The sequence below is a fragment of the Amycolatopsis sp. CA-211722 genome (assembly GCF_056828465.1).
The window spans coordinates 8392269-8448583 of sequence record NZ_CP184752.1 but is presented as its reverse complement, the minus strand read 5'-3'; the positions used below and the strand labels follow the sequence as shown (position 1 = coordinate 8448583).

Sequence of the window (56315 nt, the reverse complement as noted above, 5' to 3'; positions counted from 1 at the left end):
CGGACGAGGCGAACGTCGCGAAACCCACCGTGTACAACCACTTCAGCGACAAGGAGACGTTGTTCCGCGGCGCGATGGCGGCCGCCGCCGACGGAGTCGCCGCCGAATCGCTCGACGCCGTCGAACCACTGCGCGACGTGGGGACCGATGTCCGCGCGGCACTCGGAAACGCCGCGTCCCGGCTGCTGCGGATCTGCTCCGACGAGCGTTCGCACGCGCTGCGGTCACTGGCCTACGCCGAGCTGGCCATGTTCCCGGAGCTGGCGGTCACCATGCAGGAGCGCACGTCGGTACACCTGACCGACGCCTTGGCCGACCGGTTCGCCCGCCTCGCCCTTTCCGGCGCTCTTCGCTCCTGCGACCCGGCCAGTGCCGCCGAGCAGTTCCTCGCTCTGCTGATCGGACCGCTGGAATCCCGCTCCCGACTGGGCGCTCGCGCACTCCCGGAGGACGAACTCGACGGTATCGCGGCGGCCGCCGTCGACACCTTCGTGCGCGCCTACGTCCCATGAAGTGTCCAAAAAGGACTTGCAGTGCCGGATAGCTCACAGTCCAGCTGGTGAGACCGCGGCGCCGAAGCTGGGTAGGACGCCGTTCTGGACCGTCGACATTCACAACGCGTCGGCGGTGCTTCGGCAGCCGGCGGATCGGGAACGAGTTTCCGGGGAAATGAGTCGGGTCGCCCCGCGAGTCCTGGAGGGTGTTCGCCTCGACGACGTTCCGTGGTGACGAACACCCTTTCGCGCGGCTACGCGGCCACGGACTTCCGGATCGCGTATTCGCCCGGTTCGCACTTCGCGATGGAGAACTTCACGATCGCCGTGGTCCCGGATACCCGGCGGGAGCCGAGGTTGCCCTCTTCGGAGTACTCATATCCCTTCCAGGCGCATGTGATCACCGTCCTGAACGTTCCGGTTCCGGAGTGGCAAGCACCCCGTGCTCCCACGTTGTAGCCGCCTTCGGTGATCCACGTGCTACTGCAGCTGCCGACGGCGGCCTGTGCCGTCGCGGGAACGGCGACCGCCGCGGTGGTCAACGCGCCGAATACCGCGCACACGGTGCTGAACCGACGAAATCGCATGACTTCCTCCCCGAATGGTGCTGGTTGGAGAAGCAGCCTCCCTGGCATGGGCCAGGAGCGCGATACTTTTGCGGGAGGCCGCAAAAGCGCTGGTAGCGGTATGGGCGCCCGCGAGACCGGTCCCTCGCCCGGCCGGTACCGCCGGTTTCCCGTGCCGCCCGCGCCGGTGACTTCGACGTCGCCGTGGTGGTCCGACGGCTCCGCCGGATGGGCCGTACGGATGTATCGAGCGGCAGTTTCCGCGCTTTCGGTCGCGTCGGCGACGGGGGGTCACCTAGTTTTCCGACTGGCGTACTTGTCCGTGCACAAGTAACCGGGGAGGCCGGTCACCTGTGCTCGGCGGGGCTTGCCGTCTCTACCGTGACTTTCCTTGCCTAGTAAGGGATTCAGTATGCGCAGATGGATGACCAGATTACTCGTGGCCGGTGTGCTCGCGACGACCGCCGCGGCTACCGTCACGGCGGTCGGCACCGCCGCCGCGGCCGACGGTGTCTCGGCCGCGGCCGCCGAGTCGACGTTCCCGCTCGCCGACCCGGACACCGTCCAGGCGAAGGACGGCTCTTACGTCACCTACGGCACCTCGATCGGCGCCGGTGTCGGTGCCCGGTGCGGCGTGACCGGCCACCTGTTCGTGCCGGTGCTCGTGCACGGCTCCGGCAACACCGTCGGTGTGGGCACCTGCGCGTCCGCCGACGCGCTGCCCAACGGGCCGGGTAGCTGGGCGGAGGGCAACGTCTGGGCGCCCGGCGTCGTCCGCTTCGGCGACACCTACTTCATGTACTACACCGCGTCCAAGCGGGGAAGCGGCCAGAAATGCCTCGGCCGCGCCGTCTCGGGCAGCGCGCGGGGACCGTTCACCAACCCCGTCGAGTGGGCGTGCCCGGGCAGCGGCCGCTGGGCCATCGACGCGAACCCGTTCGTCTCGGGCAGCTCCATGTACGTCGCCTACCGGGACGACGCGATCACCTCGTACCCGGAGACCGGCATCTCGATCGTGCGCACCCACTCCAACGGCATGGCGGACTGGGACACCCGCCGGGACGCGTTGAAGAGCACCGACATCGGCTGGGAGACCATCCGGATGAGCGGCGGCACGCACGTGGTCGAGAACCCGTCGATGTTCAAGTCCGCCGACGGTTACTGGTACCTGGCCTACTCCGGCAACAACTGGGACAGCGCGCGGTACGCGACCGGCATCGCCAGGTGCGGCACCGGCCCGCTCCCGTCGACACGCTGCACGCCGCGGCAGAACGGGGGCGAGCGGCCGTACTTCGGGTACACCGGCACCGGGGGCCTCAACCCCTACCGCGGCCTTCCCGGCAACCACCCCGGCCCGGGCGGGATGGACTTCTTCCAGGCGGCGAACGGCCAGTACCACGCGGTCTACCACTGGTGGAACGGCAGCCGCCGGTTCCCGATCGTGGCGACGGTCCTCCGCAACGACGGCGGCTTCTACCTCAGCTGACCGCACCTGACGCGGACCGAACGGCGCGTTCGCCTGCTCAGCACCGTGAACGCGCCGTTCACCGATCAGTTTTCCGCGCCGCTCCCGTCTGTACGAGGGAGACCGGCTCACGGAGAGGCTGACACCATGCGGAAACTGACCTTCGCGATGAATGTGACCCTGGACGGCTACATCGCCGCGCCCGGCGACGACCTCGGCTGGAGCGGAGGTGAGGGCCCGGACTCGTCGCCGAGCGACGAGTTGTTCCAGTGGTGGTCCGACCGGGTGGCGGCGACGGGGCTCGCGCTGTACGGGCGCAAGCTGTGGGAGGCGATGAGCTCCCCTTGGCCGACCGCCGACCAGCGGCCCGGCGCGACCCCGGCGGAGATCGAGTACGCCGGGCGCTGGCGGGACATGCCGAAGGTCGTGTTCTCCTCGACGACCGGCACGGTCGGCTGGAACACCCGCCTGGTCACCGGCGACGCGGTCACCGAGATCACCCGGCTCAAGGCCGAGGACGGCGGTCCGATGGACATCGGCGGCGCCACGCTCGCCGGAGCCGCCATGCGGGCCGGGCTGATCGACGAGTACGTGCTGGTCACCGTGCCGGTTCTGGTGGGCGGCGGCACGCCGTTCTTCACCGCGTTGGACGGCTGGGTGAACCTGGACCTCGTGGAGACGCGCACGTTTCCCGGCGGTGTGCTGATGACCCGCTACGCGACGCGGCCTCGCCGATGACGCGGCAGGTGTGATCACAGCGCGGGCGGCAGGCCCAGCCATTCTTTACCGCTGGCGTCGAATCCGGTGAGTTCGGCGATCTTCCCGTCGGCGACGCGCAGGACCGCGATGGCGAACAGCCGGTACTCCGGGCCGCCCGGGGTGCGGAGGTACAGCGCGGCGGCGGGCATGCGGTTGACCGTCGTGGTGACACCGCGCCAGTCGTCGTGGCCGCGCTGGAAGAGCCCTCCGGAGATCCAGCCGTCGACGGCGTCTTCGGCCGTACTGCTCACGGTGCCCGGATCGGGCAGCATCGCGAAGCGCAGATCGTCGCGCAGCAAGGAGATCAGGCCGTCGAGGTCGTTGCGCTCGTGGGCGTCGATGTAGGACTTCACCACGCCGCGCTCGTCGTTCGACAGCTCGTGGGTGGCGGGGCTCCGCCAGTCGAGGCGGCGGCCGGGCAGCTGCGCGCGCATCGTCCGGCGTGCCCGTTGTAGAGCGCTGGTCACCGACGCGACGGTCAGTTCGAGGGCATCGGCGGCCTTGGCCGCGGGCCAGCCGAGGACGTCGCGCAGGATGAACACCGCCCGTTGCCGCGGCGGCAGCCGCTGGACGGCGACGATGAAGGCCAGCTCGATCGTCTCCCGCGCCACCACCGACTCCTGCGGGTCCTCGGGGAGCATCCGGTCGGGGTACGGCTGCAGGTATTCCAGCTCGGACGGTACGGGGGTGCGGTCGCCGCGCTTGTCCAGGAAATCGAGGCAGACGTGCGTCGCGATCCGGTACAGCCAGGTCCGCAGGGTGGCGTGGCCCTTGAACGACTCCCGTTTGTGCCACGCTCGCAGGAACGTCTCCTGCGTCATGTCCTGGGCGTCCTCGTAGTTCGCGAGCATCCGGTAGCAGTGCACCTGCAGCTCACGCCGGTGGCGCTCCGTGATGCGCGCGAACCGTGCCGGATCGCCTGAGCGGGCCACCGCGATGAACGTGGCCTCGTCGGTGCCCAGCAGGCTGGCGTCTGTCATGGTCGTCGATCCTCTCATCGGTGCGATGGGCTACCGGAACCGACGACGCGGCGGAGGATTTCTGATCGGTGGAGCCGCCCGGCCGAGCTCGTAGACGCGCATCCGCCCGTCCGGCGCCGCGGACAGCAGGGCGAGCACGGTGTGGTCGGTGTTGGGCAGGCTGCCGGCAAGTGCGCAAGTGGAAGGACGGCTGCTCGACGTGGACCTGGTCAGGAGTGGCGTCCGCAGCGGTCCACGCGTTCCCACGGCCATTCCGAGGCGAGCCAGCGCGCGACGGCGTCGGCGAGTGGCGCGTCGAGTTCCGCTTTGTCGGCCCGTACCCAGGACTGCACCGTGACGTCCCACTCGCCGGAGTCCGGGGGATACAGGTACACGCAACCGATGACGTCGTCCGCCGAGTCCAGGACGGTGAAGGTGAACCCGGTGCGTCGCGCGAAATCCGAGGCGTGGCGGCGGAGATCGTCGAGGTTCTTCTCGGGGGTCATGCCGTCGCGAGGCGGCCAGTCGCCGTCGGGGTAGCCGGGAGTGGAGCGAATGTGCTCGATGCTCGACATCCACGCGGCGTGGTCGGCTGAATTGTGCCGTGGCCCCAACGGTTCCAGGCGGAACCGCTCGGCCACGAGCGAGGTCGGCGGGACGAAACCGGCCGGTACGAACTCATCCGAGGACATGGTCAGGACCGTAGCGGCCGCCCGGTCTCCCCGCACCCGAATTGGTTCGGTCCCTAGTGGACAGACGTCACCTGTCACCGGAATTCAGGTCGGCGCCCCGGGTTTCCGCGCTGAGGAGCAACGCGACGAGGGTGACCGCGATCGTGCCGACGAGGTACAGCACGACCGCCGTCGGGCCCTGTTTTTCGGCCAGCCACACGGCGATGAGGGGAGCGGGCGCGCCGGCGATGATCGAGGAACCCTGGAAAACCAGGGATGCTCCGGCGAAACGCCGGCGCGTCGGGAAGAGCTCGGCTATCCACGCGGCTTCCGGCCCGGCCAGGAGCCCGTGCAGTGCCGCGCCGACGCCCACGCCGAGGTAGAGCAGGGGCAGGTTGTCGGCTTGGACGACGGCGAAGAAGACCGGTGCCCACACGGCGAGGCCCGCCGCCGGGACCAGCATGGCGGTACGCCGTCCGACGACGTCCGACCAGTAGCCGCCGGCCAGCATCCCGGCGAACTGCAGCAGGGACCCGACGGCCACGGCGAGGAGGACGTCGGGCTTGTCGTAGCCGAAGGTCTTCGTGGCATAGGCGACCACGAAGACGGTGTAGACGTAGAAGGCCACGTTCTCGCCCAGCCGCACGCCGAGTCCGCGGAGGAGGGGCCCGGGGTGGGCGAGTGTCTCCAGGATGCTCGACCGCTCCCGCACGGCGTCCGCCGACGCCGCGGCCCGCGCCTGCGCTTCCTGGAACACCGGCGACTCGTCGATCCGCCGCCGGATCCAGAAACCGATGACCAGAAGCGGGATCGCGAACAGGAAACCGACGCGCCATCCCCACTGATCGAAGGCGTTTCCGGGCAGTACCAAGGCGATCCCGCCGACCACGGCCGTGGCCAGCACCGTGCCCAGCGGCGCTCCCGCCTGCGGCCATGCCGACCAGAAGCCGCGTCGCTTCGGGCTTCCGTACTCACTGACCATCAGCACGGCCGCGCCGAACTCGCCGCCGAGGGCGAACCCCTGGATCAGCCTCAGCACGACGAGCGAGATCGTCGCCCCGATACCGGCCTGGGCGTAGGTGGGGAGCAGCCCGATCGCGGAGGTCGACAGCCCGAGCAACAGGAAAGTGGTCACCAGCATGGGTTTGCGCCCGAGGCGATCACCGAGATGCCCGAAGACGATGCCGCCGATCGGGCGTGCGACGAAGCCGAGCCCCTGGGTCGCCAGCGCGAGCAGCAACTGGGCGAACCCGTCGCCGCCGGGGAAGAACAGCGGCCCGAGCACGGTGGCCGCCAGGATCCCGTAGAGCGCGAAGTCGTACCACTCGAGTACCGCCCCGGCGGTACTGCCCGCCAGGACCCGCCTGAACGCCGATCGGCTGACGCCGCCGGATCCCGGCTGAGACGTCGAACCGGCCGCTTCGGGCGAGGCGGGCACATTCGTCACTTTCGCTCCTCGTCGAGTCGGCCGGACCGGCACGGTGTCCGATATCCGGACACTGTGGAACGTTATTCGGACACGTAGGGAAGATAGACCGCGGCGGCGCGATCGCGCAATCACTTGCTCCGGGTCCGCGCCGTAGGGACGCGGTACTTGCGTGTGCAAGGACCGCATTTAGAGGACTAAACGCATAGTTGGAGGCCTCCGCGCGAGACAAGGTTCGCGAGTACGGCGTTCCCGGAACCTACGACGAGGCGACGGAGGAATGCGTATCCGGACCCGACCCGGGCTACGGCGGCAAGCACCTGTCGGCCGATGTGGAAGGGCTCACGCTGCTCAAGGAGAAGGACGGCGACGGCTACCTGCTCGCGTCCAGCCAGGGGGACGACACCTTCGCCGCCTACGACCGCGAACTCGGCGACGACAACGAGTACGAAGGCGGCTTCCGGGTGACCGCCGCGTCCGCGACCCTCGACAGCGCCGAGGAAAGCGACGGCGCCGCCGTCCTCAACGAGCCACTCGGAAGCAAGTACCCGAAGGGCCTGCTCGTCGTCCAGGACGGTGACGACAAGCCGGGGGAGCCGGGCCGGGACGCCACGAACTTCAAGTTCGTCGACCTCGGACGCGTGCTCGACGCCCTCGACGACTGACCGGAATCCGTTGGGGCGGGAGGGACCCTCCGCCCCAACGGGCTGCCCTACGACGCCTCCGTCACGCCTGCCACGAGACGTTCGTGGACGTCGACGGCCTCCGGTACCCCCATTTCGGTGAACGCGGCATGCGCGGTCCGCCAGTGTTTCCGCGCGGCGACCGGATCACCGGAGGCGGACAGCGCGTCGCCGAGCCCGCTTTGGGCTCTGGCCAGCTCGTAGAGGCTGTCCGCCGGGGTCGCCGACTCGATCGACCGCCGCAGGCGGCGCACGGCGTCGGCGGCCCGCCCGGCGGCGAGCAGGGTCGCCGCCATGTCGTTGTTCGCGGCCAGTATTCCTTCCCTGCTACCGATTTCCTCGGCCAGTTCGAGGGCATGCCGGTGCTGTGCCAACGCCTCGTCGAACCGCCCCGCCGCGACCAGCAGGACCCCGAGATGGTTGAGCACCTTTCCCTCGTCGGCCCGGTTGTGGGTCTGCTTCGCCACGGCGAGCGCCTGTTCGTAGCAGGCCCACGCCTCGGTGTCCTTCCCCATTCGCCAGAACGTGGTGCCGAGACCGTCGAGCGCCCGGCATTCGCAGAGGTGATCCTCGCTCGCTCTCGTCACGTCGAGCGCCTGCGACAAGGTGTCGACGGCGGCCGGATAGTTTCCCAGCCGCATCTCGGCGAGGCCGATATTGCACAATTGCCGGGCCCGGAACGACTCGTTGTTCCTCGCGACGGCGAATTCCATGGCCTGCCGGAAACAGGGCAGGGCGGCGCGATAGTCGCCGAGACCGGTCAGCAACAGGCCGACGTTCCCCGACAGGTTGAGGACGTAATCGGATTCACCGGCGGCGGAGAACTCCTTGATCGCCTCCTCCAGGACGACGAGCGCCCCGGCGGTGTCGCCCCGTTGCCAATGCGTCATGGCCAGCCCGTTCAGCACATGCCCACGGGTGACACCGGACGCGACCCGGGCGGCGTTGCCGAAGAGGGCCTGCGCGTCGCTCACGTGAACGCGGGCTTCGAAATAGCTCGTCATCACGCAGGCGAGCCGCGTCACGTGGTCGTCACGTCCCTCGCTCAGCGCCCAGCCGGACGCGACGACGAGGTTGACCCGCTCGGTGTCCAGCCAGGCCATCGCCTCGTCGGCCCCGTCGAACACCAGAGCCCGCGCCTCGGAGATGGGCAGACCTTCCCACCGCTCCGCCTCGTGGGGGTAACAGGTGACGAGCGCGGCGCGGGCGGTGGCCAGCTGGAAGTCGAGCAGCCGGGCGGCCGCGGCCCGGCGCATCCGGGCCTGGACGTTCTCCCGGACACGTTTTTCGGCGAACACCCGGACCAGGTCGTGCAGTTCGAACCGGGCCGCGCGGGCGGTGATCATGTTGGCCGCCACCAGGTCGTCGAGCTGACGGCGGACGACACCGACCTCGACACCCGCCAGCGCCGCCGCCGCGTGGTCGTCGACATCGCGTCCCGGATAGGCGGCGAGCAAGCCGAGCAGGACACGATCCGGTTCGGCCAGCTCGTCGTACGACGTGCGCAACGCGACTTCGACCCCGTCGTCCAGCCGCAGCATGGTCCGCAGGTCGGCGAGGCGGTCGCGGTGGTCGGCCATCGTCCACTCGTCCGAAGCGGCCAGCCGGCGGGCCACCAGCGCGAGGGCCAGGGGTAACCGGCCGACCAGTTCGACGATCTCGGCCGCTTCGCGCTGTTCCGCGTCGACGCGTTCGTCGCCGATCCCGTCGCGGAGCAGCTCGACCGACTCCTCGGGCGTGAACACGTCCAGCGTCACGTGCCGGGCCGTGTCCAGCCCGGTGAGGCGGCGCCTGCTGGTGACCAGCACCAGGCAGGTCGGAAGGGCGGGCAGCAACGGCAGTACCTGGTCGACCGACGCCGCGTTGTCCAGCAGGATCAGCGCGCGCCGTCCGTCCAGCAGCCGCCGGAACAACGCGTTCCGGCCGGCGAGCCCGAGGCAGCCGATCTCACTGCCGGACGCTCCGAGCCGGCGCAGAAAGCCTTCGAGTACCGCGGCCGGGTCGGCGGCGGGGCGGTCCGCGTCGAAACCGCGGAGGTTCACCACCAGCCGCACCTCGGCGAACCGGCCCCGCTCGGCCAGCAGGCGCGCGACCTCGCTGGCGAACCGGGTCTTGCCGACCCCGGCCATCCCGGAGATCGCCCACACACCGGCGTCGTCCGGCTCGGCCTCCAGGATCCGGCGCAGGTGCGCCTGCCTGCCGACGAATCCGCCCGCGGCGGCGGGCAGGTGATCGGCCACGCTGATCACGGCCGCCTCGGTGGCGTGTCCGGTGATCACCCGGTGCGCCTGCCGCCATTCCGCCGCGACGTCCATGCCGAGCAGCACGGCCGCGATGTCGACGACCAGTTCGACGTCCAGCCGCTTGCGGCCCGGCAGGAGGCAGCGGTACACGGTGTTGTAGGCGGGAAGGCCGGCCGTGCCCCTGGCCACGCGCAGGCGCCGAACCCGCCGGTGCAGTTCCCGGTGGGTCAATCCCGCCCAGGCCAGCGCCTGCCTCAGCCGCTGGGAGAGCTCGTCGTACGACCGGGCTCCGATCGGACTCGGCGGCCGTTCCTCCGGCACGGGAACCCCCTGGACGAAAGTGAACCTCTCCGGCCGGCGGCGACTTCCGGACCGAACGCGGCTCGACCATAGTCGAGATCCGGCGTCCGGTGGGCCGGATGGGCGAACTCGGCGACCGACCGATTCTCCTGTTCGGACGTCGCCGATCGGCCGAACGCCGGAGCCGGTGGGCTCCGGTTCGTTCGCCGACGGGTCGGCAAAGAGGCTCAGGTCCAGTTCCGCGAAATGCGAAATGCGGCCGCCGCACCACGGACCGGGGGCGCCATCGAGGGGGAGTGGCGGTGTCCCGGATCCGTGGTGCGGCGGTCAGGCTCACTTCCAGACGTACGCGGCGCCGCCGAAGCCCGGCTGGACCTTCGCGCGCACCCTGGGGGTCGCGGCGAGGCCGAGGTAACCGCCGCCCTTCTTCGGCGGGCCCGACCAGCGCACGACGACGGTGCCGCCGGTTCCGCATCCCGCCGTCTTCCAGGTCGAGACGCTCTTCTTCTTCTTGGTGCTCCAGTAGTGGCCCTCCGCCTGGACGCAGACCCGGCCGTTGCTGCCGGCCGGGATCTTCCACGTGTAGCGGCGGTGCTGCGGGTTCTTCTTCGAATCCGGGCTGATGTAGCCACAGGTGTACTTGCTCACCGCCCATTTGCCGAAGCCGGCCACGGCGCGTTGCCAGTCGCCGCAGCCGGCGGCGGTGACGTCGCCGCTCGCCGGGGCCTCCTCGGTCAGTTCGACCTCGGTCGTGCCGTCGTCGATCCCCGATTCGGCGACCGTCGTGGTGTCCGCCTGTTCGTCAGCCACCGCCGGGGCGGTCTGCGCGGTGAGCACCATGCCCGCGGCCACCAGGCCGGTCGTGACCCGTGTCGTCCATTTCTTCACTGGTGTTCTCTTTCTCGTTGTTCGATCGAACGCCGCGGCGAATTCCGCCAGACCCCTGATCGGCGTTCGGGCCGCGTGAGTGATTTTCCATCAGCCGGTTACCAGGCCACGTCAGACGTTATCGACAACTCGGGGACCGGCCTAGTGATCTTGTGCGGTGATCTTGATCGAGGTTGTTCGAAAACGCCGGTCACGACGAGACCATCGCGGTGCCCATCGCGTCGTACAACGCCCGCGCGCGTTCACGGAACGGCCTGGCCTTGTCCGGATCACCGGAGTCGTCGTGGATCGCGGCGATCCCGGTCAGCGCGCGGGCCTCCTCGTGCGGTTCGCCGGTGAGCCGGGCGAGCTCGGCGGCGCGCGTGTAGTGCGCCATCGCGGACGTCCGGTCTCCGCGCGCCAGCGCGCTGTCCGCGAGCCCGTTGTGCACGAGGGTCTCCAGCGGCCTGATCCCGGTCGCCACCGCGATGTCGAGCGCCGCTTCCTGGTGCAGGCGGGCCGCGGCCGCGTCGCCCTGCCCGATGTCCACCAGCCCGAGATAGGCCAGTGCGTAGCCTTCGGCCTCCCGGTGGCCGCCAGCCCTGCTGGCCGCCAGCGATCGGTCGAGGTGGTCGCGGGCTTCCGTCCACCGGCCCAGCGCGCGGTACACGTCGCCGAGGTTGTGCAGCGAGATCGCCTCGCTCAGCCGGTCGTCGATGTGCCGGGCGATGGTCAGGCACTGCCGGTAGCAGCCGAGCGCGGCGTCCAGATCCCCCCGGCGTTCGTGGATGAAGCCGAGATTGGACAGCGAGCGTCCCTCGTTGAGCCGGTCTCCGGTCTCCTGGGAGACCATGACCGCCCTGCTCAGATGGTCCGCCGCGGCGGCGTAGCGGCCCAGTTGCGCGTACACGGTGCCGAGCGTGTTCAACGCGCGGCCGTCGACGACCGGGCTGCCGTCGACGTCGAGGCAGCGGGTCAGATGCGTCACCGCCTCGTCGAAATGGCCGAGCCTGGCGCAGATCGCGGCCAGGTCGACGAGCGCCTGCTGGGTGCCGATGGCGTCGCCCGCCCGTTGTGCCTCGGTGAGCGCGAGCCGGTGCAGGGTGCGCAGGGCACCGTAGTGACCGTTCACCCGCAACGCCTGCCACAGCACGGTCGAGAGGTCGCGGGCGTAGGTGTCGCCGGTGGCCGACGACTGTTCCGCGATGGCGATCAAGGTGGGCAGCTCCGCCGCCAGCCAGGTCGCCGCCTCCTCGGCGCCGGTGAACACGACGGTTCCGGCGACCGGGGTGAGCAGGGGTCTTCGGTTGGGGTCGCCCGCCGTCATCGCCCTGGCCGCGTCGGCCGCTCCGGCCACACAGTGCTCGCCGAGGCGGCGCAGGGCCGCCGACCGCCGCTCCGGCGGTTCCTCGTCGGCGCGGCCGCGCGCGTAGTCGCGGACCAGGTCGTGGAATTCGAACCGGCCGTCCACGCGGTGCCCGAGCAGCAGGTGGCTGTCGACGAGCGCGTCGAGGATCCGGCGGGTCTCCGCCGGATCCGTGCCCAGCAGCGCCGTCGCGGCGGCGGTGTCCCAATGCGGGCCGGGATGGAGCCCGAGCAGCCGCAGACCCGAGGCCACGTCGCCGGGCAGCGCGTCGTAGGACCAGGACAGCACGGAAGGCAGCGAGGTGGTCTTCTCTTCGGTGGTCAGCGCGGCGAGCCGGTTCCCGGCCGGGCGCATCGAGGACGCCACGTTCGCCAGGTTCCGGTTGTGCGCGAGCCGCTCACCGACGATCCGCAGGGCGAGCGGCAGACCGCCGCATCCCGACACCATGTCGGCGAGCGCGGTCCGGTCGGCGAACCTCCGTCCGGGGCCGGCCAGCCGGTCGAGCAGGGAGAACGACTCCTGTTCGGTCAGCAGCGGCACCGGCACCCGGTGCGCGTCGGCGCTGATCGTCAGCCCGTGCAGGGACGCGCGGCTCGTCACCACCACCGCGCAGCCCGCGTGGCCCGGCAGCAGCGGCCGGACCTGGTCCGCAGAGCGGGCGTTGTCCAGCACGATGAGCACCGAACGGCCGGCCAGCACACTGCGCAGCGACGCGGCCCGGTCGTCGAGGTCGGCGGGCACGTCCGCCACGGGCACGCCGAGTGCCCGCAGGAACGACCGAAGCACCTCACCCGGGTCGGCCGGCGCGCCCGGTCCGTATCCACGCAGGTTCGCGAACAGTTGCCCGTCGGGGAAGTCGTGTTTGACCCGCTGCGACCACTGCACGGCCAAGGAGGTCTTGCCGACCCCGGCCATGCCCTCCAGCACCGCCACGACTACACCCCCGTCGGCCCCCTCGCCGCGTAGGGCGTCGAGCGCGTCGATCTCGCGCTGCCGCCCGATGAACGACGTGATGCCGGAGGGCAGTTGCGCGGGCACCGAAGCGGTCGGCGTTCTCGGCGGCGACACTGCGTCCGGGCAGTAGTGCCGCACGAACCGGCTCGCCTGCTCGCCCTGGAGCCCCAGCCCCAGCGCCAGTGCCTCCACCGAATGGCGCCGCGGCCGGGCGACCCGGCCGTGCTCGATGTTGCTGATGCTCCGCACCGTCAGCCCGGTGCGTTCCGCCAGCTCCTCCTGCGTGAGCCCGGCGTCCCGCCTCGACTCACCCAGCAACGACCTCGGCCGAGGGTCCATTTTGCGGATGGTAGAGCGGCCGCGACGCCGGAAAGGAGAGGTTCACCCAGGTTTTTGATCGAAATTGGTCGAAAACGACCGGACGGGCCGGATCCTCCGCGAGCGAGGGACCCGGCCCGTCCGGTCAGCGGAGATCAGGGGTTGAAGAGGCGGTGCAGCCAGCCGAAGGTGCCTTCGAACGCGTCCCACGTCACTGAGCCGATTTTTTCGTAATGGCGCTCGAGCAAGAACTGCGGGACAGCGGACCAACCCTCCGGCAGGGACCTCTTGTTGATCTTGATCGACCCGATTCCCGTGAAGACGGTGTTCACCATCGCCTTCCCGAGGGCTGTGTGGAACTCACTGCTTTCCCAGCCATAACGCATGCCGGACGCTCCCGCCGCGAGGAAGCCGGAGGCGATGGACACGATCTTGCCGGCGGTGCTGATGGCGGCGAGGACGGCGGCGACCGGCGGTGCTCCCGCGAAGAGCAACGCGCCGATACTGCAACCGGCGGAGAGCAGGCCCGCCCAGTCCGAGAGGCGGTCGAAGAACTTCGCCGATTCTTCCAGCAACCGGTCAGGGTTGTCCTGCCACATCCCGATGATCGACGAGTCGCCCTGCGCGTTGGGATCGAGGCTGGCGTCCCTCGCCGCTCTCTGCGCCGCCAGCGCGGCTTCGGCTTCCGCGGCCAGGACGACGATGTGCCGGGCGTGGCTCGCCGCCTCCGCCGCCGCCGTGGCGTCCTTGCCCGCCTGGACGGCGGACGCGCGGGCGCTGTTCGCGGAGGCCTGGGCCTGGTAGGCGAAGCTGACCGCCCGGCTGGCACAGTCGAACGCGCGCAGCATCGACGAGTTCGCCGAGCGCCGTGCCTTGTGCGCGACGGCGGCCGCGGCCGCCGCCCGGTCGGCGGAGCGCCGGGCGTCCACGGCGGACTGCTCGGCCGCGGCGGCGTTGTTCGCGGCTTCGGTGGCTGAGCGCTGAGCGTCCGCCGCGTATCCTGCCGCCCGGTTGGCCCAGGCGACCGCTTCGGCGGCGGCCTTCCTGGCGTCCGCGGCGGCCTTGGACGCGAGGGCGGCGTTCGCCAGCGCGTCCGACGCGACTCTGGCCGCGTGGGCGATGGCCGCCCGGATGGCGGCGACGTGCGTAGCCCAGTCGTGGTCGAGCTGGTTGGTGTCGAACTGGGTACCGGCGACGAAACCGCGGCGCATGTTCGTGGTGCCCGCGAGCGCGATCTTCGCGGCCGCCTTGGTGTACGGGCCGCCCTCGTTGAGCAGCCGGTACGCCTCGACCTGGTCGTCCTCGGCGGCCGCGTCGACGATGGTCACCTTGAGGAAGCGGTGCAACGCCGCGGCCGATCCGTCGTTCAGCGCCGCCTCCGCGGCGGTACGCACCGCGGATCCGGGATTGTCGGCGAGGATGGAGTAGATCGTCAGCCTGTTGTCCTCCGCCGCGGCGTTGATCGCGCCGGTCGTGAGGAATTCGGTGACCGACGCGGGATCGGCGCTCTCCAACGCCTGGGCGGCGGCGGTGGCCACCTTCATCGTCGACACCCCGGCCACGGCGGCGACGGATTCGGCGTCGTCCTGCCGCTGTGACAGCAGCCGGTCGGTGCCCAGCCAGGCCAGTACGTCCTCGTCACCGCCCGCGACGGCGAACTCCGCCGCCGACTTGGTCCAGCTTCTGGTGAGCCCGTTCGTGATCAGCTGGAGCGCGGCCTGCCGTCCCAGCGTGGCCGCGCGGCCGGTGTCGCCGGCGCGCATCGCGGTTTCGGCGTCGGCGATCAAGGTGCGGATCGCCTCGTCGGTCAAGGCGTTCTGCGTTTGCTGCCGGGCGATCCTGGCCCGTTCGTCCGCCTCGGCCCGCGCCTCCTGCTGGGCGAGTTCGACGCCGAGCTCGGTCTCCACGGCCAGCGAGGCGGTCTCGGCGTCCCTGGCCGCCTGTTCGACGGCCCGTGCCTGGTTGACCGTGTCCATGGCCAGTTCGGCCGCGTCCACGGCGCGCGCGGCGGCCGCGGTGGACCTTCTGGCGTAGTCGATCGCCTCACCGGCGTGGTTGGCCGCCTCTTCCGCGGCGGCCGCCGCGGCGTCCGCGTGGTCGGCCGCGCTGTTCGCGGCATCGCGTGCGGCGGCGGCCGCCACGGAGGCCTGGTTGGCGAACCCCCGCGCGGCCTCGGACGCCCGGGTGGCGCGGTTCGCCGCGGCCGTGGCCTCGGCCGCCGCCTGACGCGCTTCCTGTGCCTCGGCCTGGGCCGCCCCAGCGGCCGACGCGGCGTCGGCCGACGCCTTCGCGGCGTCTGCCGCGTCGGTCGCGGCGGCCGCGGCCGAGCTGCCTGCCGAGACCGCGCTCCAGCTGGCGATCCGAGCCTGCTCGGCGGCCTTCGCGGCGTTCCGCGCTTGCCCGGCGGCGTTGCGGGCGGTGACGGCGGCCTGCCGGGCGGCGGCCGCCGCGCTCGCGTTGCCGGACGCGGAAATGGCGGCGTTGTACGCGCGAGCGGCCGCTTGGCCCGCCGCCGCGGTGGCGTGCGCGGCGGCCTGGGAGGCGTACGCGGCGCGGCGCGCGGCCTGCTGGGCGGCTCGGGAGGCGCTGATCGCGGTGGCCGCGCAAGAGGCCGCGTTCTTCGCCGCGCGGGCGGCGGCGTTGGCCGCCTTCGCCGAGCGGCGCACGTCGTTCTGCGCGGCTTGGGCCTCCGCCAGCGCGGCGAGCGCGGCCTGTTTCGCCTTGGCCGCGGCCTCCTTCGCGGCGTTGGACAGCGCGACGGCCTGATCGGTGCACCGTTGCGCGATCCGGCCTTCCCGTTCGACGATCCCGACCAGCTGCTTGATGGTGGCGGATTCCTCGTCGCGGGCGCGGGCGATGTACTGGCCGGTGCGCAGGAACCAGTCGATCGCTTCGGGGGTGCCCGCGTCGAGCGCCCGCTGGGCGTAGAGCTTCACCTGCGGCGACGCGGTGTTGAGCATGGTGAAGACGAGGACCCTGGCGTCCTCGTCGTGGGCCGGGTACTGATCGGTCTCGATGAACGCGGTGAACGCGGCGAGGGTGTTGGTGTTCAAGGCGTTGGTCGCGGCCCGCTGTACCGAAGTCCCACCCGTGTTCTTGATGGTCAGTACCTCGACCCGCTTGTCCTCGGTGACGGCGGCGCCGAAGCCGTCCCGCAGGAAGGCCGACATCGCGGCGCCGCCACCGGACAGGGCGGTGCCGATCCCGGCGGTGGCCGCGCGGCCCGCGAACGGCAGTGCGGCGAAGAGCGCGAACCGATTGTCTTCGTCGATGGCGTGCTGGAGCCGGTTGTTCAGGAAATCCGTGATGTCCGCGTCCGAACCGAGCAGCGCGTTCTTCCCCTCGCGGCGCACCGCCTTGCCGCCGATCTTGTACTGCCACAGCGCCCGCCCCCGGGCGGTGTCCGGCAGTCCCGTTTCCACCGGGCCGGTGACGGCGAGCGCCGGGCTCGCGGTGCCGAGCAAGAAACCGGCGGGAAGTGCGGTCAGCGCGGCGGCGCCACCGAGCGCGCGGAGCGCGCTGCGTCTGGACCATTCGTTCGAGGACATCACGGATTCCTTTCCAGAGCGGAGCTTGGGGCGGGTTGGTGGGCCGCCCGAAGGCTCCCTTCGCCGCGTCCGATGCGACGAAAGGAGCTTTCGGCCCGGCTCGGTGGTCGTCACCAGCCGAAGTTGCTCAGACCGGTGCCGTACTGGATCTGGTTGAATCCGGCCGTGTCGACCGTCTTGGTGTGGGTCAGCGTGATCGCCCCGGCCGGATCGACGGCCACCGAGGGCTGGACGGAGTAGCCGGCGTTGGCCACCGGCGTGGTCTGCCGGGTCGGCAGCCTGCCGGTGGTGGTGCCGTCCGCGTTGACGCCCCGCACGTACACGTGCCCGCCCGCCCGCCAGGTGATGACGGCGCGTCGCTGGCCGTCGATGCCGACCTCCGGGTCGGCCCCGTTCTCGCCGTACAGACTGGGGCCTCCGGCGCCCGCCGCGGTGTACGACCGGACCGCCACCTGGGGGTTGCCGGTGCGGTCGTTCTGCCAGCCGACGACGAAGTTGCCCGCGAAGTCGGCGGCGACGCTCGCGTCCCGCTGATCACCGGTGCCGCCGGGGGCGCGATATCCCAGTGACTCCGAGCCGTCCGGGGCGAACCCGCGGATGCGGATGGCGAACGAACCACCGCCGGTGTCCATTTCCCAGACCACGACCGCGTTCCCGTTCGAGCCCATCGCCACGTCGGGGTTCTGGCTGGGACCGGCGCCGGGGCTGATGATCTGTTCCCACTTCTTCGCGGTGATGGCCGAATAAAACGCCAGGCGCACCTGTTTCGGGGCGCCGTTCCAGGTTTCGAAGGCGATGGCGAAGCCGGTGCCGTTCGGGTCCGCGGCGATCCGGGGATTCTGCTGCTGGCCGGCCGCGTTCGCGTTGACCACGGCCGAGCCGGTCTCCCGGGCGGCGGCGTCGAACGTCTTCACCCTGATGTCGTAATAGCCGTTGCCGTCATGGTCGTCCGCGTAGGTGACGATGGTCGTGCCGTCGTCACGGACCGCGACGTCCGGCTGGATGTGCCTCCAGTTCGCCGCTCCGGTCCCGGTGACCGCGCGGGTGAACTTGGGCTGCCCGTTCTGGTAGAGCCGCAGGTAGACGTTGGTGCCGACGGTGTCGGCGGGATCGGTACCCAGCCGGTCGTCCTCCCACACCACCGCGGTCGTCGCGCCGTTGTTCGAGGTCGCGACCGCCGAGTCGGTCTGGTTGTCGCCGGAGACCGTGGCCGCGTCGGTCCAGTGGACGCCCAGCGCGACGTTCGCGATCCACGGCCGCACGTCGTCGACGCGGGTGTCGACGGCCCCGGTCCGGGTCTCGGTCGACGGTGTGCCGAAGCAACCGCCTTGCCAGGAGCGGCTGTTCACCGCGGCCACCTCGACACCGGAGGCGGTGGTCCGGAGCGCGGGGCCGCCGGTGTCGCCGGCGCAGACGGCGGCGCCGTTCCGCCCGGTGAGCGCGAGGTCCCCGCCGGTGACCGCGTCGACCGTGAAGGTGCCCACGTGCTGGTGCAGCGGTGCCCACTCGGTCGCGGTGCGGCCGTAGGCGGGGAGGGTCAGCTGCTCGCCGGCCGTCGGCGCGGTCGAGCTGACCGCGACCGGGGTGATCCCCGGGACGGACAGGTTGAGCTGGGCCATCATCAGGTCCCGCGACTCGTGCGGCACCAGCCGGAGCACGTTCCGCACCACCCCGGCGGTGGTCGTGAGATCGGGGCGGCCGATGGTCGCGGTGACGGGCTGGGGAGGCGCGCCCGACGGCGGGAGCCCCGTGCCGGGGGTGGCCGCGAAGCAGCTCGCGGCGGTGAGCACCCAGCCGGGCGCGACCAGCGCGCCACTGCAGGCGCGGGCGCCGTTGCCGATGTCCAGCCGCACGGCGAACGCGTGGTCGGCGTCGCCACCGACGACGGCCGCCGCGGGCGCGATCGTCACCGCGGTGGCGGCCAGTGCCAGGCCGGACACCAGGGCCAGTCTTCTGGTGGGTCTTCTCATGACTGATTTCCTCGCACGGTGGCCGGTCAACGGGAGACCTTGATTTCCAGGAGCAGGTATTCGCCGCCGGTGCCGTCGGGGTCGGTCTCGCCGACGCCCGCGAAGCTGTTCGGCGGCACCTTGTAGGTCTTCTTCGTCGCCCCGTCGTCGGGGGTCAGCACGACCTCGCTGGTGAAGTTCCCGGTGTTCACGCCGTAGACGGACGGCATTTCGACGGTCAGGTGACCGGTCTTCCCCGAGACGCGGAAGCAGACGTAACCGGAGCCGGGCTGGCCACGCCCGGCGATCCGGAGCAGATCCGGATCCGTCGTGTCGGCCGGGCAGGTGGCGAGCAGCACGATGTGGCCGTCACCGCGTTTGAGCAGAAACCCGCGCTCCGCCTGGATCTGCGCGGCCTGCGGGTAGTTGAAGTCCTCGATCGCGAGCGGTGGCGGAGTGTCGGCCCGCGGTGTCACGTCGGCACCGGCGGGAACGACGCCGATGGCGAAGCCGGCGAGAGCGGCGAGAGTGGCGGCCAGCGCCGCTCTCCACGGATGCTTCATACGGATCTCCTCTTGCGGTGGTTTTCCGGCGCTGATGTGCCGGTGGTCGGTCGATACGAGGCCGCCGCGCGTTCGAAGTCGGCGCGGGCCTGGCCGGACAGGCCGAGCCCGGTCGCGATGAGCCGGACCGTGTCGCGGCGGGGCCTGCTGACCCGGCCGTGTTCGAGGTCCCTGATCGCTCGCACGCTGACGGTGGAGCGGGCGGCGAGAAGCCGCTGGGTCGCGCCGAGGCTGCGCCGGTGGTTCCGCAGCAGATCGCCGAAGCGGGCCGGACGCTCATCCGCCGGGACGATCGGCTCCGGCGCCGGAGCGGCTTCGGCCACTCGCATGAGGTAGCCGGGAGGTCTGGTGACGATGGACGAGGGCAGCCCGATCCCGCCCAGGTTCGCCCGCAACGCCGACACGCAGAGCCGCACCTGGGTGCGCGCGGTGGCGGGCGGTTCGGTGCCCCAGACGGCGTCGATCAAGCGGTCGATGCCGACCACCCGGTTCGCGTTGAGCAGCAACACGTCCAGCACGATCGCCTGTCTGCCGGGCAGGGTGATGTGAACACTTCGGGTCACTGGCGTCCTCCCGCTTCGCTCAGCGACTCACGTCACCGATGCGCATATGGTCGGAAAGCGACCGGGGAGGGACAACCGGAAGTTTCACCGAAGAAGTGCCGGTTCGAGGCCCGCCCGGCCCGGGTGGGCGGAGCGGGCCCGGCGGCGCTATCCGCAGCAGATGTTGTAGCCGTGGTTCCGCCAGAACATCGACGGGCCCGGGTTGTCGAGCACCGGATCGCCGGTGCTGTCCGAGGCGCTCTCGTGCCTGCCCGGCCGGTACTCGACATGCGTGTGCGTGGCGGTGGCGCCGCGGTACTCCTCGGTGCCGATCTGCCGGCCGCGGTTCACGAATTCGCCGACCGCGAGCCCGTTCGACGGATTGAGATGCAGGTAGACGATGGTGAAATCCTGATCACGATTGTAGATCGCCAGCGTGGACAGACCGCCGCTGCCGTTGCTGCCCTCGGTCTTCCTGATCACGTAGCCCTGGGTCATCGAATGGACGGGAACGCCGAAGCCGCGCGCGAAGTCGATCCCCTCGTGCCTGCCCGACGTGCTCACGTAGCCGTCGAAATAGGAGGTGATACGTCCGGAATCACTGTGGTACAACCCGGTTTCCAGCCAGTCGTTCCCCACCAGGCCGAGCAGGTGCCCGGCGTTTTCGTTGTACGTCGAGGTCAAGTTCCCCTTGGCGCCGTGCGGGAACGAGTCGATCGGCCCGGTCCAGCCGTTCTTGAAGAACACGGTGACCACCGCGTCCCGCCGGTTCCACACGGAGGCCGCGTTGTCCCGCACGCACAGGCCTTTCCCCGAACCCGCGCCGAGGAAGTGATAGCAGTCGGAACCCGTGCCGTAGTTGCCGACCGACGCGTCGAAATCGCTGACCGACCCCTGCTGGTCGCTGTTGTAGTAAAGGCAGAACTCGCCGTCCTCGCAGACACCGTTCCGTGCCGTCGCGGCCTGCGCCGACGGGGTGACCAGGAGAGCGCTGCTCAACGCCAGTGCCACGCCGAACAGTACGACCATCACTCTTCTCAACGACGTTCCCTTTCTCCTTGAACGCGGCGAATCGATCTGTTCGCGACGCTACGGAGGTGGGAGACGGCCAGGGAAGTCATAAAGGGAAAACTGCCGCTCGGCGGCGGGCTCGGGTTCGCCGGTGCCCGAGGGCGGCCACACGACGGAGGCATGTCGCGAAAGCCACTTTCGGGACGTCTGATGTCCCGAAAGTGGCTTTCGCGACACGACCCGCGCGCCGCGGAGAGTCGAACGCTTATCCGTCCCGCCAGTGTCGCAGGGTCCCCATTTTGCATTCGCGGATACCGTCCCACGCGAAGAAGATCACCGTCTTGAACCCGGCGAATCCTTCGGGCCAATCGTTGTCGCACACTTTCGTGGTTCCGCCGCCGGCCTTCTCCGATAACGGCCTGGCCGCCGACCGTGTGGATTTCGGTGCGTTGGGTGACCCGAAATCCACACGGTCCTCTGACGCCGCACCGCTCTTCAGCCGGTGCGGCCGCCTGGACGACCACCGGGGCACCGAGGCCGCGATCCTCGAATCAGGTCGGCTGTACGTCTTCCTGCGTAACCGATCGCCCTCGCCTTGAAGGACTGACCCGGCCCGCCGTGCGCGAGGTTTCGCTCGCCGGGTTCCCGGTCGCCAGTGGACAGTCCTTTTCAGACACCTCTTTCCTTCGGCGATATCCGCCGTAGCGGTCGGGTAACGTCCGTTGCGCCGGTGGGAACGGTGTGGTCTGGTATCGGGACCCGCGGCCAGTGGAGCGGGTCCGAGTGAGTTCACGGTCGCGGCCGGTGAGGAGGCGGGGATGTCGTTCGTCTTGGCGCGGCTGCTGACCCGCTGGGTGCTGCAGCAGGGCTGGCTGCTTCCGATCGTCGTGGTCGTCTTCGTCTTCGCGACCAGCTGGCCGCTGATGACACTGGCCGAACCCGCGGGCAGCGAGCTCGTCCAGGCGGGGAACTACTGGTGGTACTTCGTGGTCACGGCCGCGACGGTCGGCTACGGGGACTTCTCGCCGGAGACCACGGCGGGGCATTTCGTCGGGGCGTACGTCATCATCGGCGGCATCGCGACCCTCACCACGGTGTTCACCAAGCTCGCTTCCAGGCTGGAACAGGCGAAGGGACGGCGGATGCAGGGGATGGAAGCCGTACGGGCGAGCGGGCACACGCTCCTGATCGGTTATACGCCGGGCCGCACCGAACGCGTCGTCGCCCAGCTCATCGCCGACGGCGTGACCGGACTCGTCCTGTGCGCGAGCGACGAAGTGCAGGTGCACCCCATGCCGTCGCAGCCGGTGGACTTCGTCCGTGGCGACCCGACCGCGGCCGAGGTACTCGCCAGGGCCGCCGTCGCCAAGGCGGGCACCATCCTGGTCGACATGAGCGACGACAACGAGGCCTTGGCCGTCGCGGTGACCGTGGACCACGCCAACCGGTCGGCGCATGTCGTGGTGACGTTGCGGGACATGGAGAAGTCCGAGCTGGTCCGCTACGTGGATCCGCGGATCAAATGCGTGCAGTGGCACACACCTCGGATGGTCACGGAAGAACTGACCTCCCCGGGAATCGCCGAGGTCTACTCCGAGCTGATGACGGCGGGCGGAGCGGCGACGTACTCGGTCACCTTGCCCGAGTCGCTGGGTCGGCTGAGCACCGAGAAATGCCGGATGGCGCTGGGGCGCGCCTTCGGTGCCACGGTGCTGGCCGCACGCACCGGCGACGACCTGGTGGTCAATCCTTCGTGGGACGGCGATCTCCCGGCCGGCTCGGTGCTCTACTACGTCAGCCCCCGGCGCCTCACCGACGTGGAAATCGAAACGACCCTGCGAGGCGACTGACCTCAGGGCGGATGGCAGTGGGGAAGACGCCGCGCTCCGGCCGGATACGGGACGGTGAGTCCTCCCGTACTCGCCGGAAATGGGGTTCCCTGTGCTTCGTCGAAAGATCGCGGCCGTCGCCGTGGCGGTGGCCACCGGGTTCGGCTTGACCGTGACGGCCGGTACCGCCTCGGCCGGCACGGTCACCCAGACCTGCTACGTCAACGGCACGGACATCGGCAGAACGGTGCAGGTGACGATCACCGCGCCGGCCACCGTGACCCGCGGGGTGCCGGTGCCCGTCTTCCTCAAGGTCCAGGACGTCGAGCCCCGGACGGGAAGCCCCCTGAAGGCACGAGCGGTCCGGGCCATCGCTTCCGTCACGCTGGGCGGAGCCGCCGGCGGAGAGATCAAGTTCGACCCGCTGATCAATCCGACGGAGATCCCGGTCGGTGGGTACTGGTACATCGAGGGCACCGAGCAGTTCACCTTCACGACTCCGGGCGTCGTCACGCTCGGCTTTCGCATGTTCGCCCAGCCGATCTACTACGGGTGCCACATGCCCAAGGATCAGGAGCTGCCGGTGGCCGAGACCGTGACGGTGAACTGACCGGCCAAGAAGATCATTCGTGGCCGGCGCGAGCGGCGTTCTGGAGCCGTTCGATGGTTTCGTCGATCCAGTCCACCCAGGTCTGGGCCATCATCTCGCCTGCCCGGCGGACCGAGTCCCAGACGAGGGGATCGAGTTCGCCGGCGCCGGTGAGGGCCGCGGCCGCCGAGATCCGGTCCGGCAGTTCGACGGCGAGCCGCTCGCGATCCTTGACGTGGAGGTCGCGCATGACCCGGAGCTGGGTCACGGTGTCCTCCAGCGGACGGGAGCCGGCGAAGAAGAAGCGGACCATGAAGGGCACGCGGACGGGGTCGAGCTCGGTGACCAGTTCGCCCAGCCAGGAATCGAACGCCGCCCGCCCGGCGTCGGTGACCGTGTACACGCGGCGGTCCGGCCTGCTCTGCTGTGGCTCCACTTCGGACACGACCAGCCCGCCGTCCTCGAGCTGGCTCAGCGTGCGGTAGATCTGGCTGAGCTGGGCGGGCCAGACGAAGTGGATACTGGCGCGGATCGCGGTGGCCAGGTCGTAGCCGGTCATCGGCTGCCGGAGCAGGAAACCGAGCAGGGCGAATCTGAGCATCGGGCTCCTTCCGGCGGGAGACCCGGAGAATAGCAATCGATCAACCCCGGTCGTCGTGCCGTGCGAACCAGGCGGCGAGGAGTTCGGTGACGTGCCCGGGGCGTTCGCGGTGCGGCCAGTGTCCCGTGTCGAGCCGATGCAGTTCGGACCGTTCGCACAGGGCGGCGCTCGCGTCGGCGAGATGTTCGCCGAGCGCGCCGTCCCGGCGTCCCCAGATGATCTGGGTCGGCACGGGCACCGTCAGGCCGGACTCGGCGCGGCGCGAGTGCCACATCGTCCGGAACATCGCGCGGTACCAGAAAAGCGGCCGTTGGATCGTGCCGGGATGACGCCAGACCGCGCGGTGCCGGTCGAGGTCGGCCTCGCTCAGCCGGGCGCCGTGTTCGAGCATCGCCGCGAGGACCGCGCCGCCACGCGCGCCGAGGACGGCCTCGGCCAGGCCGGGGATCTGGAACGCCAGCATGTACCAGCTCCGCAGCAGCTGGGTAGGTCTGCGCCGCAGCGAGTCGGCGAACACCTGTGGATGCGGGCAGTTGACGATGGTCAGCGAGCGGACCAGATCGGGCCGCTCGATCGCCACCGTCCACGCCACCGCCCCGCCCCAGTCGTGCCCGACCAGATGGACCGGCGCCGCGTCCTGCCGTTCGATGAGGAGCACGATGTCGTCGACCAGGCGGGGCATCTCGTAGTCGGCGACGGTGGCGGGTTTGGACGAAAGGCCGTAACCACGCTGGTCCGGCGCCAACGTCCGGTATCCCTGTTCGGCGAGCGCGGTCATCTGCGGCTCGAAGGTGAACCAGAGATCGGGCCAGCCGTGGAGGAACAGGGCGGCCGGACCGGCGTCGGGGCCGTCCGCCTCGACGTGCAGCAAGACGTCGTCGACGTCGACGAACCGTGGTCGGAACATGGGTCTCCTCGCTCGGGTTCAGGTGGCGCCGAGTACGGCGGCGACGGTCGCGGACAGGGGGCCGGGATCGCGGTCACGCAACGGCCGCAGCACGCGGCGCGCGATCCGCGGGGAACCGAGCGACGACAGCGGCCGGTGGAGATTGAGCACGTCGTCGAACGCCGCCGCCACCTCGGGATCCAGCGCCGCCGCTCGTTCCAGGCGGTTGCGATAGCCCTCACCGAGTCCGGCGGTCCACGGTGACCGGATTCCCTCGGTGCGGCAGCCGTAGCGGAGGTCCTCGCCGAGCGCGAGCCGCCATGCCCCGGCGGACGTGGCGGCGATGGCGCGGGCCGCCCGGCGTTCGAATCCCGCGCCGTCGTCGGTGGCGAGCACCCGGCCGAGGGTGGCCGCGGAGAGGGCGGCCACGCTCATTCCCTGGCCGTAAACGGGATTGGCCGCGCTGGCGGCGTCACCGAGAGCGAGGACGCCATCGGGCGATTCGCGGGCGCGGTCGTGGTGCCACCGGGTGTTGCCGCGGACGCGGAAGGTGCGGACCGGGCCCACCGGGGTCGACCTGCGAAGTGCCTCCGCGACCACCGGCGCCGTCAGCCGATCGGCGAAATCGCGCAACTCGCCCAGCTCCGCCGGAACCGGCCCGCGCCGGGCGATCGAGCCGAACGAGATGTGCAGCAGGCCGTGTTCGACGCGAAGCACGACGCCGCCGACGGAGGAGCCGGATCGGGCCTGGCCGCCGAGGATGGCCAGCCATTCGGGCTCGAAGGAAGGATCGGGCTCGGTGACCACGCTGACGTAACGGACGTCGGAGTGGACGATCGACCGTGGTGGTGGCCGGTAGCCGATCCGCTCGAGCCACTCCGGCAGCGGTGAGTTCCGGCCCGAGGCGTCGACGACGAGATCGGCGCCCAGATCCTCGCCGGGTGTCCGGATCCCGGTGACCCGGCGGCGGGACCGGTCGGTCAGCAGCCCGGTGGCCGGGGTCCGGTCCAGGACCGTGACGTTCGGCAGCGCCCGCACGCGGGCGCGGATGGCGTGTTCGAGCAGGATCCGGCTCGCCCCGAAACCCGCGTTCCACCAGGCCGGTATCCGGATGGTCGTCGCGCCGCGGACCAGGAAGAGCGAACGGTCTCCCAGTGCGGGATCGCCGGACCCCGGGGTGAGCGCGCCGCCGGCGGCCAGTTCCGCGGACAGACCGGGGAACAGCCCGGCCAGCACTCGCCTGCCGGACCCCAGCAGTCCGTGCGCGTGATGCGACTGCGGGACGAAGCGCCGATGCCCCGGCACGTCCGGGAGCGCGTCACGCTCGACCACGAGCACCTCGTCGTAGTGCTCGGACAGGACCCGTGCGGCCACGAGACCGGCGATCCCCGCGCCGAGCACCGCGGCCCGGCCAGAGCGTCGATATGACATCGTTCATATATAACTTGTTGAGTATGAGGCGTCAATCGCCGATGACCGGTGGAGCGTTTCGCGACGGGTTTCCGCCCCTTCTGCGGCAGCGAAACCTGGCACCACGAAGCGATCCGCTCGACCGATGCTGGTTCCGCGCGAGGCCCGGAGCGGACGCGCTCCGTCGAGACACTTATGTTTTCTTTACGGCCGGCGCCGTGATTCTTGGCGCTGGATCGTTAGTGTCCGCGTCGGTGTGCGGCCATCCCGGCGAGCCGGGGGCGCGATTCGGGGAGGGCACGGAATGACCGAGGTACCGGAGCAGGCTGTTCCGGAGCGGGTGGAAAGCCCGGTCCGGCAGGCGGCGCCGACGGGGAGGTTCGGCCGGTGGCTGATGGAGCACCGGGTCCAGCCGGTGGGGCCGGAAAGCCACGAGGAGCACACCACCCCGCAGTCGTGGTGGAAGGTCATGTGTCTCACCGGCGTGGACTACTTCTCCACGTTGTCGTATCTGCCCGGGATCGCCGCGCTGGCGGCGGGCGCGTTGTCGCCGCTGGCGACGTTGCTGATCGTGGCGCTGACGCTGCTGGGCATGCTGCCGATGTACCGGCGGGTGGCGAAGGAGAGCCCGCACGGTCAGGGTTCGGTCGCGATGCTGGAGAATCTGCTGCCGTTCTGGCGCGGCAAGCTCTTCGTCCTGGTACTGCTGGGTTTCGTCGCCACGTCGTGGATCATCACGATCACGCTGTCGTCGGCGGACGCCACCGTGCACGCGCTGGAGAACCCGATCGCCCCGTCGTTCCTGCACGGGCACGAGGTGCTGATCACGGTGATCCTGCTGCTGATCCTCGGCGGGGTGTTCCTGCTCGGGTTCAGTGAGGCGGTCGGGGTCGCGATCCCACTGGTCGCGATCTTCCTGCTCCTCAACGCCGTCGTCGTGGTCGCCGGGGTCGGCGAGGTGATCACGGATCCCGCCGCGTTCGACCGCTGGCTGGACGCGCTCACCTCCGGCGGAGGCGGGTTCGGCGGTGTCATCGGCCCGGCGATCCTGGCGTTTCCCTTGCTGGTGCTCGGTTTGTCGGGTTTCGAGACCGGTGTGAGCATGATGCCGCTGGTGGCGGCCAAGGGCGACAACGCCGAACGGAAGCTGGCGGACCGGATCCGCAACACCCGCAAACTGCTCACCGCCGCCGCGCTGATCATGTCGGTGTACCTGATCGCGACCAGCTTCGTCACCACGGTCCTGATCCCGCCCGACGCGTTCGAACCGGGTGGTGAGGCCAACGGCCGGGCGCTGGCGTACCTCGCGCACGAGTTGCTGGGCGATTGGGTCGGCACGGCGTACGACATCAGCAGCATCCTGATCCTGTGGTTCGCCGGGGCGTCGGCGATGGCCGGGCTGATCAACATCGTGCCGCGCTACCTGCCCGCCTACGGGATGGCGCCGGACTGGGCCCGCGCCGTCCGCCCGGTGGTGCTGGTCTACACCGCGATCTGCGTCCTGGTCACGATCATCTTCAACGCCGACGTCAACGCTCAGGCCGGGGCGTACGCCACCGGGATCCTCGCGATGATGGTGTCGGCGTCGGTCGCCGTGGCCATCTCCGCGGCGAAGAAGCGGCAGCGGAAGGCGGCGATCGCGTTCGCCGTGCTGACCCTGATCCTGATCTACGCCTTGGTGGAGAACGTCATCGAGAAACCCGACGGCCTCACCATCTCCGCGTTCTTCATTCTCGGGATCATCGTGGTGTCGCTGGTCTCGCGGGTCACCCGCACCACGGAACTGCGGGTGGACCACATCGAGTTCGACGAGCCCGCGCGCCGGTTCGTCACCGAGTCGATCGCGCACGACGGCGCGCTCACCATCATCGCGAACCGGCGCCAGGCCGGGGACGCCGACGAGTACCGGGCGAAGGAAGCCGAACAGCGCGGCCTGAACCCGGTACCGGGGGCCGCCGACGTCCTGTTCCTCGAAATCGACGTCATCGACCCGTCCGGCTTCAGTGACGTGCTGAAGGTCCGCGGTGTCGAGATCGAGGGATTCCGCGTGCTGCGCGTGGAAAGCCCGGCCGCGCCGAACGCCATCGCGGCCGTCCTGCTCGCGCTGCGCGACGCCACCGGTGTGCGGCCCCAATGCCATTTCGAGTGGAGCGAGGGCAATCCGCTCGGGCATCTGTTCCGCTACCTGATCCTCGGCCGCGGCGACACCGCGCCGGTCGTCCGCGAGATCATCCGCACCAGCGAACGCGATCCGGCGCTCCGGCCGGGAATCCACGTCGGCTGACCGGATTCCGGTGCGCTCGCCGTGCCCCGCCTGTGGTTTTCCGCTCTGGCGCAAAAGTGTCGTCACCCAGTGGGGAGAGACGGCAGGCTGGTCCCGTGCCCAGGGGAGGGCACACAGGGGAGGGGAACGATGATCCGGAAAGTGATGCTCGTCGGCGGCGCGATGATCTCGGCGCTGGTGCTGGGGACCTCGACCGCTGAGGCAGGGACCAACCACGTCGTCAAGCAAGGGTACGACTACGCGCAGTACGACTCCGGAGACGATTTCGCCGAGGTCTGCGACGAGGAGCAGGACGGTAACGGCGTCTACGGCGAATACCGGCAGAAGAACGGAATGCTGACTCTCCGCGACAGCAACGGTTCGAAGATCGGCTGTGGCCACGCCACGATCCCTGGCGTGACGTCGTTCCGCGTCTGCGAGGACGACGCGGGTGCGGACAGCTGCTCGTTGTGGCGGATCGTGCGCTGAGGGCTCAGCCCAGCAGCGCGGCGCCCACCGGCGTGAGGTTGTGCAGCACCACGGCACCGTGGCGACGGCTGGTGAGGAGCCCGGCGTCGCGGAGCACCGTGGTGTGCCGGGAGACCGCGGCCGCCGAAATGCCCAGCCGGTCGGCGAGTTCGCCGCTGGTGGGGCAGCCCGCGACCGCGTGCAGGACGGCGGCGCGGGTGCGGCCGAGCAGGGCGGCGAGGTGTTTCGGCAGCGGCGCGGGTTCGTGTTCGTGGGACACCGGGAAGACGAGGACCGGTGGCAGATCGTCGTCGGCGAGGGCGACCGGGGTGTCCCAGCAGAAGTAGGACGGGACGAGCCGGATGCCGCGTCCGCGAAGGTGGAGATCGCGGTCGATGGGGTAGCGCACGGTCAGGACCGGCGCCTCCCAGCGGAAGGCCGGGCGGAGCGACTCGAGCAGGCCGAGGGCGCCGCTTTCGCCGGCGAGACGTGACCGCACGGCCCGGTCGGTGTCGACCTGGGTACGCACCGTAGTCCACTGTGGAGCGACCAGGGTGTCGTGGGCGATCCGCACCGCCTCGGCGACCTGATCGAGCGCCGCACCCGCCGCCAGCCCGTGTGTCCAGCTGGGCAGCCGGCGATGCTGTGCCATCAGCCCGACTTCGCGTCCGAGGCGATCCGCCGGCGTCCCGCGGAGCGCCGCCAGCCCCGCCTTCAGCCCGTCCTCGGACTCGGCGGGGGTGAGGAAGTCCGGGAAGTACCGCGCCGGCGGCGCGATCGTCTGCAGGAAACGCACCGCCGTCCGGGTGTCGCGTTCCCGCAGTCCTTCCCGCACCCGGCGCCGCCAGCGCGCGAAGGCGGGAATGCCGTCGAGCGTGAGTTTCTGCATGGCCAGAACCGTTTCCCACAGCGGATCCGGTGCGGCCGCGACGCGGACACGGGCCAGGTCGCGGTCGGTGAAGTGAATACGAAGCATGACGCCTCCCCCTGGAGTCGTCATTCATTTATCACAACGGAGGGGACCATGAAGGGCTTTCTGAGCAGGAACCTGCGGCGGGTGGCGACGGCGGCCGCGGTGGCGTAGGCGGCGACCCTGGCGTTCACGGGCACCGCGTCGGCGGCGACGGGCGCGGCCACCGCGTCCGGGAGCGAGGTGTACGGATCGGCCAACTGGACCTGGACGTTCAGCGGGATGAAGAGCATCAACATGGCCGTGCGCGACACGAAATGCGATGGCAACCCGGTCTACGTGTTCTTCGAGGCCGACCTGGGCATGGGGACCATCGACCCGACGCCGTACCGCTGGAACCAGAGCGGATGTGGCACCACTGCCACCTGGAGCAACCTGAAGTACAACTCGGGCACCAAGCTGAGCAAGGTCCGCGTCGTAACCTGCGTGGACGACGCGGGCTGGGACACCTGCTATCGGAGCGGCTGGCAGCGAAACCCCGCGGCGTAGGCTCGTTCCGCCAGCAGCCGACCGAAGGACGACGATGCAGCAGCCAGCAGCCGACCCGTTCGTGGATTCACTCGAAACCGCGTACCGGCGGCTGATCGAGAGCGGGGCGGTCTCGCTCACCGTCGACCACGATGGCGCCGGGACGGTCGTCCGGGTCGAGCCGGCCGTCCCCGGCGCGCCGCGCCTGCTGCTGCGCTTGACCGGAAGCGCCGGGGAGCTGTTCCTCGACGATCTGGACGCCTTCGAAGTGGCTTCGCCGGAAGACGACGAAGAGTTCGCGGCGCTCATGCGAGCACTCGTCGAGGGGGAGGTCGAGCTGGTCTTCCGGAAGACCTTGCTCGGCTGGCGGACGGCGGGGGTCGAATGGCCTGGTGGCGAGTGGTCGTTCCCGGGCCTCTTTGGCTGGGCTTTTCGGTCACGTCGGGAGAAGGTGCGGGGATATTGCTGAGTCCGCCTTGGTGTCCACAGAGGACACTTCTCGTGGCTTGAGTTCGAGGTGGCGTGTTGCGAAAGCCACTTTCGCAACGTCGGGGGTTGGGAAAGTGGCTTTCGCAACGTCGGCTGGCTGGGTGGGGTCCGGTCGTGGTGCGCTGCTCGGGTGGTGTCGCGAAAGCCACTTTCACAACGTTGAGGGTTGGGAAAGTGGCTTTCGCAACGTCGGCTGGCTGGGTGGGGTCCGGTCGTGGTGCGCTGCTCGGGTGGTGTCGCGAAAGCCACTTTCGGGACGTCTGGTGTCGCGAAAGTGGCTTTCGCGACACGCGCGCCGGGGCCGCACTCCTCGGTCAGCCGCCCGGAAAGCCACAGGTGCAAGGAGATTAGTAGGTCACTCAGGCATCGTGATGGCGAACGGGGCCGAGACATCCTCATGGCTGATCATCAGCAGCGCGGTCCCGTGCAGCTTCGACGCGGCGGCGAGGACGTCCAGCAGCCGGGCGCGGTTGGCCGAGTCGAGAGCGGAGGTCACTTCGTCGCAGATCAGCACCGTGGGGTGGGCGAGGAGCGCGCGGGCCACGGCGCAGCGCTGGAGCTGGCCACCGGAGAGCAGCCCGGGCCGCCGGTCGGCCGCGTCGATTCCGAGAGAGCGCAGGGTTTCCGTCGCTTCGAGCCGGGCGTCCGCGCGGCTGAGCCCCCGAAGGAGGCGGGCGGTGTCGGCCACCTGGTCGAGCACGTCGCGGAATTCGTCGAAGGACGCGCGGCTGTCCTGGTGGACGTATTGGACCGCACGCAGCTGCGCGCGAGTGCGACGTCGGGCGAGGCGGGGGAGTGGGACGCCGTCGATTTCGATGGTGCCCGCGCTCGGTGGGGTCAACCCGGCGAGCGCGCGGGCGAGGGTCGTCTTGCCCGCGCCCGAGACGCCGGTGAGGGTGGTCCGGCTGCCCGCGGCCAGCTCCAGGTCGAAGTCCTCGATGACCGTCGTCCGCCCGGCGCGCACGGTGAGCCCGCGAACGACGAGCACCGGCGAAGACGGCGACGGGGGCGGCGGCCCGTCGAAGCGCACGGGTTCGGGGACCGTCGCGGAAGGGATCAAGCGGTGGTCGCGGAGTTCGGCGACGTCGCAGTCCAGTGCGCGGGCCAGCGTGAGGTCGTGGGTCAGGATCAGCAACGCCGTCCCGGCCCGGGAAAGCTCCGTGAGCCGGGCGGCGAGCACGGCCCTGTTCGCCGCGTCGAGACCACTGGTCGGTTCGTCGAGGACCAGCACCCGGGGCCGGTTCACGAGAGTGGTGGCCAGCGCCATCCGCTGCTGCTGCCCGCCGGACAGCTGGTGCGGGAACCGTCGCCACAGAGACTGTTCGAGCCCCGATTCCGCCAGCGCGGCGCGGGCCGCCGTCAACCGCGCGGCACGGCCGTGGTGGCGCAGGGCGGCGAGTTCGGCCAGCACCGGCCCGCAGCGGCGGACCGGGTCCAGTACCGCCGACGGCTGCTGCGGCAGGTGTCCGACGACGCCGGCCCTGGCCCGGCGCAGTTCGGAAGCGGTGCGGTTCAGCAGGGGCGACCCCGCCAGCGTCACCGACCCGGACAGCGTGATCCCCGGGCGGGCCTGCCCCGTCGCGGCCAGCCCCAGGGTGGTCTTCCCCGTGCCGGAAGCGCCGAGCACGACGAGGACCCGGCCCGGTTCGAGGGACAACGAGACGTCGTCGAGCAGCACGGTCTCCCCGGCACGGGCGGACAATCCGCTGATCTCCAGCACGGTCACGAGACCACCCGACGCGCGGCGAGCAGCCGGTCGGTGACGAGATTCGTGCCGACGCACAACGCCATCAGCAGCGCGGCCGGAATGAGGACCACCGCGGGCGCGGTGTAGAGCGCTTCGCTGTTGCGTTCGATGACCACGGCCCAGTCCGGCGAGTCGGCAGGCAGGCCGAGACCGAGGAAGTTCGCCGACGCCAGCAGGTAGAGCACCACGCCGAGGCGGGTGCCGGCGTCGGTCGCGACGGGTCCGGCGAGGTGCCGGGCGACGTACCCGAGCTGGATCCGCCACCACGGTCGTCCTTGCAGGGTCAGGGCTTCCACGGCGGTGCGGCAGCCGGGCGCCAAGGCCGCGGCCCGCACCACGCGGGTGATCGCGGGCAGCTGGAGGACGGCGACGACGGGAACGAGCACGCCGGGCCCGCGGTGACCGGTCGCGGCGAGCACCATGAGCACCAGCAGCGAAGGGAAGGCCAGCACGAGATCGAGGGACCGCATCACGGTTTCGTCGGCCAGCCGTCCGCGTCCGGCCGCGACCAGGCCGAGCGGGAACCCGATCAGGTAGGCGAGCCCGAGCGCGGCGGCCGTCATGCCGAGCACGGGGAACCCGCCCGCGAGGATCACCGTGAGCGCGTCGCGGCCGAGGACGTCGGTGCCGAGCGGATGGGCGCCGTCCGGTGCCTGCCACGGCGCCCCGACGGATTCCACGGGACCCGCGAGCACCGGCCCGGCCACCGCGAGCACCAGCGGGACCGCGAGGAGGGACCAGCCCAGCATCCGTTTCACCACGTGGCACGCTCCCGCTGCGGCGTGAGCCGATGCGCCACGAGGTCCGCGACGAGGTTCCCGAGCACGACCACCCCGGCGAACAGCAGCACGTAGCCCTGCACCTGCGGGATGTCCCGGTTCTGCACGGCTTCGACGAAACCCGTGCCGAGCCCGGTGATGGCGAACAGGGATTCGACGATCACCGTGCCGGTCAGCAGCCCTTCGACGGCCCTGGCCAGCTGCTGCACCGCGGGGGCCGCGGCGGCGGGCAGGAGATGCCGCAGCACCACGGTGCGTTCGGGCAGGCCGAGCAGGCGCAGGTGCCCGGCCACCTGGCCGCGGGTCTGCTCGGCGATCCCGATCCGGAGCTGCCTGGCGACGTCGCACAGCTGCCGGGCGACGAGCACGATCACCGGCAGCACGAGCACTTCCGGCCGCGCGGTCAGCTCCGTTCCGGCCGCGGTCGCGGGGAGCAGCCCGGTGTAGACGGCGAATCCGGCGACCAGCAGCAGGCCGAGGACGAATTCGGGGATCGCGTGCAGGAACAGCGTGACCGCGGTGAGCGCCCGGTCGGTCCGTGACCCTTCGCGCAGCCCGCAGGTCACCCCGACGCCCAGCGCGAGCGGGACGAGCACGACCAGGGTCACCCCGGCGAGCACGACGGTGGCGGCGAAGCGGCGGGCGATCTCGTCGGTCACCGGGGCACCGGTCACGAGCGACCGGCCGAGATCCCCGGTGACCAGCCCCGAAAACCAGTGCCCGAACCGGTCGAGGACCGGCTGGTCGAGGCCGAGCCGATGGCGCACGGTCGCCACCTGCTCGTCGGTGGCCTGCTCCCCGAGCACGACCGACGCCGCGTCGCCGGGGAGCAACGCGGTCACGGCGAACGTCGCGACCAGCACGAACATCGCCTGCAGTACGGCGAAACACAGCCGCCGGACGGGGTAACCCGGCACGTCAGGACAGCCGGGCCCGGTCGAACCTCGCCCAGTCGAAGGTGTTCGGCGGCGCGGTCACCAGCCCGGACACCCGCTTGGACACGCCGATCGTCCAGGTGCTGAACCCCCACGCGAGCAGCCCACCGGACGCGTGCGCGATCCGCTGGGCGTCACCGAACAGCGCCAGCCGGGCGCCCTCGTCCGCGGTGGCCGCGGCCCGGTCCATCAGGGCGTCGAACTCCGGCGAGGAGAAGCCGTTGACGTTGTTCGAACCGCCGGTGCGGAAGCGCTGGTTGAGGAACGTCGGCACCGGCAGGGTCGCCGTGCGGGTGAGCGCGGCGACCCCCTTGGTCTTGATCTCGCTGAAGTAGGTGCTCGACGCACGCGTGTTCGGCGTGACCTTCAGCCCGATTTCCCCCAGCTGCTGGGAGATCAGCGTGGCCGCGGTGGCGAAGCCCGGATCGACGTCGCTGGTTTCGACGGCGAGCGCCAGCCCTTCCGCGCCCGCCTCCCGGACGAGCGAGCGGGCCAGCTCCACATCGCGTACGCGCTGGGGGATGCCGGTGGCGTAGCCGCGGAGTCCTTTGCCGAACAGGTCGTTGCCGATCTCGCCGCGGCCGGCCAGCGCGACCCGGTTCAGTGCCTCTCTGTCCACTCCGGACAGTACGGCGCGCACCAGCCTCGGGTCGTCGAACGGCGGCCGCGTCACGCGCAGGATCATGCCCTGCATCGTCGTTCCCTTGGCTTCCAGCAGCGAGACGCGTGCGTCACCGGCCAGACGCGCGGCGGTTCCGGCCGCGAGATCGTGGGCGTAGTCGACCTGTCCCGACAGCAAGGCGTTGACGCGCGCGGCCTCCTCGGTGACCGGGACGAATTCCAGCTCGTCGATGGCCGGCGCACCGTCCCAATGGGACTCGTTCTTGCGGAACACGGCCGGGCCGCCGGGGGCGAACGAGACGAACCGGAACGGACCGGAACCGATCGGCGCGGTGAAGTCGGTCGTCCCGGCGGGCACGATCTCCGTGCCGGGAGCGCCCCAGCCCGACGGGAACTCGAAGTCGGGAGCGGTCAGGGCCAGCTCGACCTCGGTGGGGGAAACCGCTTTGCTGCGGCCGAAATCCACCTTCGCGAAGTACTGCCGTGACGAGGAGGCCAGCGCGGGATCGGCGATCCGCCGGAAGGTGTGGAGCACGTCGTCCGCCGTGACCGGACGGCCGTCGTGGAAGGCCGCGCGCCGCAGCCGGATCCGCCAGCGCGTACCCGATTCGTCACTCTCCCAGGACTCGGCGAGCCGCGGCCGCAACGAGGTGTCGGCGTTGTAGGCGACCAGCGTGTCGAACAGCGCCTTGGCCCGCGCCTGGTCCACGAAAAGGGACACCTGCGACGGGTCCAGGGTCTCCTTCGAGCCGCCCGCGGCGAACGCGACCCTCAACCGGCCCGTATCCGACGGCGCGGTCCCGCACGCGGCCAACGGCGTGAGAGCGGCCAGGGCGAGGAGCCGACGGCGGGTGAGCGGATGACGCGTCATAGGAACCTCCGGGACATCGAGCACTGTCCCGGGCGCGCGGCCGCACGTGAACGGGACCCCGCTCCGTACTCCACGACAGTTGGGGCTGGCGGTACCCGGCGGGCAGTCCGGCTCTCGGCACCGGGAGTCTTCCCAAGCCGATCACGGTTGCGGGTCAGCGCCGGATTCACACCGGCTTCCCCCGACGGGCACGTTCTTGCGTTGTGGCGCCCACGGTAGCCCATGACCGCCGTGTGCTACACAGGATCAAGATCACGAAGGGGGAGGCCGGTGGACGAGAAGCTCGCGGCGGACTGGGTGCGCCGGTGGGACATCCAGCAGGAACGCTACGTCGCCGACCGCGAAGAACGTTTCGCCGTGCTGATCGACGTCGTCGAGCACGTGTGCCGTGACGTCGCCGAGCCGTTGGTGCTGGACCTCGGCTGCGGCCCGGGATCGCTGGCCACGAGGCTGGCCGTGCGGCTGCCGCGCGCACGGATCGTCGGCGTCGACAACGACCCGTTCCTGCTCGCCCTCGCCAGGGCCACGCGGCCGCGGGAGGCCCGCGTGGAGTACCTCCAGGCGGACCTCGCCGAGAGCGGCTGGCTGAGCTGGGGGCCGGTCGACGCCGCGGTCTCGACGACGGCGTTGCACTGGCTGCGGCCCGAGCGTCTCGCCGAGGTCTACCGCGACCTCGCCGGCGCGCTGCGGGAGGGCGGGGCGCTCGTCAACGGCGACCACCTCTACGACGAACAACCGGCCATCCGCGAACTCGCCGGGGTGGTCAAGGACCGGCGGGCGGCCCGCGCCGGGGTCGGCGCCAACGAGGAATGGAAGGCCTGGTGGGCCGCGGTCGCCGCCGATCCCGCGCTGCGGGAGCGGTTCACGGCCGACGAATTGCGCGGCGTCTCGACCGGCTACGGCAACCGGTTGAGCCCGCGGGAACACACCAGGCTGCTCCGGGAAGCGGGCTTCGCCGAAGTGGCCCCGGTCTGGCAGTTCGGTGACGACTACGTCCTGGCCGGCTTGCGCTGACCCGGTCCGGCCGCTCAGGTGGCGGGCGGCCGGTGCTCCTGGACGCGGCGGGCGACGGCGAGCGCGACAGGCGCCGCGAGCCAGCACAGGTAGGCGGCGGTGTCGTTCGTCAGGAACGAGACGGGCACGGAGATCCCGAACACCGCGGCCAGGCAGACGCTGCGGGTCAGGCTTCGGGCGAACACCGGCGGCGGCGCGCCGGTCCCGTACAGCTGGCCGCGCCGGATCTCCCCGATGATCAGCGCGAACGACGCGGAGGCCAGGACCTGCACGATCGCGTACACGCTGAACCGGAGCGGAAAGGCACCCTCGGCGGTGATGACCCGCGTCGCGAACGGCATCATGACCTGCATGAACAGCCAGGTGAGAGTGAGGCTGATCAGGCGGCCGCTCAGTGAGCGGACGTGAGGGAAGATCTCGTGATGCGCGCGCCAGTGCGCGGAGATCACCACGAAGCTGAGCGCGAAGGCGACGTATTCCTTGCCATGGGCCGAGATCGAGCTCAGCATGGCGCCGGTGGTTTCGCCGTGGGGAACCGGGAGATCCAGCGCCAGCAAGGTGAGCGCGATCGCGATCACCGCGTCGACGAAGATGCTGAGCCGCTCGGCGGCGGCCTTTCCGATCGCGTGGCCGGTCTGGGTCGTCATGGTGAGGGCCTCAGACGGCGATTCGCGCGGTGAGGCGCCGCGATCGCAGGGCCAGGACGATCATGACCGCCGGGAGCAGGACGTCGGTGACGAGCACTCCGCCGGTGTTGCCGGGGGCGTGGTCGCCGTTGGCGAACCACTGGTGGACGTGGCCGATCGCGGCTCCCCAAAGGAACATCCCGCCGGCGACGCCGATGGTGAGCAGTTCGCGCGCGGAGGCCGAGGCGGCCCGGAAACCCAGGACGGCCAGTGCGAGGTTGGCGAAGGCGATCTCGAACATGAACGGCGTGCGGTCGAAGCCGATCGCCGTGGCCATGACGTCCGGGAAGGCGAGGAACGCGACCGTCATCCACAGGCTGCCGCAGCCGAAGGCGCCGATGGCCCACCAGCGCTGCCAGATTTCGAGCCGCTCGTGAGGTGACGTCGCGTGGCGGGCGCGCAGGAAGGCTCCGGCGGCGGGCACGACGACCCAGACCAGGGGGAAGGCGGATTGGGCGAAGTAGTTCATGCCTTCAGTCTTACCTAGTTAATATTAACTCGTCAACATTGATGTTAGGATGAGGTCGTGGACGACGGACTCGCGGACCTGCTGCACCGGGTGGTCATGCTGATGGGCGAAGCGACCCGTCGGCGCGCCGAAGACCCCGGCGGGTTGACCTACAGCCAGATACGGCTCTTGGGCACGCTCGAGGACATCGAGCCGGCGACGCAGCACCGGCTCGCTCAGGCGCTGTCGGTCTCCGACCCGGCGATCAGCCGGGCCTTGCGGCCGCTCGAAGCGGACGGTCTCGTGCGGATCACCGTCGACCCCGAACACGCGCGCCGCCGGCTGGTGCGGCTCACCGATCTCGGCCGGAAAGGTTTCCACGCCGCGGGAAAACCGCTTTACGACGAGTTACGCGAAGCGCTCGCCGCGGCAGGGTTCCCGTACGAGCGCTATCTCCAGGACACCCTGCGGCTGGCCGAAATCCTCGCGGCAGACTGAGCCCGTCTCCGGCGGCAGGGTTCCGAACAGGCTCGCGGGGATGACCCGGCGTGATGTCATCTTGGCCGGTTCTCGCATGGGGTCGTGAGTGGCGTTTCCGGTTGTCGACCGGTAGGGCGAAGGTGTCCCGTCAGCGGACCGGCACTCGGGGGTCGATCGAGGAGGTGATGGGAACTTTCCCCGCATCCCACGCGCGGAAAGTCCCCTTCGTCACAGGGGGTGGGGTCCTTGTGGGCGACGGAAAGATCGGGCACGTCGCGAAAGTGGCTTTCGCGACGTCAGGTATCCCGAAAGTGGCTTTCGCGACACCGAAGCCGGCATCCAGCAAGCGCTCGAACACGTCACCGTGCCTAGCGGTCGAACAACAGACTTACCGGACACGGCCTCAGCCCTACCGCGTTTTCTCCAGCACCATCGGGGTTTCCGCGGTCGGCACGACGCGTGCCTTCGGCTTCACCCGCGAAAGCATGACCGCGCACACGATCGCGAAGAGCAGCGGCACCGTGGCCGCCACGACGATGTCCCGCGTCGCCAGCGCCTGCCCGATGAGGACACCGGCGATCCCCGGCCCGACGATCGAACCGAGCCGCCCCAGCGCGGCCGCCCAGCCCACACCGGTGGTCCGGGGGCCGGGCGGATAGGTCGCCACCGCGAGGGCCAGCTGGCCGATCTGGGCCGACACCACGCCGACCCCCGCCCCGGCGAGGCACAGGAGCAACGCGGTGTCGCCGAGGGGCGCCTTCGCCGCGATGATCATGAACACCCCGCCGATGGCCGGCATCAGGATCATCGCGCGGGCGATCCCCAGCCGCCCGGCGAGCGGCAGCAACGCCAGGCCGCCGACGATGCCGCCGAGGGTGAGGAACGCGAGACCGAGCGGAGCCTTGGTCGGGGTGAAGCCGTAGCCGGTGAGCAAGGTGGGGATCCACGAGATCAGGACGTAGGAGGTGATGAACACGAGGAAGGAGAAGGCCCAGATCAGGGTGGTGGGCAGGCGCAGGCCGGGGTCGAAGAGCCTGCCGATCTTCGCGTCGCTCTTGTCTCCGGCGGTCGCCGCGACCGCGGCGCCCTCGGCGGGCAGCAGCCAGGCCAGCACCGCCGCGAAGAGCAGCGGAACGATCCCCGCGACGTAGAAGACGCCGTCGCTGCCCACGAGATTCAGCAGACGCCCACCGAGCAGCCCGCCCAGCCCGGCGCCCGCCCCGAGACCGAGGGCGACCGCGATCGAGACCTGCTCCCGGCGGTTCTCGGCACTGTGTTTCGTCGCGAGGCCGACGGCGGCGGGCACCACCACGCCGAGCCCGACACCGGTGATCAGGCGGGTCGCTGCGAGCAGCGCGCTCGACTCCAGCGGCAGGGTGACCGCCGTGGCGATGGTGGCCACCCCGAAGAGCACGACGGAACCGATCAACAGCCGCCGTCCCGGTACCCGCGCGCCGAGGTACCCCGCCGACAGATACCCGAACACGACGCCGATGTTGGTCAGCACGACGGCGAGGGTGAACGAGGCGGGCGTGACCGCCCATTCGGCCGCCATCGTGGGGATGGCCAGCGAAAGCGCCGCGGTGTCGAAGCCGTCCAGGAGAATCGCCAGGAAACAGAGGACGACGACCGTCCAGTGCACGGAGCCTGTGCGGGTGGCGCTCATGAAGTTCTCCTGTTCTGGCCGGGACGAAGGCGTCCTTCACCGCATCGGATACGGCGAACGGAGCATTCACGGCGAGTGTCCACTGTGGTCACTGCACGGTGACCTGTCGTCCAGGATAGGGAAAGCAGGCCCAGGACAGGCGAATCGACGGCGGAGAAGGCAGTCCAGGAGAACGCGCCGCCGGATCGGGCATCCGGCGAGTAGGTTCGCCTGGTGGGAGCTGGAATGGAATCGGTACGCCGCGTGGTGATCGTCGCCTTCGACGGCGCGCAGATACTCGATGTCGCCTGTCCCAGCGGCGCGTTGGAGATCGCGAACTCGCACGGCGCCGCGCCGCCCTACGCCGTCGAGCTGGCCACGGTGCACGGGCGGACCACGCGGAGTTCGTCGGGGATCCTGCTCGCCGGTGTCCGGCGGCTGGCCGAGGTGTCGGGGCGGATGGACACGATGCTCGTGGTCGGGGGCGCGGGAACGGAGGCGGCCGCCAGGGACGAGCGGCTGCTGACGCAGGTGCGGCGGCTGGCCGAACGAAGCCGGCGCGTCGCTTCGGTGTGCACGGGGACGTTCGTGCTGGCGGCCGCCGGGTTGCTCGACGACCGGCGGGTCACCACGCACTGGGGATACAGCGAACAGCTCGCCGCCACTTTTCCCGCCGTGACGGTGGATCCCGCCCCGCTCTACATCCGTGACGGGAACGTCATCACCTCGGCCGGGGTGATCAGCGCGCTGGATCTCACGCTCGCGCTGATCGAGGACGACCACGGCCCGACACTGGCCCGCGAAGTCGCCCGCGAACTGGTGACCTATCTGCATCGCCCGGCCGACCAGGCGCAGATCAGCACGTTCCTGGCCGCTCCGCCACCGGGCAACCGGGTCGTGCTGGATCTGCTGGGGTACATCGCCGCCCATCTCACCGAGGACCTGAGCCCGCCGGCGCTGGCGGCTCGGGCTGGGGTCACCACCCGGCACCTCGCCCGCCTGTTCACCGCCGAGCTGGGCAGTACCCCGGCCAGGACCGTGCGGACGGCGCGGACCGAAGCGGCGGCCCAGCTGGTGCGTTCCACCGCGTTGCCGCTCGCCGCGGTCGCCCGGCAATGCGGGTTCGCCTCGGCGGAAACCCTGCGCACGGCGTTCCGCCACCACTACGGGTTGTCCGGGGACAAGCTTCGCAGGATGCCGGACATGCCACGCCCGATCGGCACCTGACCGCACCAGGATTCGCGGCATGGACAAAGCGAAGACCACACGCAGGACGGTGCTGGCGGGTGCCGCGGCGGCCGCGGCGTTCGGCCTCGGCGCCGGCACGGCCCAGGCGGAGGGTGACGGGCCGAAGATCGGCATCCTGCTCTACGACGGCTTCAGCCTGCTGGATCCGACCGGACCGGCCGAGGTGCTGTCCCGGCTTCCCGGCGCCACGGTGACGATGATCGCCGAGCGCCGCGGCCCGGTGCGCACCGACACCCGGGACGTCGCGGTGGTGGCGGAACGTTCGGTGGCCGAGGTGAACCGCCTCGACGTGCTGCTGGTCCCGGGCGCGGGCAACCGCGGCACGGTCGCCGCCATGGAGAACCCGGTCCTGCTCGACTGGATCCGCCGCGTCCACCGCCACACGACCTGGACCACGTCGGTGTGCACGGGATCCTTGATCCTCGGCGCGGCGGGGCTGCTCCGCGACCGGGCCACCACGTACTGGGCCTCGGCGGCGTACCTGGAGAAGACCTTCGGAGTGCGTTACGTGGCCGAGCGGTACGTCCAGGTCGGCAAGGTCGTCACCGCTGCGGGAGTGTCCGCCGGGATCGACCTCGCGTTCCATCTCGCGTCCTTGCTGGCGGGCGAACGGATCGCCCGCGGTATCCAGCTCGCCGTCGAATACGACCCGCGGCCGCCGTTCGACTCGGGCGACGCCTCGAAGGCGAGCCCGGAACTCAAGGCGCTCGCCCTGGAACTGCTCGCCGGGTCACAGGAATAGCACGCGGCCGAACCCGATTGTGCTGAACGGCCGTCGACAGCTCGGGCCGTCCCGGCGAAGAATGGGAACGTCGAGGGATTACTTTTCATCGAAATGAGCCGAGGAATCGCGAAAGGACATCCTTGTCGTGAAAACTCTCCGCAATTTTGCGATTATCGTAGCCTTGTTCGCGCTGTTCCTGCCGATCTCCGCGTCCGCGCAGGGGCAGGCCGAGTCGGGACTCCAGGAAATCCAGGCAGCCGAAGGAGATCGGGCCGATCGGGGGACGGCGGGAATCGGCGCCGGCGTCTACGCCAAGTTCAACCTGCTGTCGCTGTTCCAATGCCCGTACACCACTTGCAACCAGGGATGGGTGAACGACGGTCTTCCGTTGCCCGCCGACGATGTCGCGGCCATCTGCCAGTACCCGGGATGGAAGAGCCCGCGGGGCAACAACTGGGTGCTTCTGCTCAGTCATCAGAACAATCACGTCGGCTTCGCGGATATCGGTGACGTCGTCGCGCAGAACGGCGCGTTCAGTCCGCCTGCCTGCTGAGGCCCGCCCCGGGAAGTGGCCGCCGGACGGCGAGGACGACGGTGTCGTCGGCGTGCAGGACGACGTCGTGCATCCTCGTGGCCAGTTCCCGGGGGAGCTCGCCGGTGGGAAGGGCGGCGTGCGCCGGTGCGAGGTTCAGGAGCCGGTCCTGTCCTTCGAGATGGTCCTTGCGGCTTTCGACGAGGCCGTCGGTGTAGAGGAGCAGGGTGTCGCCGGGGGCGAGGGTGTGGTGGCGGAGCTCGGGACTGCCGGGGGCCGGGAAGCCGATCCCGCGGCCGACGACCGGGGCGGGCAGCAGCCGCGCCTGACCGTCCACAGTGGTCAGTACCGGGGCGGGATGGCTGCCGTTGGCGAGGGCCAGTTCGCCGGTCGCGGGGTCGATCCTGGCGAGGATCACCGTCGCCATGAGGTCCGGCTCGATGGTGGCGAGGGTGCGCGCGGTGTGGGCGATGAGGTCACGGAAGGGATGGCCCTCCAGCGCGAGGGTGCGGATCGCGTGGGTGACGGTGAGGGCGTGGCGGGTCGAGGTGACCCCGTGCCCGACGGCGTCGACGAGGGTGATGTGCAGGTGGCCGCCGGGCAGGACGAACCAGTCGTAGAGGTCGCCGCCGGTGGGCGAGTCCTGGTCGGTCGGCGAGTAGTGGACGGCCAGTTCGAGCCCCGCCACGGACGGCGGGCCGGGCCGTAGCGCGTCTTCGAGTTCGCGGAAGATGACGGAGTGCGCGCGGCGGAGTTGCTCGTCGCGTTGTTCGAGTTCGATGTACATGGCCAGCACACCGCTGTTGGTTTCGGCGAGTTCGTGTTTGAGCTCCCGCTGTTCCTGGGCGAGCGCGTCGGCGCGGGCGATGAGCGCGAGGGTCTCCTCGTCGGTGGCCTGGTCGTCGCCTGCCGGGACGGGATGCCGGGCGGTCCCCGCGGGGAGGTGCCAGGTGAGGCTCGTGGCGTCTTCGGCGTCGGGCAGCAGCGGGAGGGTGTTGCGCCGTGGCCGTTCGACCGGGCGGGGGAGCCGGAGGGTGACGGCGAGCAGGCCGTCGGCGGTGGCGCTTTCGAGCGTGACGTCCGTGCCGTCGGCGAAGGCCGGTTCGGCGACGAGGGTCGCGGCCATCACGAGCCGGGCGCGGTCTTCGGCGGGGACGCCGGCTTCGGCGCAGACGGCACGGAGGCGGCGGCGGAGCCGGGCGAGGTGTGGGTGCATCAGCCGAGCTGGTCCGGGTGCAGGGCGAGCATGGCGGCGTCGTCGCGGGGGTTGCGGTGACGGTGGGCGAGAAGGGCGGCCAGCAGCAGCGCGTTCGCCGGCTGGGTGGCGCCCGACGGCGTGCGCCAGGACGGATCGACGCCGTCGGTGTGCAGCACGACGAGTTCGCCGGTGGCGAGCGCGGCGTGCCGGACCTGGGCGGCGGGCAGGGCGTAGCCGACGACACCGGGGATGCTGAGCAGCAGGCGCGAGCGGCCGGCTCCGTCGATCATCGTGCCGCTGATGTTGCCGACTCCGCAGAATTCGAGCCCGCCGGACGCGATCCGGGCGAGCGCCACGGCGGCGCCGCGGGTGGTGCGCAGGGCGCGGTGCATGGTCGCCAGCTGATGGGGGAACGGGCGATCGGGGTTCTGGCGGAACACCCGGATCGCCGTGTCGGCGGCTTCGGCGGCGTCGGACCCGTGGCCGAGGCCGTCGACGACGATCGCGGCCCAGCCCCCGGTCAGTTCGGCGAGGGCGATGGCGTCGCCGCAGTGTTCCTCCCCTTCGCGAGGAAGGCAGAAATGCCCGGCCGCGGCGGCGGGCCCGGCCGGTGTCCCCGGCAGGAGGATCCGGGCCGCGGTCAGCGTGCCGGACCGGGGCGCCGAGCGGATCCGGAAGACGGTGGCCATCCTGCCGACCGCGCCGAGACCGGTGCCGAGCGTGCCGGTGGTGGTGTTGCCGTCGACGAGCCAATGCCCGACGTCGGCCATCCCCGGGCCGTCGTCGGCGGCCAGGACGTCGACGCCGGACCCGATCGCCGGCCGCTGCACGACGATCGAACCGTTGATCGCGTGCCGGTCGAGGTTCCCGGCCAGCTCCGAGGTCACGACGGCGGCGCGTTCGGTGAGCACCGGGGGCAGCCCGCCCGCCTGTCCGGTCTCGCGGGCGGTCCGTGCGGCGGCGTAGACGGCGCTGGCGTGGTCGACGCGCAGCTGGCGCGAGGGCGGGGGAACCACGATGCCGGTCATGGTTTCCAGCGCGTGATCGTGATGGTCGTGCCCCGGCCGGGAGCGGTGTCGATGGTGAATTCGTCGACGAGGCGGCGGGTGCCGCCGAGGCCGTGGCCGAGCCCGGCGCCGGTGCTGAACCCGTCGGTCATCGCCTGGGCGACGTCGGCGATGCCGGGCCCGTCGTCCCGGACCCGCAGCCGCAGCCCGAGCCGGCCGCGGTCGTCGCGGAGCATGGTGATCGTCATGGTTCCGCCGCCGCCGTGGATGTAGGCGTTGCGGACCAGTTCACTGGCCGCGGTGACGATCTTGGTCTGGTCGACGATGGAGAACCCCGCGGCGACCGCGCTGGACCGCACGGCGTGCCGGGCGGTGAGCAGATCCTCTTCGGCGCGGACGGCGTGTTCGAGGGGCGGGACGTCGTGTCCGGGGCCGGTGAGCTCGTCAGGGAGCATGAGGCGCCTCGGCGGGACGGCGCCAGCCCAGCAGTTCCATCGCCTGTTCCGCGTTGAGCGCGGTCCGGACACCGGTGAGCTGGAGCCCGAGCTCGGACAGCGTGATCGCGACCGCGGGACGCATCCCGGCGACGATCATCCTGGCGCCGAGCAGGCGCCCGGTGTCGGCGAGCTGCATCAGGACCCGGGCGACGAAGGAGTCGATGATCTCCAGCCGGGAGATGTCGATGATGACGCCGCGGATGCCTTCGTCGGTGATGCGGGCGGTGAGCTCTTCGGTGAACCGCAGGGCGGTCTTGTCGTCCAGGTCGCTGAGGAGGCCGGTGAGCAGGATGTCGCCGAGCCGCAGGATCGGCAATCCCGCTTGGGCGCTCACACCGTCACCGTGCTCGCGTGCGCGCCGTCGCCGATGAGCCGCATCGCGGTGGCCAGCGCGTCGGCGAGGGAACCGCGGGTGACGATATGCGACAGGTCGATGCCCAGCTGGGTGATGGTCTGCGCGATCGACGGGCGGATACCGCTCACGACGCATTCCGCGCCCATCAGCCGGACCGCGCTGACGGTCTGCAGCAGGTGCTGGGCGACCGCGGTGTCGACGGTCGGCACGCCGGTGATGTCGATGATCGCGACCCGGGCTTCGTGGGTCTGGATCGCTTCGAGGAGATTGTTCATCACGACCTGCGTGCGAGCGCTGTCGAGCGTGCCGATCAGGGGTACCGCCAGCACGTGCCGCCACAACCGCACGACCGGTGTGGACAGTTCGAGCATCTGGTCGTGCTGCTGGCGGATGATCTGTTCCCGCCCGGTGACGTACGCCGCGAAGGTCAGCACACCGGCACTGTCGAGCAGTTCGCTGACCAGCAGCGCCGCCCGGTAGCGCAGGCCGGTGTCGTCCGTGTGCCGTTCGACGGCGGCCAGCATCACGCGTTTGAGCGACAAGATCGCCAGGGCGGTGGCCGACGGCTCGGCGCCCGCGCGCGCCCTGCGCTCCGAAAGGGAGATCAGCGCGTCACGGACCGCGCCGTCCCGCGCCACGATCCGGTCCGCGGGCAGTGTCGTGCCCAGTGCGGTACGCAGGGCTTCGAGCAGTCCGGCGGCCTCTCGGCGGAGATCCTGCTCGGGGTGGCCCGCGGCGGGTGGTTCGAGCTGCAGGCGGACCCAGTCGTCCACCAGCGTGGTGTGGTCGTCGTCGAGGGCCTGCGTCAGCAGCGCCCGAACGGGGGCATGGTCCGTCCCCAGCACCGTTTCCTCCTGCGGTTTGGGGCGCGCTCTGCTGTACGCCGATTAACTGTTGTCATATAACAACAGTTGAGGGTACTCCCGCAACAGCAGGGACTCACGGCGCCCCGCGGCCGACCTCGTCCCCGGTGCCGGCGGCGTGGTATTCCCGCAGGCCGGCGGCCAGCGCGGCCCTTCCGGCGGGGGACATCTTCTCCAGTACCGCCTCGACGTTCTCCCGCCGCCGGGCGCGGATCTCCCGGAGGTAGGCGCGGCCGCGTTCGCTCAACCGCAGCGTGAGCTCGCGGCGGCTGCGGGTGCTCGGCAGGCGTTCGAGGAAGCCGACCGCTTCGAGGCGGTCGCAGAGCCTGCTCACCAGCGGCGGGGTCGAGCCGAGCAACTCGGCCAGGGTGCGCAGGTTCAGCCCGTCGTGGTGGTCCAGGGCGATCACCGCGCGCAGCTGGGCGGTGGACAGCGGCCGCGGGGAGACGTCCTGCACCCGCTCGACCACGAGCTCGACGAGGCCGGGCAGGTCGAACACCGCAGCCGTCCCGTCCGGGGTTGGCTGCTCGCGGGACCGATCCACGGTGTCCACTCTGGCATCCTTATGCTCGTCCCTGCAGCACAGCTCACGCGAATCGCCGTAGACCGGCACGCCGGGGCGGCGCAGACTCAACAGATTCGACGTGCGCCTGCCCGGGTGCGCGATCCGGGTGAGCGGGAGGCGGGGCGTTGGACAGATCGCTGGCGGTGGAGCGGCTTTTGCGGGACGTCCCTCCTCATGACCTGCCCGCCGCCCTGCGGTCGGCCCTGTCCGAGCACTTCGGGGCACGGGCGGTCGAGCTCCTGATGGCCGATTACGCCCTCACCGAGCTGTGCCAGGTGAGCACGCTGCCGTACACGGCGGACCCGATCCCGGTCGAGGGCACGGTGCCCGGGGCGGCCTTCGTCGCGCAGGCCGCGACGTTCGACCACGACGGCGCGAGCGTGACCGGGTACCTGCCGGTCAGCGTGCGAGGCGACCGGTTCGGAATTCTCGCGGTGACCCTGCCCGAGGAGCCGGAACCGCCGGTGTGGGCCGAACTCGAGCGGTTCGCCGAGGCGCTGGCGCACGAGCTGTTCGTCGCCGACCGCGACACCGACCTCTACATCCAGGCCAGACGTTCCTCGCGGCTGACGCTGGCCGCGGAGATGCAGTGGCAGCTCCTGCCCGGCCGGGCCTGCACCCGCGCCGAATTCGCGCTGGGCGGCCAGCTCGAACCCGCGTACGCCATCTACGGCGACTGCTTCGACTGGTCCGCCTCCGCCCACAAGCTCGCCGTCACGCTCATCAACGGCATGGGGGAGGGCAGCGAAGCCGCGCTTCTGACCAACCTGGCCGTCAACGCCCTGCGCAACGCCCGCCGCGCCGGTGTCGCGCTCGACGCCCAGGCCGAACTCGCCGACCAGGCGCTCTACGCGCACTATCGCGGCGCGCAGCACGTCTCGGCGTTGCTGCTGGAATTCGACCTCGCCACCGGAACGGCCGACGTCGTCGACGCGGGGTCGCCGCGCCTGTGGCGGCTACGGGACGGCAAGGCCGAGCAGGTCCACTTCGACGAGCAGCTGCCGCTCGGGACGTTCGAGGACACCCTCTACACCGCCCAGCGATTCCAGGCCCTCGACGGCGACCGGTTCGTGTTCGTCAGCGACGGCGTCTACGACGCGGCCGGGCCGCACGGTGAACGCTACGGGGACCACGAACTCGCCGAGGCGGTCGTCGCGACCGCCGACCTGCCCGCCGCGCACGTCCCGGGCTCCGTGCTGCGGGAACTGTCCACCCGCCGCCACGGCGAGCAGGCCGAGGACGACGCGATGGTGGTGTGCCTCGACTGGTTCGGGCCGACACCGCTTTCGGGTCCGGGGCCGAGCCCCGCCGTCTCGGTGGGGCAGCGCTAGGGCCCGGCCGCTGCCGGTCCCGGGACTGTTCCGGCCGGCGGACGTCGCGAAAGCCACTTTCGCGACGTCTGATGTCCCGAAAGTGGCTTTCGCGACACCCGGTTTGGACGGTCGTCGTGCCGCCCGCGTCACGGCACCGAAGCGGAACCCGCCCCTCCTCCGGCCACTGTGGACGGTCGAACGGCCCGACGAACAGAGTGACCGGACACCGCCTCGGCGGCTGATAGGTTGCGGTCCATGTCTGAGTCCAATTCCACTGAGGACGGCCAAGACGCCGCTCCGCCTGGCCGGACCGGTAAGCGCATCGCCGGCGGCATCTTCCTGATCCTCGCGTCGATCGCCCTGTTCTACACGGCGATCGACGCGCTCGCCGATCCGAGCGGCGTGGTCTCCCGCTCCTCGAACTCGTCGCGCAGCCCGGACACCGACACCGAGGCGCAGATCGGCGGCTTCATCCTCTTCATGTTCGGGATCTCGGTGCTGGGTTTCGGCATCGGGATGATCGTTTCGAAGGGGCCTCTCTTCGCGAAGAGAAAGGACTGACCTTCAGCTGCCGGGCCCGACCTTCGACGGATGCGCCGCCAGTGGCGTGACCGCGATGTCCATGTACGGGAACAACGGCAGCCCGGACAGCAGCGTGTGCAGCTCGTCGTGGTCCGCGACGTCGAGGATCGAGAAATTCGCGTATTCGCCCGCGATCCGCCACAGGTGCGGCCACTTTCCTTCGCGCTGAAGCTGCTGGCTGTACGCCTTTTCGCGGGTGACGAGGTCGGTCCGGTCCGCCGGATCGAGATCCGGCGGCAGGTGGACGTCCATGCGCACGTGGTAGAGCATCGATCACTCCGAAGTGGATGATGGTCAGGGACGTTCGGGGTCGAGGACGAAGCCGTATTCGACGGTCTCGCCATCGGCCGACGGATGTGGGTCGAGCACGAGTTCCGGTTTGACCGCCGACGCGATGTCGTCGTCGTTGTGCTCGTCGCCGGGGAAGTACAGCTGCGCGGTGAGCAGTTCGTGGCCGGGCGCCGAGACCTTGACGTGCAGATGCGCCGGGCGCCACGCGTGCCAGCCCGCCGCGGCGATGAGTTTGCCGCAGGAGCCGTCGGTCGGGATCTGGTACGGGGCCGGGCGCACGGTGCGGATCTCGAAGCGGCCCTCGGCGTCGGCGGTGAAGCTCGCGCGCAGGTTCCATTCCGGGATGCCCGGCGCGAACTGGGAGTAGAAGCCGTCCGCGTCGGCGTGCCACAGTTCGACCTTCGCGCCGCTCAGCGCCGTGCCGTCGGTGGAGGTGACCCGGCCGGTCCAGACGAGCGGTGTACCGGGCTCGCCCTCCCGCATCGGGACCCGGCCGCGGGCGCCCTGCGCGGGCGCGCCGGGCACGTAGTACGGCCCCTCGATGGTGCCCTTGTTGCCCTCGCGGTGCCCGGTGGCGACCTCCTCGACGACGTGCTCCACCCAGACGTCGAGGAACAGCGGCCATTCCCCGTCCTCACCGACGCCGATCAGCCACGACTTGAGCGCGTTGTACTCGTCGTAGGTGACCTGGTGCTTCCGGATCGTGCCGTGCACGGCTTCCAGCACCTCACGCGCCAGCAGGCTGACCCGTTCCTCGGACGTTCCGGCGACGCCGGCGAACTTGTCGTTCTTGAACCGTTCGGTCGCGTTGGCGCCGGACGCGGCCGCGGTGGCCGGCTCGTGGGTGGCGGTCATGAATCCTCCTTGATTCGTGGTGGGCGTCGTCAGCGGTCCTGGCGGTAGCGACGGAGCTTCCCGGGATCGATTTCGGCACCGAGGCCGGCGCCGGGGCGGACGGTGAGCTCGCCGTCGGTGATGCGCAGCGGCTCGGTGAGCAGGTCGTCGCTCATGTCGAGGAAGTTCGAGAGTTCGCCGGGCCGCCGGGACGTCAGCTCGTAGGCCGAGCCGAACGCGACCGTGCACAGCGAGCCGAGCTGGCCGTCGATCTGGTTGCCCATCACGACTTCCAGGCCCAGTCCTTCGGCGAGGTGATGGGTGCGCTGCGAACGGGTGAAGCCGGTGCGGGCGGTCTTGACGCTGATCGCGGTGGCGGAGCCGCCGAGGATCTCGCGGGTGACGTCGGCCGGGGTCACCGCGGATTCGTCGGCGACGAACGGCACGTCGAGCTGCCGCACGAGCCAGCGTCTGCCGAGGACGTCGTCGGCGGGGCACAGCTCTTCGGCGAAGAGCAGCCCGAGGTCGGCCATCTCGCGCATCGCACGGGCCGCTTCGGCGGCGGTCCAGCCACGGTTCCCGTCGACGTAGAGGTCGACGGCGTCGCCGAAATGCTCCCGCAGCGCGCGCACGACGGCGGTGTCGAGCGACGCCGGGCGGCGGCCGACCTTGACCTTGAAGGTGGTGATGCCGTGGGTGCCGCGCATCCGCTCGGCCTCGGCGACCATCGCCGGCGGCTCGTCGAAGCCGAGCATGTGGCACACGCGCATGCGGTCGGTGTAGCCGCCGAGCAGCTCGGTCACCGACACGTCGAGGCTGCGCCCGAGCGCGTCCCAGATCGCCATGTCGATCGCGGATTTCGCGGTCGGGTTGCCGACCGTGCGGGCGAGCCTGGCGTGCACCGTTTCGCGGTCGAGCAGGCTGAGGCCGACCACCTGCGGGGCGAAGAGGGAGTCGATCACCGCGATGATCCCCGCCTGGGTCTCGCCGTAGGTGAACGGCCGCGGGGGCGCCTCGGCCACGCCGACGACACCGTTGTCGGCGTGCACCCGGACGAGGACATGCTCGGCGACGTGCACCTCGCCCGAGGCGAACTTGAGCGGTTTCCGGTACGGGATGGCGAACGGGATGGCCTCGACTCGCGTGATCTTCATCAGGTGCCCTCTGTGGTGGGGAAGACGTCTTCGAGCGCGTCGAGGACGGTCGTGACGAGCGGGGACGGGGTTTCGCGGTGCCACGCCAGCGCCAGCTCCACGGTCGCCGCTCCGGCGAGGTCACGGAACACGACACCGGCCAGAGGCAGCGCCCTGGCCGAGGCGGGCACCACGCCGACCCCGAGACCACCGGCGACCAGGGCCAGCAGGACCGCCGTGCCGGAGGCCTCGTGGAGCTGGAGGGGCGTGAGCCCCGCCTCCCGGCAGCTGCGGGCGACGGCGTCGTACACGACGGAGTTGCGCCGGTCGTAGGTCACGAGCGGTTCGGTCCGCAGATCCACCATCGCGACGACGGGTTCGGCGGCCAGCCGGTGGTCGGCGGGGACGGCGAGGACCAGCGGCTCGCGCTCGATCACCCGGAAGCCGATGTCGTCCCCGGTGACCGGCGGGCGGAGCACCCCGATGCCCAGCGTCCCGGTGCGCAGGCGCTCGCACTGCTCGGCGGTCAGGAGGTCGGCGCGGATCTCCAGTTCCACATCCGGTACACGCCGGGCGAGCGCCCTGGCCAGCCGCGGCAGATGGGAGAACGCCGCGGTGCCGGTGAAGCCGACCCGGAGCAGGCCCCGCTTGCCCTCGCCGATCCGGCGGACCCCGCGTACGCCCCCGTCGAGCCCCGCGAGCACGCGCCGGGCTTCGGCGAGGAAGAACTCACCCGCCGGCGTCACGCGGACCTGCCGGGTGGTCCTGGCCAGCAGGACGACGCCGAGTTCGTCCTCCAGTTGGCGGATGGTGTGCGAGAGCGCGGGTTGCGCGACGTGCAGGCGTTCGGCCGCCCGGCCGAAGTGACAGGTCTCGGCGACGGTGACGAAGTAGCGCAGGTGACGAAGTTCCATGAACGCCTCCCTCCGTTGCCTCTGCCGCCGATTCGTTCACGGTACGAAGCGGAATCATCGAAGACAAAGACTTGGTTCCGGGTGATTGATAAACAGCTATTATCAATAGCCTGGTGAGGACGGTGCGCACGCCGAGGTCGTGCCGCAGCCTCGCGATCGCGTTGCTGACCTGGCGGACCGCGGTCTTCGGCGGGTTCTCCGGCCACATCGTGCCGATCCGCGAGGTGATGGGAGCTTTCCCCTCATCGTGCGAGGGGAAAGCTCCCTTCGGCGCGGGTCATGTGGTCCTCGTTCGCGACACCGCACAAAGTCCTATGTGGACAGAAGCGACCCGCGGCGTCCTGGGGTCAGGACCGGGACGATTCCGCGAGCTCCGCTTTGGTGTCCTCGGCGGCGGGAAGACCCAGTTCGGCGTAGAGCGCGATCGCGCGCTCGTAGTGGCCGCGGACGGTTTCCGGATCGGAGGCGACCCTGGCGAGCCCCCGGTGGGCGCGCGCGATCTGTTCGTGGCAGCCGTACCTCGTGGCGACGGCGAGCGCTTCGGCGTGGTTCACGCTCGCCGTGTCCGGATAACCACACGCCAGACAGGCTTCGCCGAGCCCGTTGAGCGCCCACGATTCGCCGTCGCGGCCGCCGTGGCGGCGGAACAGGTCGAGCGCCTGCCGATGGTGGGCGGCCGCGTCGACCGGCCGTCCGTCCAGCGCCTCGGCACGTCCGAGCCCGTCGAGGGCCCATGCCTCGCTGCCCCGGTGGCCGAGCCTGCCGAACAGGGCCGCGGCTTCGGCGTGCAGACGGCAGGAATCGGCCGGTCCGCCCTCGTGCGCGGCGAGTTCCCCCAGCCCGATCTTCACCCAGGCCTCGCCGAACCGGTGGCCTGCCTCCCGATGCAGCGCCATCGCCTCCCGGAGGTGCTCCTGGCCCTCCCCGCCGCGATCGATCCGGGCTTCGACGGTGCCGAGCCGGGTGAGCTGATGTGCCTGACCGGTCAGGTCGCCGAGCCCGCGGAACAGGGTCAGCGCACGGGTGTAGTAGTCCGCCGCCGCCCGATAGCGGCCGGCGCTCTCCTCGATCATCCCGACGTTGCCCAACGCCCGCGCCTGGCCGAGCGCGTTCCCCGCCTCGCCGAACAGGGTGTATGCCGCCCACATGTCCGAAGCGGCGGGCGAGGCCCTGCCCGCTTGCATGTGGAGGCCGCCGACGGCGACCAGCACGTCCGCTTCGGCGGCGCGGTCACCCAGGGCTCGCGCGGCCTTCCTCGCCTGCCCGTGGACGGCCAGCGCCGCCATCTCGTGCCGGCCGTCGAGGTAGCGGAACAGCAGTGCGGACAGCGTCACGGCGTGCCGGGGCAGGTCGTGCGCCGTCGCGTGCGCGGCCAGCGTCTGGAGGGCCGGCAGTTCGGCGTCCAGCCAGTCCCGCGCGCTGTCGGCGTCGAGGAGCGCGGGTATCGCGCACTCCGGTGACGCGACCGTGGGACGGCGGACGGCTTCGGCGGGATAGAGCCGATCCATCGCCGTCGCGACGGTGGCGAGGTAATAGCCGTAGACGCGGTCCAGTGTCGCGGGCTCGTCGAGAACGCTTTCGAGTTCGGCCGCGTAGGCCTTCAGCAGGTCGTGCATGCCGTAACGATCGGCGCCCGCGGGGTGCACCAGATGCGCGCGGACGAGGGCGTCCAACCGGGCCTGGGCCTGATCGAGGGAACATCCGGACAGGGCGGCCAAGACGTACGAGTCGACCACGGGGGCCGGATGCCTGCCGAGGAGGGCGAAGGCGCCGACGGTGCCTTCGCCGAGTTGCCGGAGCGACCACGAGAACACCGCCCGCACCGCGGCCCGCTGGTCACCCCCGGAACTGAGCAGCTCCAGCGTCCGCTGTGCCGCCCGCAGCTCGCCGACCAGCCGGGACAGGGGAGTGGTGGGCCGCGACACGGCGAGTTCGGCCGCCAGGCGCAAGGTCAGGGGCAGCCGCGCGCACCGTTCGGCCAGTTCGGCGGTGGTCTCGGGGTCGTCGTCGACCCGGGCCCCGATCAGCCGCCGGAGCAGTCCGACGGCGTCGGCCACCGACAACCGGTCCACGGCGACCCGGCGCGCGCCGTGGAGCGCGACCAGCCCGGTCAGCGAGTCCCGGCTGGTGACCACCACCACGCAGGTGTGCGTGCCGGGGAGCAGCGGCCTGATCTGCTCGAGCGTCGCCGCGTTGTCGAGCATGACCAGCATCCGGCGGCCCGCCACCTCGGTGCGGAACCGTGCGGCGCGTTCCGCCTCCCCGAGCGGGATCCTGGCGCCTTCGGGCAGCAGGGCGGACAGGAGCGCGGCCAGCGCGTCGGAGGAGCGCATCGGCTCGCCGGGGGCGTAGCCGCACAGGTCCAGGTACAGCTGCCCGTCCGGGAACCGGTCGCGGACCCGGTGTCCCCAGTGCACGGCGGTCGCGGTCTTGCCCGCTCCGGCCGTACCGGTGAGGCAGACGAGAACCGGTTCGTCGCCGGTGCCGTCGGCGAGCCGGTCCAGTTCGGCCAGCACGTCCGCCCGGCCGGTGAATCCCGCGACGTCCGCGGGCAGCTGGGCGGGTACCGGCGCGGACGCCGTACCCGCCGTCGGGAGGTCGTGGTGCAGGACGGCTTCGTGCACGGCGGCGAGTTCCGGACCGGGGTCCGCCCCGAGTTCCTCGCGCAGCGCGCGGAGGACGCGTTCGTAGTGGATGAGCGCGTCGGTGCCGCGGCCGACCGCGTACAACGCCCGCATCAGCGTCGCCGCGGCCGTCTCGTGCAACGGGTGTTCGCCGGTGAGTTCCGTCAGCCGGGTCAGTGTCGACGCCGCGTCGCCGTGCCGGATCTCGGCCTCGGCCCAGGCGAGGACCGCGGCGGTGTGCTCCTGGCGCAGGGTCCGGCGGGTGCGTTCCGCCCAGTCGCCCCGCAACCCCGCCAGTGGTTCGCCCGCCCAGAGTTCGAGCGCGGCGCTCAGCCTGCCGGGGTCGGTGGGGTGGTCGCGGAGAGCCTGACGGAACCGGAACACGTCGACCTGATCCGGCCGGACGACGAGGCGGTAGCCGCCGGGGTCTCGGACCACCCGCGCGGCGCCGGGGCCCGCCTGTTCGAGCGCGCGCCGGATGCGGGTGATGTGGGCCTGCAGGGAACGGCGTACCTGGTTGGGCGGCGACTCGCCCCAGACCCGGTCGATCAGCAGGTCGACGCCGACGGTGTGGCCGGCTTCGAGCAGCAGCACGGCGAGTACGGCCTGCCGTCGCGGCTCGCCGACGGCGACGGCCTGCCCGCGTACGTGCAGCCGAACCGGTCCCAGGAGCCGGAAATCCACGTCATCCCCTCGCATCCCCCGACGGCAAGAATGGTAGAGCCGGTATTTCGGGCACCACAACACAATCACAACATTTTTCGGTGGCAGGCCGGGCAGAATTCCTTTTACCGCAAGGGAAAGGAACGGAAAGAACCGATATCCGGTTGCTGGCCAACCGGCGGGGGACGTGGGGAACGAGCTGAATCGGAATGATATTCAGGATTTTGGGGCCGCTGGAGGTCTGGGACGGCGGCGAGCGGTTGTCCCTCGGAGGACCGCAGCAGCGCACGCTGCTCGCCCTGCTCCTGCTCAACGCCAACTCGGTCGTGTCGGCCGACCGGTTGGTCGACGAGCTGTGGGGAGCGGACGCGCCGCCGTCCGCCCGCGGCCTGCTGAAGGGTTGTGTCGCCATGCTGCGCCGGTCGCTGGGAGTCGGGCGCGACGAGCGGCTGCTGACCCGGTCGCCGGGGTACCTGCTCCAGGTCCGGCCGGGTGAACGCGATCTGGACCGGGTGGAGGAACTGGCGGGGACCGCGAAACGGGACGCGGGCCAGGCGGCGGCCGTGCTGCGCGAGGCTCTATCCCAGTGGCGCGGGCCCGCCCTCGACGGGCTCGAAGCGGAGACCTGCCGCGCGGAGGCCACGCGTCTGGAAGAACTGCGGCTGGCCCTGCTCGAAGAGCGGATCGACGCCGAGCTGCGGGCGGGCGCGCACCCGGAGCTCGTCACCGAGCTGCAACCCTTGGTGCGCAAGCATCCTCTGCGGGAACGGTTGTGGGCACAGCTGATGCTGGCCTTGCACGGCTGCGATCGGCGGGCCGACGCTCTCGCGGTGTACCAACGGATCCGGCGTTCCCTGGTGGCCGAACTCGGGGTCGAACCGAGCGCGGCTCTCCGGCAAGCACATCGTGTCGTTCTCACCGGGGTTCCCGCGGCGCCGAAGGAGCCCACGAGTGGGCCGGTACCCGGTCAGCTGCCCGCCGACGTCCGTGATTTCCAGGGCCGCGAGGCCGAGCTCTCCGAACTCGACCGGGCCGTCGCGGCGGGGATCGCCGTGGTTTCGGGCACCGCCGGGGCGGGCAAGACGGCGC

53 protein-coding genes and 1 riboswitch (2 of these 54 cut by a window edge) are annotated in these 56315 nt (G+C 70.7%); of the genes, 18 read left to right on the top strand and 35 right to left on the bottom strand.

Translation table 11 applies throughout. The features are described 5' to 3' along the window. Positions 1 to 512, top strand: the 3' portion of a protein-coding gene (locus ACOCEP_RS38655) for a TetR/AcrR family transcriptional regulator (protein WP_482334872.1). It extends 94 nt beyond the left edge of the window; the window shows 512 of its 606 coding nt (coding positions 95-606); its start codon lies off the left edge, out of view; its stop codon occupies positions 510 to 512. A 236-nt stretch (positions 513 to 748) separates the two neighbouring features. On the opposite strand, the gene ACOCEP_RS38650 is transcribed toward ACOCEP_RS38655, so the two are convergent. Further along, a complete protein-coding gene (locus tag ACOCEP_RS38650) occupies positions 749 to 1081 on the bottom strand; it encodes a hypothetical protein (RefSeq protein WP_482334870.1) in 333 nt (110 codons plus the stop codon). Between the two features lie 403 nt (positions 1082 to 1484). Here ACOCEP_RS38650 and ACOCEP_RS38645 point away from each other — a divergent pair, with 403 nt between their 5' ends. Together ACOCEP_RS38645 and ACOCEP_RS38640 are read left to right on the top strand one after the other, a co-directional pair. Continuing rightward, positions 1485 to 2546 carry a family 43 glycosylhydrolase gene (locus ACOCEP_RS38645; RefSeq protein ID WP_482334868.1) on the top strand — a complete coding sequence of 354 codons (1062 nt, stop codon included), beginning with the start codon at positions 1485 to 1487 and terminating at the stop codon, positions 2544 to 2546. A 126-nt stretch (positions 2547 to 2672) separates the two neighbouring features. Beyond that, complete coding sequence (locus tag ACOCEP_RS38640) at positions 2673 to 3263, top strand: dihydrofolate reductase family protein (protein WP_482334866.1); 591 nt, start codon at positions 2673 to 2675, stop codon at positions 3261 to 3263. A 14-nt stretch (positions 3264 to 3277) separates the two neighbouring features. On the opposite strand, the gene ACOCEP_RS38635 is transcribed toward ACOCEP_RS38640, so the two are convergent. From ACOCEP_RS38635 to ACOCEP_RS38625, 3 genes are all read right to left on the bottom strand, one after another. Beyond that, positions 3278 to 4264 carry an RNA polymerase subunit sigma-70 gene (locus ACOCEP_RS38635; RefSeq protein WP_482334865.1) on the bottom strand — a complete coding sequence of 329 codons (987 nt, stop codon included), beginning with the start codon at positions 4262 to 4264 and terminating at the stop codon, positions 3278 to 3280. 209 nt (positions 4265 to 4473) lie between these two features. Next, on the bottom strand, positions 4474 to 4935 hold the full coding sequence (locus tag ACOCEP_RS38630) for a GNAT family N-acetyltransferase (protein ID WP_482334863.1): 462 nt from the start codon (positions 4933 to 4935) through the stop codon (positions 4474 to 4476). A gap of 67 nt (positions 4936 to 5002) precedes the next feature. Beyond that, complete coding sequence (locus ACOCEP_RS38625) at positions 5003 to 6361, bottom strand: MFS transporter (RefSeq protein WP_482334861.1); 1359 nt, start codon at positions 6359 to 6361, stop codon at positions 5003 to 5005. Positions 6362 to 6549: 188 nt separating this feature from the next. Between ACOCEP_RS38625 and ACOCEP_RS38620 the strand changes: the two genes are divergently transcribed. Beyond that, the gene (locus ACOCEP_RS38620) at positions 6550 to 7005 is read left to right on the top strand and encodes a phytase (RefSeq protein ID WP_482334860.1); all 456 of its coding nucleotides are present in this window, start codon (positions 6550 to 6552) and stop codon (positions 7003 to 7005) included. Between the two features lie 47 nt (positions 7006 to 7052). Here the strand turns inward: ACOCEP_RS38620 and ACOCEP_RS38615 are convergent, their stop codons facing one another. From ACOCEP_RS38615 to ACOCEP_RS38580, 8 genes are all read right to left on the bottom strand, one after another. Further along, a complete protein-coding gene (locus ACOCEP_RS38615; protein WP_482334858.1) occupies positions 7053 to 9587 on the bottom strand; it encodes an ATP-binding protein in 2535 nt (844 codons plus the stop codon). A gap of 312 nt (positions 9588 to 9899) precedes the next feature. Next, positions 9900 to 10454 (bottom strand): hypothetical protein, encoded by a 555-nt coding sequence (locus tag ACOCEP_RS38610; protein WP_482334856.1) that lies wholly within the window; start codon positions 10452 to 10454, stop codon positions 9900 to 9902. A gap of 190 nt (positions 10455 to 10644) precedes the next feature. Continuing rightward, positions 10645 to 13092 carry an ATP-binding protein gene (locus ACOCEP_RS38605; RefSeq protein WP_482334854.1) on the bottom strand — a complete coding sequence of 816 codons (2448 nt, stop codon included), beginning with the start codon at positions 13090 to 13092 and terminating at the stop codon, positions 10645 to 10647. A gap of 134 nt (positions 13093 to 13226) precedes the next feature. After that, on the bottom strand, positions 13227 to 16619 hold the full coding sequence (locus ACOCEP_RS38600) for an ALF repeat-containing protein (RefSeq protein WP_482334852.1): 3393 nt from the start codon (positions 16617 to 16619) through the stop codon (positions 13227 to 13229). Between the two features lie 110 nt (positions 16620 to 16729). After that, positions 16730 to 18589, bottom strand: coding sequence for a S1 family peptidase (locus ACOCEP_RS38595; protein ID WP_482334850.1), 1860 nt, complete (start codon positions 18587 to 18589; stop codon positions 16730 to 16732). 26 nt (positions 18590 to 18615) lie between these two features. After that, positions 18616 to 19131, bottom strand: a complete 516-nt coding sequence (locus tag ACOCEP_RS38590) for a hypothetical protein (RefSeq protein WP_482334848.1) — start codon at positions 19129 to 19131, stop codon at positions 18616 to 18618. Continuing rightward, complete coding sequence (locus ACOCEP_RS38585) at positions 19128 to 19694, bottom strand: helix-turn-helix domain-containing protein (RefSeq protein ID WP_482334846.1); 567 nt, start codon at positions 19692 to 19694, stop codon at positions 19128 to 19130. The genes ACOCEP_RS38590 and ACOCEP_RS38585 overlap by 4 nt, the downstream gene beginning before the upstream one ends. A 147-nt stretch (positions 19695 to 19841) precedes the next feature. Continuing rightward, positions 19842 to 20702, bottom strand: coding sequence for a peptidoglycan DD-metalloendopeptidase family protein (locus tag ACOCEP_RS38580; RefSeq protein WP_482334844.1), 861 nt, complete (start codon positions 20700 to 20702; stop codon positions 19842 to 19844). 800 nt (positions 20703 to 21502) lie between these two features. Between ACOCEP_RS38580 and ACOCEP_RS38575 the strand changes: the two genes are divergently transcribed. After that, entirely contained in the window at positions 21503 to 22534 is a 1032-nt protein-coding gene (locus ACOCEP_RS38575; RefSeq protein ID WP_482334842.1) for an ion channel, read from the top strand. Positions 22535 to 22625: 91 nt separating this feature from the next. After that, positions 22626 to 23123: a hypothetical protein gene (locus tag ACOCEP_RS38570; RefSeq protein WP_482334840.1), complete on the top strand. Its 498-nt coding sequence runs from the start codon at positions 22626 to 22628 to the stop codon at positions 23121 to 23123. Between the two features lie 13 nt (positions 23124 to 23136). Here the strand turns inward: ACOCEP_RS38570 and ACOCEP_RS38565 are convergent, their stop codons facing one another. The 3 genes from ACOCEP_RS38565 to ACOCEP_RS38555 are packed head-to-tail and all read right to left on the bottom strand — an operon-like array spanning position 23137 to position 26020. After that, positions 23137 to 23703 (bottom strand): PadR family transcriptional regulator, encoded by a 567-nt coding sequence (locus tag ACOCEP_RS38565; protein ID WP_482334838.1) that lies wholly within the window; start codon positions 23701 to 23703, stop codon positions 23137 to 23139. A 40-nt stretch (positions 23704 to 23743) separates the two neighbouring features. Further along, on the bottom strand, positions 23744 to 24610 hold the full coding sequence (locus tag ACOCEP_RS38560; RefSeq protein WP_482334837.1) for an alpha/beta fold hydrolase: 867 nt from the start codon (positions 24608 to 24610) through the stop codon (positions 23744 to 23746). A gap of 18 nt (positions 24611 to 24628) precedes the next feature. Beyond that, on the bottom strand, positions 24629 to 26020 hold the full coding sequence (locus tag ACOCEP_RS38555; RefSeq protein ID WP_482334835.1) for an FAD-dependent oxidoreductase: 1392 nt from the start codon (positions 26018 to 26020) through the stop codon (positions 24629 to 24631). Between the two features lie 283 nt (positions 26021 to 26303). On the opposite strand from ACOCEP_RS38555, the gene ACOCEP_RS38550 reads away from it, so the two are divergent. Continuing rightward, positions 26304 to 28283: an APC family permease gene (locus tag ACOCEP_RS38550; RefSeq protein WP_482334833.1), complete on the top strand. Its 1980-nt coding sequence runs from the start codon at positions 26304 to 26306 to the stop codon at positions 28281 to 28283. A 129-nt stretch (positions 28284 to 28412) separates the two neighbouring features. Continuing rightward, positions 28413 to 28751, top strand: coding sequence for a hypothetical protein (locus ACOCEP_RS38545; protein WP_482334831.1), 339 nt, complete (start codon positions 28413 to 28415; stop codon positions 28749 to 28751). A gap of 4 nt (positions 28752 to 28755) precedes the next feature. Here ACOCEP_RS38545 and ACOCEP_RS38540 read toward each other — a convergent pair whose 3' ends face one another. Together ACOCEP_RS38540 and ACOCEP_RS38535 are read right to left on the bottom strand one after the other, a co-directional pair. Then, entirely contained in the window at positions 28756 to 29706 is a 951-nt protein-coding gene (locus tag ACOCEP_RS38540; RefSeq protein WP_482334829.1) for an ArsR/SmtB family transcription factor, read from the bottom strand. Between the two features lie 20 nt (positions 29707 to 29726). Then, entirely contained in the window at positions 29727 to 29939 is a 213-nt protein-coding gene (locus ACOCEP_RS38535; RefSeq protein ID WP_482334828.1) for a hypothetical protein, read from the bottom strand. Between ACOCEP_RS38535 and ACOCEP_RS38530 the strand changes: the two genes are divergently transcribed. Then, a complete protein-coding gene (locus ACOCEP_RS38530; protein WP_482334826.1) occupies positions 29923 to 30189 on the top strand; it encodes a hypothetical protein in 267 nt (88 codons plus the stop codon). The genes ACOCEP_RS38535 and ACOCEP_RS38530 overlap by 17 nt on opposite strands. A gap of 34 nt (positions 30190 to 30223) precedes the next feature. Then, positions 30224 to 30637: a hypothetical protein gene (locus tag ACOCEP_RS38525; protein ID WP_482334824.1), complete on the top strand. Its 414-nt coding sequence runs from the start codon at positions 30224 to 30226 to the stop codon at positions 30635 to 30637. 375 nt (positions 30638 to 31012) lie between these two features. Here the strand turns inward: ACOCEP_RS38525 and ACOCEP_RS38520 are convergent, their stop codons facing one another. The 4 genes from ACOCEP_RS38520 to ACOCEP_RS38505 are packed head-to-tail and all read right to left on the bottom strand — an operon-like array spanning position 31013 to position 35610. Beyond that, the gene (locus ACOCEP_RS38520; RefSeq protein WP_482334821.1) at positions 31013 to 32383 is read right to left on the bottom strand and encodes an ABC transporter ATP-binding protein; all 1371 of its coding nucleotides are present in this window, start codon (positions 32381 to 32383) and stop codon (positions 31013 to 31015) included. Beyond that, positions 32380 to 33165 carry an ABC transporter permease gene (locus tag ACOCEP_RS38515; protein ID WP_482334819.1) on the bottom strand — a complete coding sequence of 262 codons (786 nt, stop codon included), beginning with the start codon at positions 33163 to 33165 and terminating at the stop codon, positions 32380 to 32382. The genes ACOCEP_RS38520 and ACOCEP_RS38515 overlap by 4 nt, the downstream gene beginning before the upstream one ends. Further along, positions 33159 to 34100, bottom strand: coding sequence for an ABC transporter permease (locus ACOCEP_RS38510; RefSeq protein ID WP_482334818.1), 942 nt, complete (start codon positions 34098 to 34100; stop codon positions 33159 to 33161). Before ACOCEP_RS38510 ends, ACOCEP_RS38515 begins: the two co-directional genes overlap by 7 nt. A gap of 1 nt (position 34101) precedes the next feature. After that, positions 34102 to 35610 carry an ABC transporter substrate-binding protein gene (locus ACOCEP_RS38505; protein WP_482334816.1) on the bottom strand — a complete coding sequence of 503 codons (1509 nt, stop codon included), beginning with the start codon at positions 35608 to 35610 and terminating at the stop codon, positions 34102 to 34104. Between the two features lie 90 nt (positions 35611 to 35700). Beyond that, positions 35701 to 35791: riboswitch (cobalamin riboswitch) on the bottom strand. Between the two features lie 89 nt (positions 35792 to 35880). On the opposite strand from ACOCEP_RS38505, the gene ACOCEP_RS38500 reads away from it, so the two are divergent. Continuing rightward, positions 35881 to 36624 carry a class I SAM-dependent methyltransferase gene (locus tag ACOCEP_RS38500; RefSeq protein WP_482334814.1) on the top strand — a complete coding sequence of 248 codons (744 nt, stop codon included), beginning with the start codon at positions 35881 to 35883 and terminating at the stop codon, positions 36622 to 36624. 14 nt (positions 36625 to 36638) lie between these two features. On the opposite strand, the gene ACOCEP_RS38495 is transcribed toward ACOCEP_RS38500, so the two are convergent. Both ACOCEP_RS38495 and ACOCEP_RS38490 read right to left on the bottom strand, forming a co-directional pair. Continuing rightward, positions 36639 to 37271, bottom strand: coding sequence for a TMEM175 family protein (locus ACOCEP_RS38495; protein ID WP_482334812.1), 633 nt, complete (start codon positions 37269 to 37271; stop codon positions 36639 to 36641). A 10-nt stretch (positions 37272 to 37281) separates the two neighbouring features. Then, entirely contained in the window at positions 37282 to 37779 is a 498-nt protein-coding gene (locus ACOCEP_RS38490; protein WP_482334811.1) for a DUF6790 family protein, read from the bottom strand. Between the two features lie 57 nt (positions 37780 to 37836). Between ACOCEP_RS38490 and ACOCEP_RS38485 the strand changes: the two genes are divergently transcribed. After that, on the top strand, positions 37837 to 38256 hold the full coding sequence (locus ACOCEP_RS38485; protein ID WP_482334809.1) for a MarR family winged helix-turn-helix transcriptional regulator: 420 nt from the start codon (positions 37837 to 37839) through the stop codon (positions 38254 to 38256). A gap of 391 nt (positions 38257 to 38647) precedes the next feature. On the opposite strand, the gene ACOCEP_RS38480 is transcribed toward ACOCEP_RS38485, so the two are convergent. Then, entirely contained in the window at positions 38648 to 39904 is a 1257-nt protein-coding gene (locus ACOCEP_RS38480; RefSeq protein ID WP_482334807.1) for an MFS transporter, read from the bottom strand. Positions 39905 to 40129: 225 nt separating this feature from the next. Between ACOCEP_RS38480 and ACOCEP_RS38475 the strand changes: the two genes are divergently transcribed. The 3 genes from ACOCEP_RS38475 to ACOCEP_RS38465 all read left to right on the top strand — a co-directional run bounded on the left by ACOCEP_RS38475 (position 40130) and on the right by ACOCEP_RS38465 (position 42408). Further along, entirely contained in the window at positions 40130 to 41110 is a 981-nt protein-coding gene (locus tag ACOCEP_RS38475; RefSeq protein WP_482334805.1) for a GlxA family transcriptional regulator, read from the top strand. 19 nt (positions 41111 to 41129) lie between these two features. After that, positions 41130 to 41873 carry a DJ-1/PfpI family protein gene (locus ACOCEP_RS38470; RefSeq protein ID WP_482334803.1) on the top strand — a complete coding sequence of 248 codons (744 nt, stop codon included), beginning with the start codon at positions 41130 to 41132 and terminating at the stop codon, positions 41871 to 41873. A 127-nt stretch (positions 41874 to 42000) separates the two neighbouring features. Continuing rightward, entirely contained in the window at positions 42001 to 42408 is a 408-nt protein-coding gene (locus ACOCEP_RS38465; RefSeq protein ID WP_482334801.1) for a hypothetical protein, read from the top strand. On the opposite strand, the gene ACOCEP_RS38460 is transcribed toward ACOCEP_RS38465, so the two are convergent. The 6 genes from ACOCEP_RS38460 to ACOCEP_RS38435 all read right to left on the bottom strand — a co-directional run bounded on the left by ACOCEP_RS38460 (position 42389) and on the right by ACOCEP_RS38435 (position 46860). Beyond that, a complete protein-coding gene (locus ACOCEP_RS38460) occupies positions 42389 to 43603 on the bottom strand; it encodes a PP2C family protein-serine/threonine phosphatase (protein ID WP_482334799.1) in 1215 nt (404 codons plus the stop codon). The two genes, ACOCEP_RS38465 and ACOCEP_RS38460, sit on opposite strands and share 20 nt — an antisense overlap. Then, positions 43603 to 44613: a SpoIIE family protein phosphatase gene (locus tag ACOCEP_RS38455; RefSeq protein ID WP_482334797.1), complete on the bottom strand. Its 1011-nt coding sequence runs from the start codon at positions 44611 to 44613 to the stop codon at positions 43603 to 43605. Before ACOCEP_RS38455 ends, ACOCEP_RS38460 begins: the two co-directional genes overlap by 1 nt. Beyond that, positions 44610 to 45047 carry an anti-sigma regulatory factor gene (locus ACOCEP_RS38450; protein ID WP_482334795.1) on the bottom strand — a complete coding sequence of 146 codons (438 nt, stop codon included), beginning with the start codon at positions 45045 to 45047 and terminating at the stop codon, positions 44610 to 44612. The genes ACOCEP_RS38455 and ACOCEP_RS38450 overlap by 4 nt, the downstream gene beginning before the upstream one ends. Beyond that, positions 45037 to 45423 carry an STAS domain-containing protein gene (locus ACOCEP_RS38445; protein ID WP_482334793.1) on the bottom strand — a complete coding sequence of 129 codons (387 nt, stop codon included), beginning with the start codon at positions 45421 to 45423 and terminating at the stop codon, positions 45037 to 45039. The genes ACOCEP_RS38450 and ACOCEP_RS38445 overlap by 11 nt, the downstream gene beginning before the upstream one ends. After that, positions 45420 to 46289: an STAS domain-containing protein gene (locus tag ACOCEP_RS38440; RefSeq protein ID WP_482334791.1), complete on the bottom strand. Its 870-nt coding sequence runs from the start codon at positions 46287 to 46289 to the stop codon at positions 45420 to 45422. The genes ACOCEP_RS38445 and ACOCEP_RS38440 overlap by 4 nt, the downstream gene beginning before the upstream one ends. Positions 46290 to 46383: 94 nt before the next feature. Further along, entirely contained in the window at positions 46384 to 46860 is a 477-nt protein-coding gene (locus tag ACOCEP_RS38435) for a MarR family transcriptional regulator (RefSeq protein WP_482334789.1), read from the bottom strand. A 137-nt stretch (positions 46861 to 46997) separates the two neighbouring features. On the opposite strand from ACOCEP_RS38435, the gene ACOCEP_RS38430 reads away from it, so the two are divergent. Next, positions 46998 to 48203 carry a PP2C family protein-serine/threonine phosphatase gene (locus ACOCEP_RS38430; protein ID WP_482334788.1) on the top strand — a complete coding sequence of 402 codons (1206 nt, stop codon included), beginning with the start codon at positions 46998 to 47000 and terminating at the stop codon, positions 48201 to 48203. A gap of 237 nt (positions 48204 to 48440) precedes the next feature. Next, the gene (locus ACOCEP_RS38425; RefSeq protein ID WP_482334786.1) at positions 48441 to 48746 is read left to right on the top strand and encodes a hypothetical protein; all 306 of its coding nucleotides are present in this window, start codon (positions 48441 to 48443) and stop codon (positions 48744 to 48746) included. A gap of 3 nt (positions 48747 to 48749) precedes the next feature. Here the strand turns inward: ACOCEP_RS38425 and catC are convergent, their stop codons facing one another. The 5 genes from catC to ACOCEP_RS38400 all read right to left on the bottom strand — a co-directional run bounded on the left by catC (position 48750) and on the right by ACOCEP_RS38400 (position 55247). Beyond that, positions 48750 to 49037, bottom strand: a complete 288-nt coding sequence (gene catC, locus ACOCEP_RS38420; RefSeq protein WP_482334784.1) for a muconolactone Delta-isomerase — start codon at positions 49035 to 49037, stop codon at positions 48750 to 48752. Positions 49038 to 49061: 24 nt separating this feature from the next. Then, complete coding sequence (gene catA / locus ACOCEP_RS38415) at positions 49062 to 49913, bottom strand: catechol 1,2-dioxygenase (protein WP_482334782.1); 852 nt, start codon at positions 49911 to 49913, stop codon at positions 49062 to 49064. Between the two features lie 29 nt (positions 49914 to 49942). Beyond that, complete coding sequence (locus tag ACOCEP_RS38410) at positions 49943 to 51046, bottom strand: mandelate racemase/muconate lactonizing enzyme family protein (RefSeq protein WP_482334780.1); 1104 nt, start codon at positions 51044 to 51046, stop codon at positions 49943 to 49945. Next, positions 51046 to 51939, bottom strand: a complete 894-nt coding sequence (locus tag ACOCEP_RS38405; RefSeq protein ID WP_482334778.1) for a LysR substrate-binding domain-containing protein — start codon at positions 51937 to 51939, stop codon at positions 51046 to 51048. The genes ACOCEP_RS38410 and ACOCEP_RS38405 overlap by 1 nt, the downstream gene beginning before the upstream one ends. A gap of 347 nt (positions 51940 to 52286) precedes the next feature. Then, on the bottom strand, positions 52287 to 55247 hold the full coding sequence (locus ACOCEP_RS38400; protein ID WP_482334776.1) for an AfsR/SARP family transcriptional regulator: 2961 nt from the start codon (positions 55245 to 55247) through the stop codon (positions 52287 to 52289). A 188-nt stretch (positions 55248 to 55435) separates the two neighbouring features. On the opposite strand from ACOCEP_RS38400, the gene ACOCEP_RS38395 reads away from it, so the two are divergent. Further along, positions 55436 to 56315, top strand: the start of a protein-coding gene (locus tag ACOCEP_RS38395) for an AfsR/SARP family transcriptional regulator (RefSeq protein ID WP_482334774.1). The gene runs 977 nt beyond the window's last position; the window shows 880 of its 1857 coding nt (coding positions 1-880); the start codon lies at positions 55436 to 55438; the stop codon falls past the right edge of the window.

Coding starts and splice junctions, on each gene's coding strand:
- ACOCEP_RS38650 (WP_482334870.1), bottom strand. CDS start 1,081: ATGCGATTTCGTCGGTTCAGCACCGTGTGCGCGGTATTCGGCGCGTTG.
- ACOCEP_RS38645 (WP_482334868.1), top strand. CDS start 1,485: ATGACCAGATTACTCGTGGCCGGTGTGCTCGCGACGACCGCCGCGGCT.
- ACOCEP_RS38640 (WP_482334866.1), top strand. CDS start 2,673: ATGCGGAAACTGACCTTCGCGATGAATGTGACCCTGGACGGCTACATC.
- ACOCEP_RS38635 (WP_482334865.1), bottom strand. CDS start 4,264: ATGACAGACGCCAGCCTGCTGGGCACCGACGAGGCCACGTTCATCGCG.
- ACOCEP_RS38630 (WP_482334863.1), bottom strand. CDS start 4,935: ATGTCCTCGGATGAGTTCGTACCGGCCGGTTTCGTCCCGCCGACCTCG.
- ACOCEP_RS38605 (WP_482334854.1), bottom strand. CDS start 13,092: ATGGACCCTCGGCCGAGGTCGTTGCTGGGTGAGTCGAGGCGGGACGCC.
- ACOCEP_RS38600 (WP_482334852.1), bottom strand. CDS start 16,619: ATGTCCTCGAACGAATGGTCCAGACGCAGCGCGCTCCGCGCGCTCGGT.
- ACOCEP_RS38595 (WP_482334850.1), bottom strand. CDS start 18,589: ATGAGAAGACCCACCAGAAGACTGGCCCTGGTGTCCGGCCTGGCACTG.
- ACOCEP_RS38590 (WP_482334848.1), bottom strand. CDS start 19,131: ATGAAGCATCCGTGGAGAGCGGCGCTGGCCGCCACTCTCGCCGCTCTC.
- ACOCEP_RS38580 (WP_482334844.1), bottom strand. CDS start 20,702: ATGGTCGTACTGTTCGGCGTGGCACTGGCGTTGAGCAGCGCTCTCCTG.
- ACOCEP_RS38575 (WP_482334842.1), top strand. CDS start 21,503: ATGTCGTTCGTCTTGGCGCGGCTGCTGACCCGCTGGGTGCTGCAGCAG.
- ACOCEP_RS38565 (WP_482334838.1), bottom strand. CDS start 23,703: ATGCTCAGATTCGCCCTGCTCGGTTTCCTGCTCCGGCAGCCGATGACC.
- ACOCEP_RS38560 (WP_482334837.1), bottom strand. CDS start 24,610: ATGTTCCGACCACGGTTCGTCGACGTCGACGACGTCTTGCTGCACGTC.
- ACOCEP_RS38555 (WP_482334835.1), bottom strand. CDS start 26,020: ATGTCATATCGACGCTCTGGCCGGGCCGCGGTGCTCGGCGCGGGGATC.
- ACOCEP_RS38550 (WP_482334833.1), top strand. CDS start 26,304: ATGACCGAGGTACCGGAGCAGGCTGTTCCGGAGCGGGTGGAAAGCCCG.
- ACOCEP_RS38545 (WP_482334831.1), top strand. CDS start 28,413: ATGATCCGGAAAGTGATGCTCGTCGGCGGCGCGATGATCTCGGCGCTG.
- ACOCEP_RS38540 (WP_482334829.1), bottom strand. CDS start 29,706: ATGCTTCGTATTCACTTCACCGACCGCGACCTGGCCCGTGTCCGCGTC.
- ACOCEP_RS38530 (WP_482334826.1), top strand. CDS start 29,923: ATGAAGAGCATCAACATGGCCGTGCGCGACACGAAATGCGATGGCAAC.
- ACOCEP_RS38535 (WP_482334828.1), bottom strand. CDS start 29,939: ATGTTGATGCTCTTCATCCCGCTGAACGTCCAGGTCCAGTTGGCCGAT.
- ACOCEP_RS38525 (WP_482334824.1), top strand. CDS start 30,224: ATGCAGCAGCCAGCAGCCGACCCGTTCGTGGATTCACTCGAAACCGCG.
- ACOCEP_RS38505 (WP_482334816.1), bottom strand. CDS start 35,610: ATGACGCGTCATCCGCTCACCCGCCGTCGGCTCCTCGCCCTGGCCGCT.
- ACOCEP_RS38495 (WP_482334812.1), bottom strand. CDS start 37,271: ATGACGACCCAGACCGGCCACGCGATCGGAAAGGCCGCCGCCGAGCGG.
- ACOCEP_RS38490 (WP_482334811.1), bottom strand. CDS start 37,779: ATGAACTACTTCGCCCAATCCGCCTTCCCCCTGGTCTGGGTCGTCGTG.
- ACOCEP_RS38480 (WP_482334807.1), bottom strand. CDS start 39,904: ATGAGCGCCACCCGCACAGGCTCCGTGCACTGGACGGTCGTCGTCCTC.
- ACOCEP_RS38475 (WP_482334805.1), top strand. CDS start 40,130: ATGGAATCGGTACGCCGCGTGGTGATCGTCGCCTTCGACGGCGCGCAG.
- ACOCEP_RS38470 (WP_482334803.1), top strand. CDS start 41,130: ATGGACAAAGCGAAGACCACACGCAGGACGGTGCTGGCGGGTGCCGCG.
- ACOCEP_RS38460 (WP_482334799.1), bottom strand. CDS start 43,603: ATGCACCCACACCTCGCCCGGCTCCGCCGCCGCCTCCGTGCCGTCTGC.
- ACOCEP_RS38455 (WP_482334797.1), bottom strand. CDS start 44,613: ATGACCGGCATCGTGGTTCCCCCGCCCTCGCGCCAGCTGCGCGTCGAC.
- ACOCEP_RS38450 (WP_482334795.1), bottom strand. CDS start 45,047: ATGCTCCCTGACGAGCTCACCGGCCCCGGACACGACGTCCCGCCCCTC.
- ACOCEP_RS38425 (WP_482334786.1), top strand. CDS start 48,441: ATGTCTGAGTCCAATTCCACTGAGGACGGCCAAGACGCCGCTCCGCCT.
- catC (WP_482334784.1), bottom strand. CDS start 49,037: ATGCTCTACCACGTGCGCATGGACGTCCACCTGCCGCCGGATCTCGAT.
- catA (WP_482334782.1), bottom strand. CDS start 49,913: ATGACCGCCACCCACGAGCCGGCCACCGCGGCCGCGTCCGGCGCCAAC.
- ACOCEP_RS38410 (WP_482334780.1), bottom strand. CDS start 51,046: ATGAAGATCACGCGAGTCGAGGCCATCCCGTTCGCCATCCCGTACCGG.
- ACOCEP_RS38405 (WP_482334778.1), bottom strand. CDS start 51,939: ATGGAACTTCGTCACCTGCGCTACTTCGTCACCGTCGCCGAGACCTGT.